Source organism: Pseudomonas sp. FIP_A4, assembly GCF_036701605.1.
In the GTDB taxonomy this organism is placed as follows: Bacteria; Pseudomonadota; Gammaproteobacteria; order Pseudomonadales; family Pseudomonadaceae; genus Stutzerimonas; species Stutzerimonas phenolilytica.
Window position 1 is genome coordinate 442,882 of the sequence record NZ_JAYDXP010000122.1, and the last position, 55,768, is coordinate 498,649.

Annotated in this window: 58 protein-coding genes and 1 other RNA gene (2 of these 59 running past the window's edge); 18 read left to right on the forward strand and 41 right to left on the reverse strand. The window is 62.6% G+C overall.

The window, feature by feature from the left end:
* The 11 genes from ftsW to rsmI form a co-directional block, all read right to left on the reverse strand.
* Positions 1–968 carry the 5' portion of a putative lipid II flippase FtsW gene (gene ftsW / locus U8L64_RS12210; protein ID WP_333397677.1) on the reverse strand. Its footprint begins 259 nt before the window's first position, so 968 of the gene's 1,227 nt are visible here — the first part of the coding sequence; its start codon is at positions 966–968; its stop codon lies beyond the left edge, outside the window.
* A complete protein-coding gene (murD, locus tag U8L64_RS12215; protein WP_054093600.1) occupies positions 968–2,311 on the reverse strand; it encodes a UDP-N-acetylmuramoyl-L-alanine--D-glutamate ligase in 1,344 nt (447 codons plus the stop codon). The genes ftsW and murD overlap by 1 nt, the downstream gene beginning before the upstream one ends.
* Before the next feature lie 6 nt (positions 2,312–2,317).
* Complete coding sequence (mraY, locus tag U8L64_RS12220; protein WP_043295834.1) at positions 2,318–3,400, reverse strand: phospho-N-acetylmuramoyl-pentapeptide-transferase; 1,083 nt, start codon at positions 3,398–3,400, stop codon at positions 2,318–2,320.
* A complete protein-coding gene (locus U8L64_RS12225; RefSeq protein WP_234301922.1) occupies positions 3,400–4,773 on the reverse strand; it encodes a UDP-N-acetylmuramoyl-tripeptide--D-alanyl-D-alanine ligase in 1,374 nt (457 codons plus the stop codon). The genes mraY and U8L64_RS12225 overlap by 1 nt, the downstream gene beginning before the upstream one ends.
* Positions 4,766–6,232 carry a UDP-N-acetylmuramoyl-L-alanyl-D-glutamate--2,6-diaminopimelate ligase gene (locus U8L64_RS12230; protein WP_043295833.1) on the reverse strand — a complete coding sequence of 489 codons (1,467 nt, stop codon included), beginning with the start codon at positions 6,230–6,232 and terminating at the stop codon, positions 4,766–4,768. Before U8L64_RS12230 ends, U8L64_RS12225 begins: the two co-directional genes overlap by 8 nt.
* Positions 6,232–7,959, reverse strand: a complete 1,728-nt coding sequence (locus tag U8L64_RS12235) for a peptidoglycan D,D-transpeptidase FtsI family protein (protein ID WP_043295832.1) — start codon at positions 7,957–7,959, stop codon at positions 6,232–6,234. The genes U8L64_RS12230 and U8L64_RS12235 overlap by 1 nt, the downstream gene beginning before the upstream one ends.
* Positions 7,956–8,246: a cell division protein FtsL gene (ftsL, locus tag U8L64_RS12240; RefSeq protein ID WP_043295831.1), complete on the reverse strand. Its 291-nt coding sequence runs from the start codon at positions 8,244–8,246 to the stop codon at positions 7,956–7,958. Before ftsL ends, U8L64_RS12235 begins: the two co-directional genes overlap by 4 nt.
* Positions 8,243–9,190 (reverse strand): 16S rRNA (cytosine(1402)-N(4))-methyltransferase RsmH, encoded by a 948-nt coding sequence (gene rsmH / locus U8L64_RS12245; RefSeq protein WP_333397682.1) that lies wholly within the window; start codon positions 9,188–9,190, stop codon positions 8,243–8,245. The genes ftsL and rsmH overlap by 4 nt, the downstream gene beginning before the upstream one ends.
* Positions 9,187–9,642 carry a division/cell wall cluster transcriptional repressor MraZ gene (gene mraZ / locus U8L64_RS12250; protein WP_009867961.1) on the reverse strand — a complete coding sequence of 152 codons (456 nt, stop codon included), beginning with the start codon at positions 9,640–9,642 and terminating at the stop codon, positions 9,187–9,189. The genes rsmH and mraZ overlap by 4 nt, the downstream gene beginning before the upstream one ends.
* Positions 9,643–9,935: 293 nt before the next feature.
* Positions 9,936–10,295, reverse strand: an RNA gene (gene rnpB / locus U8L64_RS12255) — RNase P RNA component class A.
* A gap of 89 nt (positions 10,296–10,384) precedes the next feature.
* Positions 10,385–11,251, reverse strand: coding sequence for a 16S rRNA (cytidine(1402)-2'-O)-methyltransferase (gene rsmI / locus U8L64_RS12260; RefSeq protein WP_333397683.1), 867 nt, complete (start codon positions 11,249–11,251; stop codon positions 10,385–10,387).
* Positions 11,252–11,369: 118 nt separating this feature from the next.
* Here rsmI and U8L64_RS12265 point away from each other — a divergent pair, with 118 nt between their 5' ends.
* The 4 genes from U8L64_RS12265 to U8L64_RS12280 all read left to right on the forward strand — a co-directional run bounded on the left by U8L64_RS12265 (position 11,370) and on the right by U8L64_RS12280 (position 14,790).
* Positions 11,370–13,187: a penicillin-binding protein activator gene (locus U8L64_RS12265; protein ID WP_333397684.1), complete on the forward strand. Its 1,818-nt coding sequence runs from the start codon at positions 11,370–11,372 to the stop codon at positions 13,185–13,187.
* Positions 13,184–13,546 carry a YraN family protein gene (locus U8L64_RS12270; protein WP_043295828.1) on the forward strand — a complete coding sequence of 121 codons (363 nt, stop codon included), beginning with the start codon at positions 13,184–13,186 and terminating at the stop codon, positions 13,544–13,546. Before U8L64_RS12265 ends, U8L64_RS12270 begins: the two co-directional genes overlap by 4 nt.
* A gap of 78 nt (positions 13,547–13,624) precedes the next feature.
* Entirely contained in the window at positions 13,625–14,218 is a 594-nt protein-coding gene (locus U8L64_RS12275) for a phosphoheptose isomerase (RefSeq protein WP_043295827.1), read from the forward strand.
* Positions 14,215–14,790, forward strand: a complete 576-nt coding sequence (locus U8L64_RS12280) for a BON domain-containing protein (protein WP_333397687.1) — start codon at positions 14,215–14,217, stop codon at positions 14,788–14,790. Before U8L64_RS12275 ends, U8L64_RS12280 begins: the two co-directional genes overlap by 4 nt.
* Before the next feature lie 145 nt (positions 14,791–14,935).
* Here U8L64_RS12280 and U8L64_RS12285 read toward each other — a convergent pair whose 3' ends face one another.
* The 7 genes from U8L64_RS12285 to rplM form a co-directional block, all read right to left on the reverse strand.
* Positions 14,936–15,343 (reverse strand): ClpXP protease specificity-enhancing factor, encoded by a 408-nt coding sequence (locus tag U8L64_RS12285; protein ID WP_077683674.1) that lies wholly within the window; start codon positions 15,341–15,343, stop codon positions 14,936–14,938.
* A 13-nt stretch (positions 15,344–15,356) separates the two neighbouring features.
* Positions 15,357–15,974, reverse strand: a complete 618-nt coding sequence (locus U8L64_RS12290; RefSeq protein ID WP_333397690.1) for a glutathione S-transferase N-terminal domain-containing protein — start codon at positions 15,972–15,974, stop codon at positions 15,357–15,359.
* A gap of 87 nt (positions 15,975–16,061) precedes the next feature.
* Positions 16,062–16,841 (reverse strand): cytochrome c1, encoded by a 780-nt coding sequence (locus tag U8L64_RS12295; RefSeq protein WP_043295823.1) that lies wholly within the window; start codon positions 16,839–16,841, stop codon positions 16,062–16,064.
* Positions 16,841–18,052, reverse strand: coding sequence for a cytochrome b (locus U8L64_RS12300; protein WP_054093594.1), 1,212 nt, complete (start codon positions 18,050–18,052; stop codon positions 16,841–16,843). The genes U8L64_RS12295 and U8L64_RS12300 overlap by 1 nt, the downstream gene beginning before the upstream one ends.
* On the reverse strand, positions 18,052–18,645 hold the full coding sequence (gene petA / locus U8L64_RS12305) for a ubiquinol-cytochrome c reductase iron-sulfur subunit (RefSeq protein WP_043295821.1): 594 nt from the start codon (positions 18,643–18,645) through the stop codon (positions 18,052–18,054). The genes U8L64_RS12300 and petA overlap by 1 nt, the downstream gene beginning before the upstream one ends.
* 250 nt (positions 18,646–18,895) lie before the next feature.
* Positions 18,896–19,288: a 30S ribosomal protein S9 gene (gene rpsI, locus U8L64_RS12310; RefSeq protein WP_043295820.1), complete on the reverse strand. Its 393-nt coding sequence runs from the start codon at positions 19,286–19,288 to the stop codon at positions 18,896–18,898.
* Positions 19,289–19,302: 14 nt separating this feature from the next.
* Positions 19,303–19,731, reverse strand: coding sequence for a 50S ribosomal protein L13 (gene rplM / locus U8L64_RS12315; RefSeq protein ID WP_043295819.1), 429 nt, complete (start codon positions 19,729–19,731; stop codon positions 19,303–19,305).
* Positions 19,732–20,102: 371 nt separating this feature from the next.
* On the opposite strand from rplM, the gene U8L64_RS12320 reads away from it, so the two are divergent.
* Positions 20,103–20,786 carry an energy-coupling factor ABC transporter permease gene (locus U8L64_RS12320; RefSeq protein ID WP_138299332.1) on the forward strand — a complete coding sequence of 228 codons (684 nt, stop codon included), beginning with the start codon at positions 20,103–20,105 and terminating at the stop codon, positions 20,784–20,786.
* 38 nt (positions 20,787–20,824) lie between these two features.
* Here the strand turns inward: U8L64_RS12320 and yacG are convergent, their stop codons facing one another.
* The 5 genes from yacG to pilB form a co-directional block, all read right to left on the reverse strand.
* Positions 20,825–21,010 (reverse strand): DNA gyrase inhibitor YacG, encoded by a 186-nt coding sequence (gene yacG, locus U8L64_RS12325; RefSeq protein ID WP_043296358.1) that lies wholly within the window; start codon positions 21,008–21,010, stop codon positions 20,825–20,827.
* A gap of 8 nt (positions 21,011–21,018) precedes the next feature.
* Positions 21,019–21,624 (reverse strand): dephospho-CoA kinase, encoded by a 606-nt coding sequence (gene coaE, locus U8L64_RS12330; RefSeq protein ID WP_333397698.1) that lies wholly within the window; start codon positions 21,622–21,624, stop codon positions 21,019–21,021.
* Positions 21,625–21,726: 102 nt separating this feature from the next.
* Positions 21,727–22,596 carry a prepilin peptidase gene (locus tag U8L64_RS12335; RefSeq protein WP_333397701.1) on the reverse strand — a complete coding sequence of 290 codons (870 nt, stop codon included), beginning with the start codon at positions 22,594–22,596 and terminating at the stop codon, positions 21,727–21,729.
* 3 nt (positions 22,597–22,599) lie between these two features.
* Positions 22,600–23,817, reverse strand: a complete 1,218-nt coding sequence (locus tag U8L64_RS12340) for a type II secretion system F family protein (RefSeq protein WP_333397704.1) — start codon at positions 23,815–23,817, stop codon at positions 22,600–22,602.
* A 1-nt stretch (position 23,818) separates the two neighbouring features.
* A complete protein-coding gene (pilB, locus tag U8L64_RS12345; RefSeq protein WP_333397707.1) occupies positions 23,819–25,522 on the reverse strand; it encodes a type IV-A pilus assembly ATPase PilB in 1,704 nt (567 codons plus the stop codon).
* A gap of 320 nt (positions 25,523–25,842) precedes the next feature.
* Here pilB and U8L64_RS12350 point away from each other — a divergent pair, with 320 nt between their 5' ends.
* Positions 25,843–26,283: a pilin gene (locus U8L64_RS12350; protein WP_301619907.1), complete on the forward strand. Its 441-nt coding sequence runs from the start codon at positions 25,843–25,845 to the stop codon at positions 26,281–26,283.
* A gap of 217 nt (positions 26,284–26,500) precedes the next feature.
* On the opposite strand, the gene cysN is transcribed toward U8L64_RS12350, so the two are convergent.
* The 3 genes from cysN to U8L64_RS12365 form a co-directional block, all read right to left on the reverse strand.
* Entirely contained in the window at positions 26,501–28,399 is a 1,899-nt protein-coding gene (gene cysN / locus U8L64_RS12355) for a sulfate adenylyltransferase subunit CysN (RefSeq protein WP_333397711.1), read from the reverse strand.
* Between the two features lie 12 nt (positions 28,400–28,411).
* Entirely contained in the window at positions 28,412–29,329 is a 918-nt protein-coding gene (cysD, locus tag U8L64_RS12360; RefSeq protein ID WP_077683679.1) for a sulfate adenylyltransferase subunit CysD, read from the reverse strand.
* Between the two features lie 165 nt (positions 29,330–29,494).
* Positions 29,495–30,253, reverse strand: coding sequence for a Nif3-like dinuclear metal center hexameric protein (locus U8L64_RS12365; protein WP_333397715.1), 759 nt, complete (start codon positions 30,251–30,253; stop codon positions 29,495–29,497).
* Positions 30,254–30,449: 196 nt separating this feature from the next.
* Here U8L64_RS12365 and algW point away from each other — a divergent pair, with 196 nt between their 5' ends.
* Positions 30,450–31,619, forward strand: a complete 1,170-nt coding sequence (algW, locus tag U8L64_RS12370; RefSeq protein WP_333397718.1) for a Do family serine endopeptidase AlgW — start codon at positions 30,450–30,452, stop codon at positions 31,617–31,619.
* Positions 31,620–31,643: 24 nt separating this feature from the next.
* On the opposite strand, the gene hisC is transcribed toward algW, so the two are convergent.
* The 11 genes from hisC to U8L64_RS12425 form a co-directional block, all read right to left on the reverse strand.
* Positions 31,644–32,708 (reverse strand): histidinol-phosphate transaminase, encoded by a 1,065-nt coding sequence (gene hisC / locus U8L64_RS12375; protein WP_333397757.1) that lies wholly within the window; start codon positions 32,706–32,708, stop codon positions 31,644–31,646.
* A gap of 105 nt (positions 32,709–32,813) precedes the next feature.
* Complete coding sequence (gene hisD, locus U8L64_RS12380) at positions 32,814–34,121, reverse strand: histidinol dehydrogenase (protein ID WP_054093582.1); 1,308 nt, start codon at positions 34,119–34,121, stop codon at positions 32,814–32,816.
* A 172-nt stretch (positions 34,122–34,293) separates the two neighbouring features.
* Complete coding sequence (gene hisG / locus U8L64_RS12385; protein ID WP_008567297.1) at positions 34,294–34,926, reverse strand: ATP phosphoribosyltransferase; 633 nt, start codon at positions 34,924–34,926, stop codon at positions 34,294–34,296.
* A gap of 178 nt (positions 34,927–35,104) precedes the next feature.
* A complete protein-coding gene (gene murA, locus U8L64_RS12390; RefSeq protein WP_333397767.1) occupies positions 35,105–36,370 on the reverse strand; it encodes a UDP-N-acetylglucosamine 1-carboxyvinyltransferase in 1,266 nt (421 codons plus the stop codon).
* A gap of 100 nt (positions 36,371–36,470) precedes the next feature.
* Complete coding sequence (locus U8L64_RS12395) at positions 36,471–36,710, reverse strand: BolA family protein (RefSeq protein ID WP_333397770.1); 240 nt, start codon at positions 36,708–36,710, stop codon at positions 36,471–36,473.
* A 100-nt stretch (positions 36,711–36,810) separates the two neighbouring features.
* Positions 36,811–37,302, reverse strand: a complete 492-nt coding sequence (locus tag U8L64_RS12400; protein ID WP_156716298.1) for a phosphate-starvation-inducible protein PsiE — start codon at positions 37,300–37,302, stop codon at positions 36,811–36,813.
* Entirely contained in the window at positions 37,299–37,628 is a 330-nt protein-coding gene (locus U8L64_RS12405; protein ID WP_333397774.1) for an STAS domain-containing protein, read from the reverse strand. Before U8L64_RS12405 ends, U8L64_RS12400 begins: the two co-directional genes overlap by 4 nt.
* Positions 37,621–38,268: an MlaC/ttg2D family ABC transporter substrate-binding protein gene (locus U8L64_RS12410; RefSeq protein ID WP_333397777.1), complete on the reverse strand. Its 648-nt coding sequence runs from the start codon at positions 38,266–38,268 to the stop codon at positions 37,621–37,623. The genes U8L64_RS12405 and U8L64_RS12410 overlap by 8 nt, the downstream gene beginning before the upstream one ends.
* 12 nt (positions 38,269–38,280) lie before the next feature.
* Positions 38,281–38,739: an outer membrane lipid asymmetry maintenance protein MlaD gene (gene mlaD / locus U8L64_RS12415; RefSeq protein ID WP_043295801.1), complete on the reverse strand. Its 459-nt coding sequence runs from the start codon at positions 38,737–38,739 to the stop codon at positions 38,281–38,283.
* Positions 38,739–39,536, reverse strand: coding sequence for a lipid asymmetry maintenance ABC transporter permease subunit MlaE (mlaE, locus tag U8L64_RS12420; RefSeq protein WP_333397781.1), 798 nt, complete (start codon positions 39,534–39,536; stop codon positions 38,739–38,741). The genes mlaD and mlaE overlap by 1 nt, the downstream gene beginning before the upstream one ends.
* Positions 39,529–40,344, reverse strand: coding sequence for an ATP-binding cassette domain-containing protein (locus U8L64_RS12425; protein ID WP_043295799.1), 816 nt, complete (start codon positions 40,342–40,344; stop codon positions 39,529–39,531). Before U8L64_RS12425 ends, mlaE begins: the two co-directional genes overlap by 8 nt.
* A gap of 260 nt (positions 40,345–40,604) precedes the next feature.
* Here U8L64_RS12425 and U8L64_RS12430 point away from each other — a divergent pair, with 260 nt between their 5' ends.
* From U8L64_RS12430 to U8L64_RS12475, 10 genes are all read left to right on the forward strand, one after another.
* Complete coding sequence (locus U8L64_RS12430; protein WP_333397784.1) at positions 40,605–41,579, forward strand: KpsF/GutQ family sugar-phosphate isomerase; 975 nt, start codon at positions 40,605–40,607, stop codon at positions 41,577–41,579.
* Positions 41,579–42,103, forward strand: coding sequence for a 3-deoxy-manno-octulosonate-8-phosphatase KdsC (gene kdsC / locus U8L64_RS12435; protein WP_333397787.1), 525 nt, complete (start codon positions 41,579–41,581; stop codon positions 42,101–42,103). The genes U8L64_RS12430 and kdsC overlap by 1 nt, the downstream gene beginning before the upstream one ends.
* Before the next feature lie 8 nt (positions 42,104–42,111).
* Positions 42,112–42,684 carry an LPS export ABC transporter periplasmic protein LptC gene (gene lptC / locus U8L64_RS12440; protein WP_054093576.1) on the forward strand — a complete coding sequence of 191 codons (573 nt, stop codon included), beginning with the start codon at positions 42,112–42,114 and terminating at the stop codon, positions 42,682–42,684.
* Complete coding sequence (gene lptA / locus U8L64_RS12445; RefSeq protein WP_043295795.1) at positions 42,671–43,216, forward strand: lipopolysaccharide transport periplasmic protein LptA; 546 nt, start codon at positions 42,671–42,673, stop codon at positions 43,214–43,216. The genes lptC and lptA overlap by 14 nt, the downstream gene beginning before the upstream one ends.
* Positions 43,216–43,941, forward strand: coding sequence for an LPS export ABC transporter ATP-binding protein (gene lptB, locus U8L64_RS12450; protein WP_054093575.1), 726 nt, complete (start codon positions 43,216–43,218; stop codon positions 43,939–43,941). Before lptA ends, lptB begins: the two co-directional genes overlap by 1 nt.
* A 153-nt stretch (positions 43,942–44,094) precedes the next feature.
* Complete coding sequence (locus U8L64_RS12455) at positions 44,095–45,600, forward strand: RNA polymerase factor sigma-54 (protein WP_043295794.1); 1,506 nt, start codon at positions 44,095–44,097, stop codon at positions 45,598–45,600.
* 74 nt (positions 45,601–45,674) lie between these two features.
* The gene (gene hpf, locus U8L64_RS12460; RefSeq protein WP_008567313.1) at positions 45,675–45,983 is read left to right on the forward strand and encodes a ribosome hibernation-promoting factor, HPF/YfiA family; all 309 of its coding nucleotides are present in this window, start codon (positions 45,675–45,677) and stop codon (positions 45,981–45,983) included.
* A gap of 8 nt (positions 45,984–45,991) precedes the next feature.
* Positions 45,992–46,456, forward strand: coding sequence for a PTS IIA-like nitrogen regulatory protein PtsN (gene ptsN, locus U8L64_RS12465; RefSeq protein WP_043295793.1), 465 nt, complete (start codon positions 45,992–45,994; stop codon positions 46,454–46,456).
* Complete coding sequence (gene rapZ / locus U8L64_RS12470) at positions 46,457–47,314, forward strand: RNase adapter RapZ (protein ID WP_043295792.1); 858 nt, start codon at positions 46,457–46,459, stop codon at positions 47,312–47,314.
* Positions 47,315–47,327: 13 nt separating this feature from the next.
* Positions 47,328–47,600, forward strand: a complete 273-nt coding sequence (locus U8L64_RS12475; RefSeq protein WP_054093574.1) for an HPr family phosphocarrier protein — start codon at positions 47,328–47,330, stop codon at positions 47,598–47,600.
* Between the two features lie 79 nt (positions 47,601–47,679).
* Here U8L64_RS12475 and pmbA read toward each other — a convergent pair whose 3' ends face one another.
* Positions 47,680–49,026 (reverse strand): metalloprotease PmbA, encoded by a 1,347-nt coding sequence (gene pmbA / locus U8L64_RS12480; protein ID WP_333397797.1) that lies wholly within the window; start codon positions 49,024–49,026, stop codon positions 47,680–47,682.
* A 106-nt stretch (positions 49,027–49,132) separates the two neighbouring features.
* Between pmbA and yjgA the strand changes: the two genes are divergently transcribed.
* Complete coding sequence (yjgA, locus tag U8L64_RS12485; protein WP_054093572.1) at positions 49,133–49,654, forward strand: ribosome biogenesis factor YjgA; 522 nt, start codon at positions 49,133–49,135, stop codon at positions 49,652–49,654.
* 36 nt (positions 49,655–49,690) lie between these two features.
* Here the strand turns inward: yjgA and tldD are convergent, their stop codons facing one another.
* The 3 genes in view from tldD to U8L64_RS12500 are tightly spaced (at most 58 nt apart) and all read right to left on the reverse strand, a layout consistent with a single transcriptional unit that may run on beyond the window.
* Positions 49,691–51,133 (reverse strand): metalloprotease TldD, encoded by a 1,443-nt coding sequence (tldD, locus tag U8L64_RS12490; protein WP_333397802.1) that lies wholly within the window; start codon positions 51,131–51,133, stop codon positions 49,691–49,693.
* A 2-nt stretch (positions 51,134–51,135) separates the two neighbouring features.
* The gene (locus U8L64_RS12495; RefSeq protein ID WP_077683681.1) at positions 51,136–51,981 is read right to left on the reverse strand and encodes a carbon-nitrogen hydrolase family protein; all 846 of its coding nucleotides are present in this window, start codon (positions 51,979–51,981) and stop codon (positions 51,136–51,138) included.
* A gap of 58 nt (positions 51,982–52,039) precedes the next feature.
* A protein-coding gene (locus U8L64_RS12500; RefSeq protein ID WP_333397806.1) for a YhdP family protein crosses the window boundary here: on the reverse strand, positions 52,040–55,768 show its 3' portion. Its footprint extends 75 nt past the window's final position; 3,729 of the gene's 3,804 nt are visible here — the last part of the coding sequence; its start codon lies off the right edge, out of view — the gene reads right to left on this strand; it ends in the stop codon at positions 52,040–52,042.

Genomic DNA, 55,768 nt, shown 5'->3' on the forward strand with positions numbered 1-55,768 from the left:
GCGACGTAGGCGGCAAAGAACTGGCGCGCCTTCTCGGCCTGCAAGCCGATGTACAACGCGCGCACGCCGACGAAGGCAAAGAGCAGGATAGTCAGCAACGCGCCGACCATGCCCAGCTCCTCGGCCAGCACGGAGAACACGAAGTCGGTGTGCGCCTCGGGCAGGTAGAACTGCTTCTGCACACTGTTGCCCAGCCCGACGCCGAACCATTCGCCGCGGCCGAAGGCGATCAGCGCCTGGGTCAGCTGGTAGCCGGCGCCGTACTGGTCGGCCCACGGATCGGTGAAGGTAATCAGGCGCTGCAGGCGATATTCCTGCGTCTGCACCAGCACGAACACCGCACCGACCGCCGCCGCAACCAGCAGGCTGAAGCGGATCAGGCCGACGCCACCGAGGAACAGCATGGCCACCGCCGAGCCCATCATCACCACGGTGGCGCCGAAGTCCGGCTCCATCAGCAGCAGGAAGGCCATCGGCAGCAGTACCAGGAACGGCTTGGCGAAGCCCCAGAAGCTCTCGCGTACCTCTTCCTGGCGACGCACCAGATAGCCGGCGAGATAGATCACCACGAACACCTTGGCCAGCTCGGACGGCTGTACGTTGAACGCACCGAACCCGATCCAGCGCATCGAACCGTTCACTTCGCGGCCGATACCTGGGATCAGTACAAGGATCAGCAGACCAAAGGCCGCCAGCAGCAGCATCCAGTCCAGCCGCTGCCAGGTCGAAACCGGCACTAGTAGCATCAGGCCGGCGGCGCCCAGGCCGAGCGCGACGTACACCATGTGGCGGGTCATGTGATACAGCGCGTTGCCCGAATTCACCGCCGCCACTTCCGACGAAGCCGAGGTGATCATCACCAGCCCAAGGCCGAGCAGCGCCAGACAACCGGCCAGCATCGGGAAGTCCAGATCCAGGCCGCGAGGACCGAACAGCGGTGAAGGCGCACCACGCAGGAAGGCCAACATCAGGCGAGCGCCTCCACCGCAGCGGCGAACAGGCGGCCGCGCTCCTCGAAGTTCTTGAACATGTCCAGGCTGGCGCAGGCCGGCGATAGCAGCACCGCATCGCCGGTCGTGGCGCAGGTCGCCGCCTGCTGTACGGCCTCTTCCAGCGTGCGCACGCGCAGCAGCGGCGCGGCGCCGTCCAGCGCGGCGGCCAGCACGTCGGCATCGCGTCCGAGCAGAACGACAGCACGACAATAGCGCGCCACCGGTGCATGCAGGGCGGAAAAATCCGCGCCCTTGCCGTCGCCACCGGCAATCAGTACCAGCTTGCCGGGGATATCCGCACCCAGCCCGTCGATAGCTGCCAGCGCAGCGCCAACATTGGTGGCCTTGGAGTCATCGTAGAACGCCACGCCGCCGCGCTCACCGACCCACTGGCAGCGATGCGCCAGACCGGCGAACGAACGCAGCGTCTGCAGCATCGCGTCGAACGGCAGACCAACCGCATGCCCCAGCGCCAGAGCCGCCAGCGCATTGGCTTGGTTGTGCGCGCCGCGAATCTTCAGCTCGCCGACCGGCATCAGCGTCTCGAACTGGAACGCCAGATACTTCTCGCCGCCCTCCTCGAGCAGGCCGAAGCCCTTGAAATCCGGCTTGCCGAGGCCGAACGACCAGACCGGCACATCCTCGCCGATCAGCGGGCGGCTCAGACGATCGTCACGGTTGATCACCACCTGCCGGGCACCGCGAAAAATGCGGTGTTTGGCCTGGTGGTACGCCGGCAGCCCGCTGTAGCGATCCATATGGTCTTCGCTGACGTTCAGGCAGGTGGCGACCTCGGCGTTCAGCTGGTCGGTGGTTTCGAGCTGGAAACTGGACAGCTCCAGCACGTACAGCTCGACCTCATCATTCAGCAGATCGAGCGCCGGCGTGCCAAGGTTGCCGCCCACGGCGACCTTGCGGCCGGCCGCGACCGCCATCTCGCCGACCAGCGTGGTCACGGTACTCTTGGCATTGGAGCCGGTGATGGCGACGATCGGTGCTTTCGCTTCGCGGGCGAACAGGTCGATATCCCCGGAGAGCTTCACGCCTCGCGCGGCAGCCGCCTGGAGCGCCGGGGTGGCGATGGCCAGCCCGGGGCTGACCAGCAGTTCGCTGGCGCGACAGAGAAACTCGACATCCAGCTCACCGCAGCGCACTTCCACGCCCGGGTACTGCGCCTTGAGCGTGGCCAGCTCCGGCGGATTCGCGCGCGTGTCGGCGACCGCGAACGGCAGACCGCGGCGCGCCAGATGGCGAACCACGGACATGCCGCTCTTGCCGAGACCGACAACGATGCGGAACTGGTCGGAAGCGATCAGCACTCTCTATTACCTCAGTTTCAATGTGGCCAGGCCGACGAGCACCAGGATCACCGTGATGATCCAGAAGCGCACGATCACCCGCGGTTCGGGCCAGCCCTTGAGTTCGAAGTGGTGGTGGATCGGCGCCATACGGAACACGCGCTTGCCGGTCAGCTTGAAGCTGGCGACCTGAATCATCACCGACAGGGTTTCCATCACGAACACACCGCCCATGATGAACAGCACCACTTCCTGGCGGACGATGACGGCGATGGTGCCCAGCGCGGCACCCAGCGCCAGCGCACCAACGTCACCCATGAAGACCTGGGCCGGATAGGTGTTGAACCAGAGGAAGCCCAGGCCGGCGCCGGTCAGCGCACCGCAGAACACGATCAGCTCACCCGCACCCGGCACATAGGGGATCAGCAGGTACTCGGCGAAATTCATGTTGCCCGACAGGTAGCAGAAGATGCCCAGACCGCCACCGACCATCACCGTCGGCATGATCGCCAGGCCATCGAGGCCGTCGGTGAGGTTCACCGCGTTGCTCGCGCCGACGATCACGAAGTAGGTCAGCACGATGAAGCCGATGCCCAGCGGAATCTCGATGTTCTTCAACAGCGGCAGGATCAGCGTGGTTTCCACCGGCGTCTGCGCGGTCGTATAGAGGAAGACCGCGGCGCCGAGGCCGAACACCGATTGCCAGAAATACTTCCAGCGGCTCGGTAGGCCACGCGAGTTCTTCTCGATCACCTTGCGGTAGTCATCGACCCAGCCGATGGCTCCGAACAGCAGGGTTACCGCCAGCACAACCCAGACGTAGCGATTGGACAGATCAGCCCAGAGCAACGTGCTGATGGCGATGGCGCTGAGAATCAGCGCCCCGCCCATCGTCGGCGTACCGGACTTCGACAGGTGCGACTGCGGGCCATCGGTCCGCACCGCCTGGCCGATCTGGCGCAGCTGCAGGGTGCGGATCAGCCAGGGGCCCATCCACAGCGACAGTACCAGTGCGGTAAGCACACCAAGAATCCCGCGCAGGGTCAGGTACTGGAAGACCGCGAAGCCCTTGTGGAACTGTTGCAGGTACTCGGCGAGCAGCAGCAGCATCAATGTTTCTCCATGACGACATCGCTCAGGGCGGCGACAACCTTGTCCATCGCCGCACTGCGCGAGCCCTTGACCAGAATGGTGGTGTTGCCCTGCTCGCTACGCAGCGTTTCGATCAGGCTTGCCTGATCGGCGAAATGCCGGGCTCCGGCGCCGAATGCCGTTACCGCATGCGCCATCAGCGGACCGACCGCGTAGAGCACATCGACCTTGCCGCGTGCATAGGCACCCACGTCGCGGTGCGCCGTTTCGGCCCATTCACCCAGCTCACCCATGTCGCCGAGGACGAGGACGGTGCGCCCGGCGAAACCACTGAGAACGTCGATCGCCGCGCAGATGGAAGCCGGGTTGGCGTTGTAACTGTCGTCGATCAGGCGCATGCCGCTGCCGAGCATCTGCGCGACGCCGCGCCCTTTGACCGGCTGCAGGTTCTGCAACCCATCGACGATGGCCTGCGGTGCGACACCCAGCGCATGCGCCGCGGCGGCGGCAGCCAGAGCATTGGCGACGCTATGGCGTCCCAGCAGGTTGAGCTGGACATGTGCGGTGCCGCGCGGGCCGTTCAGAACGAAGTTGGCGCAACCGCGGATATCGAAGGCAATCGACTCGGCATGGAAATCCGCCAGCGGGCTCTGCAGACCGAAGCTGACGATGCGCTTGCCGGCGGCACGTGCAGCCCATAGTGAATACGCCTTGTCGTCACGATTGAGCACAGCGATACCGTCCGCCGGCAGGCCGTCGAGAATCTCACCCTTGGCCTCGACGATTTTTTCCGGTCCGCCGAACTCACCGACGTGGGCGGTACCGGCGTTGGTGATCACGCTGACCTGCGGGCGCACCAGCGCGACGGTGTAGGCAATTTCGCCGAGACGGGAGGCACCCAGTTCGATGACCGCGGCACGATGCCGGGAACCCAGCTCCAGCAGCGTCAGCGGCGCGCCGAGGTCGTTGTTCAGGTTGCCGCGGGTGGCCAGCACGCCGTCTTCGCCGTAGGCGGCACGCAGGATGCTGGCGAGCATTTCCTTGACGCTGGTCTTGCCGCTGGAGCCGGTGATCGCCGCCACCGGGCCATCGAAGCCGTCGCGGTTCAGCGCGCCGAGCCGCCCAAGTGCCAGACGGGTATCTGCCACCACCAGCTGCGGCAGCGCCACGTCCGGCATCTCGCGCTCCACCAGTGCCGCGACTGCGCCCTTGGCCGCCACCTCGGCGAGATAGGCATGGCCGTCGAAGCGCGCACCGCTGAGGGCGACGAACAGCTGCCCCGGTTCGATGGCGCGGCTGTCGGTGCTGACCGCAGTAAAGACAGCATCAGAGCCGACCAGCCGGCCAGCGAGTGGGAGCGTCAGCGCGCTCAGGCGCATGGCATCACGCATCATGCTTCCCCCAGGCGGTCAGGGCCTTGCGAGCCTCATCCAGGTCGGAGAACGGCTGACGCACGCCGCAGATCTCCTGATAGTCCTCGTGCCCCTTTCCGGCTAGCACCACCACATCCTCCGGCTGCGCGGCGGCAATCGCCGCGGCGATCGCGGCTCCACGTCCCGGGCGGAATTGAACCCGCTCCGGCTGGGCGAAGCCCTGGCGAATGTCTTCGAGAATCTGGTCGGCCGGCTCGTTGCGCGGATTGTCGTCGGTCGCCACCACCCGATCGGCCAGCCGTTCGGCGACCTGCGCCATCAGCGCACGCTTACCGCGGTCGCGCTCGCCCCCGCAGCCGAACAGGCAAACCAGTTGTCCGCGCGCATGTGGACGCAATGCGGTGAGCACCTTTTCGAGCGCATCGGGCGTATGGGCGTAATCGACCACCACCAGCGGCAGGTCGCCGCCGCCCAGACGCTGCATGCGACCGGCCGGACCGTGCAGTTCCGGCAGCACGGCGAGAATTTCATCCAGCGGCCAGTCCATGCCTAACAGCGCGCCGACGGCTGCCAGCACGTTGCTGACATTGAAGCGCCCCAGCAGCGGGCTGCGCAGCGAGCGCTCGCCCTGCGGCGTGATCAGTCGCGCATGAATGCCGTCGTCGTCCAGCTGCGGATCCGGGCAGTACAGATCGGCCGAGGCGTCCTCCAGGCTGTAGGTGATCAGGCGCGACTCTTGCGGCTGCGCAGCCAGGCGACGGCCGAAGGCATCGTCCAGGTTGATCACACGACAACGCAGACCCGGCATGTCGAACAGACGCGCCTTGGCCGCCGCGTAGGCTTCCATGCTGCCGTGGTAATCCAGATGGTCACGCGACAGGTTGGTGAATACGGCCACGTCGAACGCCAGCGCGGCCACGCGGCCCTGCTCCAGCCCGTGCGAGGAGACCTCCATCGCCACGGCGCGCGCGTCGTGCTGCTTCAGGCTGGCCAGCGTCGCCTGCACGCCGATGGCGTCCGGCGTGGTGTGGTAGCCCTGCTCCAGCTCCCCATGAAAGCCGTGGCCCAGCGTACCGATGATGCCGCAGCGCTCGCCGAGACGATCCAGCGCCTGCGCGATCAGTTGGCTGACACTGGTTTTGCCGTTGGTGCCGGTCACCCCGAGCAGATGCAGGCTGCGGCTCGGCTCGCCGTAGAAGCGGCCGGCGATTGCCGACAGCTGGCTGGCGAGCTGGCGAACCGGCACCAGCACCGCATCAGTGCCGGCAGGCTGCAGCGCAGCGCCTTCGGATTCATAGGCAACGGCCGCGGCGCCACGTGCAATGGCGTCGGCGATATGGCTGCGACCGTCGTGCTGCAGACCGGGAACGGCGAGAAACAGGTCGCCCGGGAGCACCTTGCGGCTATCGAGGGTCAGCTCGCGGATCAGCACGGAACTGTCGGCCTGGGGCAGCAGTTGGTTCAATGGCATCGGCATCAGCCACGCCCTCCCTTGCTCGTGGTGGCCTCGGCGGTCTGGACCGGCGCCGGCGGTGGCAGATTGTCCGGAGCCACGTTCATCAGCCGCAGCGCCCGCGCCATCACCTTGCCGAACACCGGCGCGGCCACCAGGCCGCCGTAGTACTGCCCCTTGCTCGGCTCGTCGACCACCACCACGGCGGCGATGCGCGGGTTGGACAGCGGCGCGACGCCGGCGAAGAACGAACGGTAGGCGTCCTTGGTGTAGCCGCCGGTACCGGAGATCTTCTTCGCGGTGCCACTCTTGCCACCGACGTGGTAACCCGGCACCTGCGCGCGCGCACCGCCACCGCCCTCTTCCTCGACGACGGCCTGCAGCATCTGCAGCACGGTGCTGGAAATCTGCTTGTCGATGACCTGCACGCCTTCCTGCGTACGGTCCAGACGCAGTAGCGACAGCGGCACGTTGACGCCTTCGTTGCCGAGCACGGCATAGGCATGCGCGAGCTGCACCGCAGTCACGGAAAGGCCATAGCCGTAGGCCAGCGAGGCGGTTTCGGCATCACGCCACTTGCGATGATTGGGCAGATTGCCGACGCGCTCGCCAGGAAAGCCCAGACCGGTGTCCTGGCCGAAACCGGCCTGTTGCATCACCGTGTAGACCGGTTCGGCACCGATATCCAGGGCGATCTTGCTGATGCCGACGTTGCTCGACTTCATCAAGATGCCGGTCAGCGTGAGCATGCCGCCACGCGAGACGTCGCGAATGGTGTAGCGACCGATGCGCATCCAGCCCGGCAAGGTATTGACCACCGAATCGGGCTGGTATTTGCCGGTTCCCAGAGCGGCGGCGATGCTGAACGGCTTGACAGTCGAGCCAGGCTCGAACACATCGATCATCGCGCGGTTGCGCATCGCTGCTGGCTGCAGGTTGCGGCGGTTGTTGGGGTTGTAGGTCGGCTGGTTGGCCATCGCGAGGATTTCGCCGGTCTCGACGTCAACCATCACCAGACTGGCGGCTTTTGCGCCGTACTCCTGCACGACATTGCGCAGCTCGCTGTGAGCCAGATATTGCAGACGTAGATCGATTGACAGGGCCATCGGCTTGCCCGGCTTGGCGTTCTGGACGACCTGCACATCCTTGATCAGACGCCCGCGACGGTCCTTGAGCACCTGCCGCTTGCCCGGCACGCCCGCCAGCCACTCGTCGTAGGCCAGCTCCATGCCCTCACGGCCGCGATCGTCGATGTCGGTGAAACCCACCAGATGAGCAGTCACTTCGCCAGCCGGATAAAAGCGGCGGAACTCTTCCTGCGCATAAACGCCGGGAATCTTCAGGTCGAGCACGGCCTGGCCCTGTTCGGGCGTCAGGCCGCGCACTAGGTAAGTGAATTCGCGCGTTGCCAGCTGCTGCAGGCGCTCGCTCAATGCGGCGGGATCCTGCCGCAGCGCAGCGGCCAGTTCCGGCCAGCGCGCGCGCGCGGCCTGGAGCTCCTTGGGATTGCCCCACAGAGTCGTGACAGGGGTGCTGACGGCCAGCGGCTCGCCGTTGCGGTCGGTGATCAGCCCTCGATGCGCCGGAATAGGAATATGCCGCACGCTGCGCGCATCACCCTGGCCCTGCAGGAAAGCCTGATCCATCACCTGCAGATCGACGATACGCCAGGCGATCACGCCGACCAGCAGCGCAAGCAGGGCCAGAACGATACGAAACCGCCAGGGATACAGCGCGCCGTCGAGTTTCATGGCGCCACCAACTGCACATCCGCCGCCGCGGGTATGTGCATCTTCAATTGCTCGGTTGCGAGCGCCTCGATACGGCTGTGAGCAGTCCAGGTGCTCTGCTCTAGAATCAGCCTTCCCCACTCGGCCTGCGCCTTATCGCGCACGCTCAACTCGGCATACATCTCGTTAAGCAACTGACGATTCCAGTGTGCACTGTAGGCAACCGCAATCGCAGACAGCAGCACGCAGACGAACAGCACCAGCATGAGCAGGCTGCCACGCGGCATCGCGGAAAGCCGGCGACTCATCGCACTTTCTCCGCGACGCGCATGACGGCGCTGCGCGAACGGGGATTCGCGCGGACTTCGGTTTCGGAGGCAAACTGCGCCTTGCCGATCAACTTCAAGCGCGGTTCGAAAGGCTTCGGCATGACCGGCAGACCACGCGGCAACTGGTCCGCCTCACCTTTGGCGTGACGCCGCATGAACTGCTTGACGATGCGATCTTCCAGCGAATGGAAGCTGATCACCACCAGCCGACCACCGACCTCGAGCGCTTCGAGGGCAGCGTCTAAACCAGTCTCAAGATCACCCAGCTCGTTGTTGATATAGATGCGCAGGCCCTGAAACGCACGAGTCGCCGGATTCTTGCCTTTCTCCCAGGCGGGATTGGCGTCGGTCAGGACCTTGGCCAGGTCAGCCGTGCGCTCGAACGGCTTTTCCGCGCGCCGCTGTACCACAGCACGCGCCATGCGCTTGGCGAAGCGCTCTTCGCCGTAATCCTTGAAGACCCGGGCAATGTCTTCTTCGCTTGCCTGACCGATCCACTCGGCCGCGCTGACGCCGCGCGACGGGTCCATGCGCATGTCCAGCGGGCCGTCGTTGAGGAAACTGAAACCGCGCTCCGGATCGTCCAGCTGCGGTGAGGAAACCCCCAAATCCAGCAGGATACCGCTCAGCGTACCGGTCCAGCCGCGTTGCGCCACTTCGTCACCGAGCTCCGCAAAGCTTCGCTGCACAACGACAAAGCGGCCGTCTTCGGCCGCCAGTGCTTGCCCCGTAGCGATCGCTAGCGGGTCCTTGTCGAACCCCAGTAACCGCCCCTCCGAGCCAAGCTGTTCGAGCAGTAGCCGGCTGTGCCCACCGCGCCCGAACGTACCGTCCAGATAGCGACCGTCTGGCCGCACGGCCAGCGCCGCGACGGCTTCGTCGAGCAACACGGTGATATGTCGCAGCTCGCTGATCTGGCTCACAGAATTAGGTCACGTAGTTCTTCCGGCAGACCGCCGGGTTGTTTGATGGCCGCCAGATCCGCGTCAGAAATCGCGTTCCAGTCGTCCTCGTTCCACAGTTGAAACTTGTTCAGCTGCCCAACCAGCATCGCGTGCTTGTCGAGCCGGGCGTACTCGCGCAGGCGCGGCGGCACCAGCACGCGACCGCTGCCGTCCATCTCCACGTCCACAGCGTTACCGATGAGCAGACGTTGCAGCCGGCGGGTCTCTTCGCGCAGCGAGGGCAGCTCACGCAGCTTCGCCTCGATCAGTTCCCATTCGGGCAAGGGATAGATGCACAGACAGCGGTCAACCGCGTCGATCGTGACGATCAACTGGCCTTCGCCACGCGAATTCAGCTCGTCACGATACCGACTGGGCATAACCAGCCGGCCTTTGGCGTCGAGACTGATGGCGTTGGCTCCGCGAAACACGGCTGCGCTTCCCCTGAATTAGCTATCCATGCCCAAATAAACCACTTCGTGCCACTTTCTACCACTTGGGCGCACTATAGAAATGCCCGCCCCCCACCGTCAAGGCGAGCCCGACGGGAAAAACCCTTATGGCGCGGTTATTTAGCGTCGCTAAGCGGGACAGACGGAATAAAAGGACGGATTCTGAAAATCAAAAACGAGATGGCGGAAGGAGTTACCCAACAAAGTTAAAGTGCTTTGTTAAGAGCAATAATCTTTCGGAATAATTGCGGAGTTGTTGGAGCGCAGAAAAATCGGAGAGTCGATCTGTAAGCCGGGTTCTGTCGAGGACAGTCATTCCTCTACGACAGCCATCGCTGACTGCCTCTAGCAACCTACCCGGATCCAGCGCGGGCCACGCCAATGGATCCCTATTTGGTCTTGCTCCAAGTGGGGTTTACCTAGCCACGAACTGTTGCCAGCCGTGCGGTGCGCTCTTACCGCACCTTTTCACCCTTACCGGCACCGAAGCGCTTAGGCGGTTATTTTCTGTGGCACTTTCCGTAGGCTCGCGCCTCCCAGGCGTTACCTGGCACTTCGCCCTATGGAGCCCGGACTTTCCTCCCTCCCCTTTTGCCGGAACAAAAAGAGACAGCGACTGTCCGATCGACTCTCCAGCCGTCAGAGTACCGTCGCGCGCAGGGCGCTGCAAGGCGGACCGATGCGTAGCGGTCGTTGCGGACCACCTGGCGCTGCAGCCATTTCAAGTCTTGCGCTCAAGTGCCAGCTGGTAGAGCAGGTTCTTGCGTACGCCGGTGATCTCGGCCGCCAGAGCTGCAGCCCGCTTGAGCGGGAGCTCACCCAGTAGCAAATCGAGCACACGCACCACCTCGGCACTGACAGCCTGGTCGCCCTCCGGCGCCTGCCAACCGGCTACCAGCAACACGCATTCACCACGCTGCTGGTTGCTATCGCCGGCGACCCAGGCGCGCAACTGCCCGAGCGGCAGCCCCTTTAATGTTTCAAACGTCTTGGTCAGCTCACGACAGAGAACGGCAGGCCGATCGGCGCCAAAGATTGCTTCGAGATCGTTCACACACTCCAAAATCCGATGCGGTGCCTCATAGAAGATCAACGTGCGCGGCTCCTCCTTCAACAACTCCAGCCGCGCTCTGCGCCCGACAGCTTTGGCCGGCAAAAATCCTTCGAAGATGAAGCGATCCGAGGGCAACCCGGCCGCCGACAGCGCCGCAATCAACGCACACGCCCCCGGCACCGGCACTACGCGAATACCGGCCGCGCGTGCCTGCCGTACCAGATGATAACCGGGGTCCGAGATCAGCGGCGTGCCGGCATCCGAAATCAGCGCGATATCGTCGCCCGCCTGCAAACGCTCAAGAAAACGCCCCCCCTCGTCACGCTCGTTATGCTCATGGCAAGCCGCCAATGGCGTGGCGATTCCGAAATGCGACATCAGACGCGCCGAGTGGCGAGTATCCTCGGCAGCGATCAGAGCGACCTCGCCCAACACTCGCAGCGCCCGCGCGCTGATGTCTTCCAGATTGCCGATGGGCGTAGCGACCACATAGAGCGTACCCGCACCGGAATTCGCAGCGACCGTGGCAGTCACAGGGCTTACCTCATCACAAAAGCAAGCATTGTAGCCCTATTGCCGGCCGTAACATCGCGACCGCGCCGGTGCTTGGGTACAATCCGCGCATTTCGCCATTGCCTTTCAGGAACACTACATGATGGCTCGCCTAAGCCCGCTGCTGATTCTCGGCCTCGCCGCACTACTCACGGCCTGCACCAGCTCCCCTTCATCCACGCTGGGCGAGCTGCCGCGCACACCGCAGGCGACGACGCAGCAATTGTTGCAGCAGGCCGACCAGAGCGACCCTGCGAAAGCCGCCGAGCTGCGCCTGGCGGCGGCCGATCAGAGCCTAACCAAGGGTGAGGCAGCGCGCGCCCGCGGCATTCTCGAGCAGGTGCCACTGGACAGCCTGAAGCCCGCCCAGCAGATCTTCGCCAGTACCCTTTTGGCCGAAATTGCACTGATCGAAGGGCAACCACAACAGGCTCAGCAAGCACTTGCACATCCGGCTTTCGAGCGCCTCGGCGAGCTACCGGTCGACCAGCAAATTCGCAGCCAGACGGTTCGCGCCCGGACACTGGAAGCCACGGGACAGACGCTGGCCGCCGCACGCGAGCGCATTTTCACCGCTCCGCTGCTCAGCGGCACCGCAGCAAAGGAAAATCATGAGGCGATCTGGGGCCTGCTTTCCGCGCTGCCAGCCGGGGAAAGCCAAGGCGCTGGTGGCGATACCGATCTCGACGGCTGGCTGTCCCTCGCAACAGCAGTGAAGCAGGCCGGCACCCTTGCGCAGCAGCAACGAGCGATAGACAGCTGGATTGCGCAGCACCCTCAACACCCCGCCGCCAAACAGCTACCTGCGGCGCTCGAGCAGCTACGCCAGCTCGCCGATCAGCCGCTTACGCACGTCGCACTGCTGCTGCCCATGCAGGGCCAGCTGGCGTCCGTAGCGCAGGCACTGCGCGACGGCTTCCTTGCCGCACACTTGCAGGCCCAGCAAGCAGGCGCAACCGACCTACGGATCGAACTCTACGACAGCTCGCGCATTACCTCGTTGGACGCGGTCTACCAGCAGGCGCAAGCAGATGGCGTCCAACTCATCATCGGTCCATTGGAAAAAGATCTGGTCCGCCAGCTAAGCGAGCGCGAGCGACTGCCGATCACAACACTGGCGCTCAATTACAGCGACGCGGGCCGGACCACACCGCCGCAATTGTTCCAGTTCGGTCTGGCAGCCGAAGACGAAGCGCGCGAAGTGGCCCGGCGCGCATGGGCGGACGGCCATCGCCGCGCTATAGCCTTAGCCCCACGCGGCGAATGGGGTGCGCGAATCCTCGCAGCCTTCCGCCAGAGCTGGGAGGACGCCGGCGGTACGCTGGTCGCCGCCGAGCCGCTGGCAGAACCCGTCGAACTGGCCAACCAGATCGCCGCACTGCTCCAGCTGCGCAACAGCGAATCGCGCGCGCAAAGCGTGCAGAACACGCTCGGCAAGGATGTGACCAGCCAGCCCACACGCCGCCAGGATGTCGACTTCATCTTCCTTGCGGCCACCCCGCAGCAAGCTCAGCAGGTCCGCCCGACACTGATCTTCCAGTACGCCGGCGACATCCCGGTATACGCCACATCCCACTTGCACGCGGCGAATCAGAACCGCACCCAGTATCTCGATCTCGACGGCATCCGCTTCGCTGAAACGCCATGGCTACTCGATCCGCAGCTCCCGCTGCGCCAGCAGATCGAGCGACAGTGGCCGCAAGCCGCGGGCAGTCTGGGACGTCTATACGCAATGGGCGCCGATGCCTACCTCCTCGCCCCGCGGCTAAATCAGCTGCTGGCCCTGCCGAACACACGACTGGATGGACTGTCGGGGACACTAAGTCTCAATCCGCAGCAACGCATCGAACGACAGCTGCCTTGGGCACAATTCCGCGACGGTCAAGTCGAGCGCCTGCCACTCAATCCTCTACCATGAGCGAGCATCTGGCACGGGGACGCAGCACCGAAGCCTTGGCGCACGATTATCTCGTCCGTCAGGGGCTGCGTCTGCTGACACAGAATTGGAGCTGCCGCAGCGGCGAGCTCGATCTGGTCATGCTGGACGGCGATACAGTAGTATTTGTCGAGGTTCGCTACCGACGCCACGCGGCCTGGGGTGGCGCTGCAGCCAGCGTCGATGGCCGAAAACAGCAAAAGCTGATCAGAGCCGCCGAACTGTTTCTGCAGAAAGAGGCTCGCTGGGCCAGACATCCTTGCCGCTTCGACGTCATCGCACTGGACGCCAACGAGCCGATCACGGATCAGCATTGGATCCGCAACGCCTTTGACAGCTGAACGCTTACCACAGCGCGGCATCGAGCACGCTTACAGCAGGCCTCCCCTGGCTTGCCCATCATTGAAGGTCATCCATCGATGGATATACAAACCCGTATTCGGCAGCTTTTTCAGGCCAGCATCGACACCAAACAGCAAGCGATGGACGTTCTCGCGCCCAGCATCGAACAAGCCGGGCAGGCGATGGTCAACGCACTGCTAAGCGAGGGCAAGATTCTCACCTGCGGCAATGGTGGATCGGCCGGCGATGCCCAGCATTTCTCCTCCGAATTGCTGAACCGCTTCGAACGCGAACGCCCGAGCCTGCCCGCCATCGCGCTGACGACTGATAGTTCGACGCTGACCTCTATCGCCAACGACTACAGCTACAACGAAGTTTTCTCCAAGCAGATACGCGCGCTGGGCCAGCCGGGCGATGTTCTGCTGGCCATTTCCACCAGCGGTAACTCAGCGAATGTGATTCAGGCCATCCAGGCCGCGCACGACCGGGAGATGCTTGTGGTGGCTCTAACCGGACGAGACGGTGGCGGCATGGCTTCGCTGCTGCTTCCCGAAGATGTCGAAATCCGGGTACCGGCCAACGTCACCGCACGCATCCAAGAGGTCCATCTGCTGGCGATCCATTGCCTGTGCGACCTGATAGATAATCAGTTGTTTGGGAGTGAAGAATGAAAGCGCTGCACCTGCCTGCATTTCTTGGCCTATGCCTGCTCGCTACAGGCTGCAGTTCGGTATTGAACGCCACGCGCGATGAGCCGATTGCAGATAATCGCGGCACTCGCACCATCGGCAGCACCATCGACGACTCGCTGATCGAAACCAAGGCGGCGGTCAATATCGCCAAGGCCCACGCCGACCTTGATCAGGGGTCGCATATTGTTGTCGCCAGCTACAACGGTGTCGTTCTGTTGGCCGGACAAACGCCGCGCAGCGATCTCAAGCAGATGGCCGAGCAGGCGGCCAGTTCCGTGCAGCGCGTGAAGCGCGTCCATAACGAGCTGCAGGTACTGCAACCGTCATCGGCCCTGGCGCGCAGCAACGACACCTGGCTGACAACCAAGATCAAAGCTCAGATGCTCGCCGATAACAGTGTTCCCGGCTCGCGCATCAAGGTGATCACCGAGAACGGTATTGTCTATCTGCTGGGCTTGGTGACCCGCCAGGAAGGCAATCGCGCCACCAATCTGGTGCAGGGTGTCGGCGGCGTACAACGCATCGTCAAGCTATTTGAATATATCGATTAGCGATTGAGCGGCAGGTGGCCGGGCTGTGCAAAGCAACCCGACTGCCACTGAGCAGAAACGAAACGGTCGCCGTCCGGAACCGGAAGCACTCAGCAACTCCCGCGTTACAGCGCGCCTGGTCGCCCCACCCCGATTCCGCCGCTCCCTACTTAACAACCTTCAGACTCGGTCGACCCGCCGGGCGCTGGCCGCCCTCACCATCCATCGGGCCGCTCCCATCGGCAGGCGAATCGTCCGGGGATGTCGGCTCGATTTCAAAGACCATACCTTGTCCGTTCTCCCGCGCGTAGATGGCCATCACCGCACCAGCGGGAATGTGCAAGGAGTGCGAGACGCCACCGAAGCGTCCCTCGAAGCTTATTGCCTCGTTGCCCATTTGTAGATTACGCACCGCACTCGGTGCCACATTGAGCACGATCTGGCCATCGTTGGCAAAACCGGCTGGAATCTGAACCCCACGGTATTCGGCATCGACCAACAGATGGGGCGTGCAATCGTTATCAACAATCCATTCGTAAAGCGCTCGGACCAGATAAGGGCGACTCGAATTCATGTGAAAGTCCTCCTCAACGCATAGTGCGCTCAATGGATGAAACACTATCCTGAAAAGTCTTGCGGGCGAAGTTGCGCTCCATGTAGTCAAGCAACGGCCGGGACGCTCGCGGCAGCTCAACTCCGAGCAGCGGCAGCCTCCAGAGAATCGGCAACAGGCCGCAATCGACTACGCTCATCTCGTCGCTCATGAAGTACGGCTTCTCGGCGAAAATCGGCGAAACGCCGCTCAGGCTTTCCCTGAGTTCCTTGCGCGCCTGCGTGCGCGCCTCTTCATGGGTACGCCGATCCAGAATGCGATCAACCAATGAGCACCAGTCCCGCTGAATACGATGCACCAGCAGCCGCGTGTGGGCGCGCGCCACCGGATAGACCGGCAGCAGCGACGGATGCGGATAACGCTCCTCTAGATATTCGAGGATGACCCCTGGCTCATACAGCACCAGATCACGGTCAACCAGCGTTGGTACACCAGCGTAGGGGTTCAGCTCGGCCAGCCTCGCCGGGCACTGCCCCGCCTGAACGTCAATGACCTCGACAGCGACGCCCTTCTCCGCAAGCGCAAGGCGCACTCGATGAGAGTAATGATCGGCAGGATCGGAATAGCAGATCAACCGGTTGGCTGCGGCCATAGGTCCTTCCTCATGCGGTTATCCGAAGGCAAAAAAACACGCGCGCCCATTGGGCGCGCGTTAGGTACAGCTTGAACAGCAGAGTACTTAGTGAACGTCTTTCCAGTACTCGCGTTTGAGTAGGTAGGCGAAGACGAAGAAGAATGCCAGGAACAGCAGCACATAGGTGCCGATACGCTGACTTTCCAACTTGACCGGGTTGGCCGAGTAAGCCAGGAAGGTCACCAGATTCTTGATCTTCTCGTCATACTCCGCCTCGGTCAGCGTGCCGGTACCCGGCTCCACAACCAGCTGATCGCAAGCTTCCTGAGTGATCGGCGTGCCGGTCAGCGGATCAAACTGCTTGCGCCCGTCCTCAACGACCTGCACCTGCTTGCAACCCATCACGCGACGGCCCTGCAGCGGTGCCAATACGTGCGGCATACCGACGTTCGGGAACACCGTATTGTTGACGCCGTACGGACGAGCTGGGTCCTCGTAGAAGCTGCGCATGTAGGTATAGAGCCAGTCATTACCGCGAACACGCGCGACCAGCGTCAGATCCGGCGGCGGAGCACCGAACCAGACCTTGGCATCTTCGGCCTTCATACCAGTCTTCATATGATCACCAAACTTGGCATCGGTGAAGACGACATTCTTCATCATGACGTCTTCCGGAATGCCGAGATCGGTAGCGACACGCTCATAACGCTGGTACTGCGCTCCATGGCAGCCCATGCAGTAGTTGGCGAAGGTCTTCAGACCATCCTGCATCGCGGCCTTGTCGGTCAGATCGATCTCGACCTTGTCCAGGTGAGCCTCGGTGCCGGCAGCGAACGCAAAGACCGGCAGAATCGCGAGAATCAATGCAGCAAATTGCTTTTTCATCAGCCATCCACCCTTTGCGGAACCACTTTGGTCTTCTCGAGCCGGGTGTAGAACGGCATCAGAACGAAGTATCCGAAGTAAATAACAGTACAGATCCGAGCCAGCAGCGTGCGCTCCGGAGTAGGCGCGAGAACGCCCAGAACACCCAGGATGACGAAGGCGACGCAGAAGGCCAGCAGCGCGATCTTGCTCATCCAACCCTTGTATTTCATGGACTTGACTGGACTGCGGTCGAGCCACGGCAGCACGAACAGCACCGCGATCGAAGCCCCCATCGCCACTACGCCGAGCAGCTTGTCCGGAACCGCGCGCAGAATCGCGTAGAACGGAGTGAAGTACCAGACCGGCGCAATGTGCGCGGGCGTCTTGAATGCGTTAGCTACTTCGAAGTTCGGCTTCTCAAGGAAATAGCCACCCATTTCGGGGAAGAAGAACACGATGGCGCAGAAAACGAACAGGAACACCACCACACCGACGATGTCTTTGACGGTGTAATACGGATGGAACGGAATACCATCCAACGGTACGCCGTTTTCGTCCTTGGTCTTCTTGATATCGACGCCCAGCGGGTTGTTCGAACCGACTTCGTGCAGAGCCAGGATGTGCAGCACGACCAGGCCCAGAATCACGATCGGCAGAGCGATGACATGCAGCGCGAAGAAACGATTCAGCGTGATGCCAGAGATCAGGTAGTCACCGCGGATCCACTGAGTCAGGTCATCGCCGATGACCGGAATGGCACCGAACAGCGAAATGATCACCTGAGCGCCCCAGTAGGACATCTGGCCCCAAGGCAGCAGATAACCCATGAAGGCTTCGGCCATCAGTGCTAGGTAGATCATCATGCCGAATATCCACACCAGCTCGCGCGGCTTCTGGTACGAACCGTAGAGCAGCCCACGGAACATATGCAGATACACCACCACGAAGAACGCCGAAGCACCGGTAGAGTGCAGGTAGCGGATGATCCAGCCGTACTCCACGTCGCGCATGATGTACTCGACGGACGCGAAGGCGCCTTCGGCCGAAGGTTCGAAGCTCATCGTCAGCCAGACACCGGTCAGGATCTGGTTGACCAGCACCAGCAGAGCTAGCGAGCCAAAGAAGTAGAAGAAGTTGAAGTTCTTCGGCGCGTAATACTTGGACAGATGGTCTTCCCACATTTTCGTCGCGGGGAAGCGGGCATCGACCCATTCCATGAACTTGCTCATCAGGCTTTCTCCTGGTCCACGCCGATAATGATGACATTATCGGTTTCGTACGAGTGCGGGGGCACCGGCAGGTTCAACGGAGCGGGTTGCGCCTTGTAGACACGCCCAGCCATGTCGTATTTGGAGCCGTGGCAAGGACAGAAGTAGCCGCCCAGCCAGTCAGCACCGAGGTCAGCCGCAGCCACCTCAGGACGGAAAGACGGCGCGCATCCCAGATGGGTGCAAAGTCCGACGACCACCAGCAGTTCCGGTTTGATCGCGCGGTTCTTCGGGTCGACATATGTCGGCTGCACCGACGCCTTGGATTCAGGGTCGGCCACCTGTGGAGTCAGCTTCTCCAGATTGCCGAGCACCTCCTCGGTGCGACGCACGATAAATACCGGCTGACCCCGCCACTCGGCGACCATCTGCTGTCCCGGCTCGATCTTGCTGACATTCACTCTCACCGGTGCACCGGCAGCCTTGGCCTTGGCACTCGGGAACCACGATCCCACGAACGGGACCGCGGCGCCCACCGCTCCTGCAGCACCTACCACCGAAGTGGCGGCTACGAGGAAGCGACGCCGGCCAGCATTCACGCCGTCATTGCTCATTCAGTCGTCTCCCATCAGCTTCTTATGACCTGCGTGGAAGCAGGCATTTACTACGTAAAATCGGGCCGCGAAAAATTCGCCAAATGGTAAAGAAAAGCCCCCCACCTGACAAGGTAATAGCCTGACACAAATCGGCTGGAGCCCTACAAGATCGCGGCTTCTGGCGCGCGACATGCTGTCGCAGCGAATATCTCGCCCATAAAAAAACGCCCGGACCTTGCGGAGCCGGGCGCTTCTTTTGGCAAGCGTATTAACGCTTGGAGTACTGCGGACGCTTACGCGCTTTACGCAGACCGATCTTCTTACGCTCCACTTCGCGAGCATCGCGAGTGACGAAACCAGCCTTACGCAGCGGACTACGCAGGGTCTCGTCATAGGAGATCAGTGCGCGGGTGATGCCGTGGCGAATGGCGCCAGCCTGGCCAGTCACGCCACCACCGAGAACGGTAACGTATACATCGAACTTCTCGGCAGTATCGGTCAGCTCCAGCGGCTGACGAACCACCATGCGAGCGGTTTCGCGGCCAAAAAAGTTATCCAGCTCACGATTGTTGATCGAGATCTTGCCAGTGCCCGGACGCAGGAAAACGCGTGCGGTTGCAGTCTTGCGACGGCCAGTGCCGTAATTTTGAGTCGCCGACATAATGAACTATTCCGTTAAATCTTCAGTTCTTGGGGCTGCTGTGCAGTGTGCGGGTGGCTGGCCCCCTTGTACACCTTCAGCTTACGGTACATGTCGCGACCCAGCGGGTTCTTCGGCAGCATGCCTTTTACCGCGGTCTCGATCACGCGCTCGGGCGCCTTGGCGATCAGCTTCTCGAAGTTGATCGACTTGATGCCACCCGGGAAGCCGGAGTGGGAGTAGTACATCTTGTCGGAAGTCTTGGCACCGGTAACACGCACCTGCTCAGCATTGATCACGACGATGTAGTCGCCGGTATCGACGTGCGGGGTGTATTCCGGCTTGTGCTTGCCACGCAGGCGGCTAGCGATTTCGGTTGCCAGACGACCCAGGGTCTGGCCGGCAGCGTCGACGACGAACCAGTCGCGCTTGACGGTTTCCGGTTTAGCAGTAAAAGTCTTCATTCGTTATAGCCTCAGGGGCCGCCCTGAAAATAAGACGGCGAATCTTACTGAATGGTGCTCGCCCTGGCAAGGCCAGGACAGCCGGAAACAGACGCTATCGGGGGCTCGGGTCAGCGCGTCCGCTACGGCGGTGATTCGGCAGGCTAGGCATCCCCTGCCTTGTTTGTGTCACCAGGCTAGGCATCCCCGGCGACAGGCTGCGGAATTATCCTGATTGCCGGAGAAATAGCAACCGCCTTTTGCGACGCCGCCCAGCACCGCGTTGGCATTTTCGACAGAGTGCCACCAATGACACCTGCGCTACCACGCCGCTAAGCTGCGCGCCAACAAACCCGAAGCCCGCAGGCCGAACACCGAGGATTGCCTTTCGAATGATTTCCGCGCACCTGCTCGCGCCGACCAGCCTTTTCGCGGGCTGGCTGATCTATGCCCTAGCCCTGCTCTGGGCTGCCTGGCGCGCCCCTTGGGTCGAACTGTTCAGCGACACGAGGCGCCAGCACCTGCTGTTTGGCGCAATGCTGGCGATTTTCCTACTCTGGCTGGTACGGCGCGACTTCGATTCGGGGCTGTCCTTCCACTTCATCGGACTGACCGCCGTTACGCTCCTGCTGGATTGGCCGTTGGCGATCCTCGCCGCGTTCAGCGCCCAGCTCGGCCTGACCCTTACCGGCCACCAGCACTCAGTCGCACTAGGAATGAACGGCGTTCTGCTGGTGCTTATTCCCGTACTGGTCACCGTAATCTGCGCCCGCCTGGTCGAACGGGCACAACCGCGCAACCTGTTCGTGTTTATCTTCTTTTCCGGATTCTTCCCAGCAGCGCTGGCCGCAATGTTCTGCGTGCTGGCCTCGCTTGGCATCCTGCTGGTGGACGGCAGATTTCCCATGCCACCGTGGCTCGAAGATTTTGCGGGCTATCTCTGGCTGGTGATGTTTCCGGAAGCGTTCATCAACGGCACCGCCGTTACCGCAATGGTGGTGTTCTATCCAGACTGGCTGGAAACCTTCAACCGCAGCCGCTACCTGCAAGCGCCCTGGAAGGACGAAGAACGCTAACAACCGCACCCCCAAACGGAGCGCCGCACAGCACCTCATCAATGCTGGCGCGACGACAGATCAGCGGAGAACAGCTCGTCTTCCACCCCATCCCCGGGGATCGCATGCTCCTCGGCAGCCCACGCCCCCAAGTCGATCAGCTTACAGCGCTCGCAACAGAACGGCCGGTACGGACTCTGCGCACCCCACTCCACTTGCGCCCCACAGGTAGGGCACAAGACCATGGTCGCTGTCACGGTCGACCTCCCCGTAACGTTAGATAAAAACGATGCAAGCGCTCCACTTCTGCCTGCAGCCAAGTTAGGTCACGATCATTCAGCAACACATCGTCAGCGTGGCGCAGTCGCTCCTCGCGTGATGCCTGCACTTTCAGAATAGCCCGAACCTGCTCTTCACTCGCCTGGTCCCGCCCTACGGTGCGCTCGATCTGCAGTGCCTCCGGAACATCCACCACCAGCACTCGATCGACCTCCCGGTACTGCCCCGATTCCACCAGCAAGGGCGAAACCATGATCGCGTACGGCGATTCGGCCTTGGCCAGATGTGTGGCAACCTCAGCACGAATCAGCGGATGCAACAACCGCTCGAGCCACACGCGCTCACTTGGATCCACAAAGATCCGCTCGCGAAGCGCTGCTCGATTCAAAGCTCCCTCATGCAGCATGCCCGCGCCGAAATGCTCGACAATTTGCTGCAACGCCGGACGCCCCGGCTCCACCACCCAACGAGCAGCCTGATCGGCGTCCACCACATGTATGCCGAGACTAGCGAAGTGAATGGCCGCCGCAGTCTTGCCGCTGCCAATACCGCCGGTCAAGCCGAGAATCCAAGGCCTCATCAACACATCCACGCAAATCAATGGTTTCGCAGTAGTACTCAATCACCGCGCCCAGTGCAAGCCGCAGCCAGCCTTGCGGCCCACCATTAAAGCAGCGCAGGCTCATATATGCGCGAACTGCAAATAGCCACGAGTAATGGGATCACCCCACAGCAACGCGATCCACCCGGCAATGGCCAGATAAGGCCCGAAAGGAATCGGCGTGCCGTGCGCAGCACCGCGCACGCGCAGCAGGACGCTGCCAAGCACCGCCCCCACCAGCGAGGACAACAGAATGGTGAGCGGCAGCACTTGCCAGCCTCCCCAGGCGCCAATCATCGCAAGCAGCTTGAAGTCGCCGTACCCCATGCCTTCCTTGCCGGTAACCAGCTTGAAGAGCCAGTAAACCGTCCACAGGCTTAGGTATCCGGCGATCGCTCCCCACAGGGCGTCTCCCAGCAGCACAAAAAGGTCACCACTATTAACGATTAGCCCCAACCAGAGCAGCGGCAGCACCAGCGAATCCGGCAATAGCTGATGATCGATATCGATTAGGCTCATCGCCAGCAGCCCCCAAGTCAGCAATAGCATGGCGCCAGCCTGCCAAGTAAAGCCAAAGTGCCAGGCCACGTAACCCGAGAGAAGCCCGCAAGCAAACTCAACCAGCGGATAACGAGCAGGGATAGGCTTCTTGCAAGACGAACATCTGCCCCGCAGCGCCATCCAGCTCAGTACCGGAATGTTCTCCCATGGCCGAATCGAATGTGCGCAATGCGGGCATCGCGAAGGAGGCAGGAATAGGTTGAACGTCGCCTCAGCCGACTCGGCCGGCAGCTCTAGAAACTCCCGCGCCTGCGCCTGCCACTCGCGCTGCATCATGATCGGAAGACGATAGATGACGACATTGAGAAAGCTGCCTACCAACAGCCCAAGCAGCGCCGCACACAAAACAAAGGCCAGCACATGGCTGGCCAGAAAATCAAACAGCATCATGAGTCAGACCACCGCTCCCAGCTGGAAGATCGGCAGGTACATAGCGATGATCAGCCCCCCAACCAGCACGCCCAGCACCGCCATGATCATCGGCTCCATCAGGCTGGTCAGGCCGTCGACCATATTGTCCACCTCATCCTCATAGAAGGTGGCTACCTTGCCCAGCATCTCGTCGAGCGAGCCGGATTCCTCGCCGATCGCGGTCATCTGCACTGCCATCGAAGGAAACGTGCCGGTCGTGCGCATCGAAAAGTTCAGCTGCATACCGGTGGAGACATCATTCTTGACCTTCATTGTCGCATTGCGGAACACCACGTTTCCGGTCGCACCCGCTACCGAATCCAATGCATCGACAAGCGGTACGCCAGCCGCGAAGGTCGTCGACAACGTACGAGTGAAACGGGCGACGGCGGACTTGTAAAGGATGTCGCCCACGACCGGCACCTTCAACAGTACGCGATCGAACCAGTTGCGAAAATTCTCGGAGCGCCGGTGCGCTTGCTTGAAGGCAAAGGCCGCACCGATCAGGCCCGCCAGGACAACGAACCACCACTCCTGCAACGCCTCCGACAGGCCGATCACCATCAGCGTAAACGCCGGCAGCTCGGCGCCGAAGTTGGCAAACACCTCTTGGAATTGTGGCACTACCTTGATCAGCAGAATCGCCGAAACGATGACCGCCACCACGATCACCGCAATCGGGTAGTTCATTGCCTTTTTGATCTTGGCCTTGAGGGCCTCTGTCTTTTCCTTGTAGGTTGCTACGCGATCCAGCAACGTTTCCAGCGAGCCAGACTGCTCGCCGGAATCCACCAGGTTGCAATACAGGTCGTCAAAATACAGCGGCTTCTTGCGTAGCGACGCCGCGAAACTGTTGCCCGCGGCAACTTCCTGCTTCAGCTCATCTACCAGCTTGCGCATATTGGGATTGTCGAAGCCCTCACCGATGATGTCGAACGACTGCAACAGTGGGACCCCCGCCTTCATCATGGTCGCCATCTGCCGCGTGAACAGCGCGATGTCCATCGGCTTGATCTTCTTGCCGGCACCGAAGAGCGACACCGACTTCTTACGCACCTTCTGCGGATTGATGCCCTGTTTGCGCAGCTGCGCCTTGACCAGCGCCGGGCTGGCCCCACTCAGCTCACCCTTGATCTTCGTACCCTTGCGGTCGGTTCCTTCCCAGGTGAAGACGTTGGTTTTTATCGCTTTCTGCGCCATGTTAATCCTTGGTCACCCGGTTGACTTCTTCCAGACTGGTAACGCCCTGCATGGCCTTCGCAAGCGCCGAAGTCCGCAGATCATTGAAACCGTCTTTACGCATCTGGGTGGCGATATCGATTGAGTTGCCGTCTTCCATGATAATGCGCTGCAGCGCGGGCGTGATTTTAACCACTTCATAAATACCGACACGCCCCTTATAGCCCCCCTTGCAGTTATCGCAGCCCACCGGGGCGTATATTTTGAACGTGCCGAGGCGGTCGACAGGAAAACCTTCATCCAGGAGCGTTTCGCGCGGCACGTCGATTTCTTTCTTGCAGCTCGGACAAAGCTTGCGCGCCAAACGTTGGGCGATAATCAGGTTCACCGAAGTCGCAATATTGAACGCCGGCACGCCCATGTTGCGCAGGCGCGTCAGCGTCTCGGCAGCGCTGTTGGTGTGCAGAGTCGACATCACCATGTGCCCAGTCTGCGCCGCCTTGATGGCGATTTCGGCGGTCTCCAGGTCGCGAATCTCGCCGACCATGATGATGTCCGGATCCTGGCGCAGGAAGGCGCGCAGCGCCTGAGCGAAGTCCATGCCCTGACGAGGATTCACGTTAACTTGGTTAATGCCCTCCAGGTTAATCTCCACCGGGTCTTCAGCCGTCGAGATATTCACATCGATGGTATTGAGGATGTTCAGACCGGTGTACAGGGAAACCGTCTTACCGGAACCAGTCGGCCCGGTCACCAGGATCATGCCCTGCGGCTGGCGCAAGGCATTCATGTACAGCTCCTTCTGCGCTTCCTCATAACCCAGCGCATCGATGCCCATCTGCGCACTGGATGGATCGAGAATCCGCATTACGATCTTCTCCCCCCACAGCGTCGGCAGCGTGTTGACACGAAAGTCGATGGCCTTGGTTTTGGATATCTTCATCTTGATGCGGCCGTCCTGCGGCTTGCGCCGCTCGGAGATATCCAACCCAGCCATTACTTTGAGGCGTGCCGAGATGCGCGGCGCGAGTTGGATCGGCGGTCGCGCTACCTCGTGCAGGATGCCATCGGTACGCAACCGAACACGGTAGGCCTTCTCATAGGGTTCGAAATGCAGGTCGGACGAACCACCGCGAATCGCATCGAGCAGCATCTTGTTGACGAAGCGCACCACCGGTGCATCGTCGGCGTCGCCGCCCCCCTCATCGCCCTTGGCGTCATCGGTGACGGTTTCGACGTCGAGGCCATCCAGATCGACATCGCCCAGATCTTCCAGCCCGGTCGCATCGCTTTCATAGAACTTGTCCAGCGCCTGGCCGAGCTTGTCATCCTCGACTAGGATGGCCTCGATATGCAGCCCGGTGCTGAACTGGACATCGGTAACGGCCTGATGGTTGGCTGGATCCGACACCGCGACATAGAGCTTGTTGCCACGCCGTGCCAGCGGCAGCAGCCGATGCTGGCGCGCCAGTTTCTCGCTGACCAGCTCCTTCGGCATGGTATCCCTGTCCACCGCCGACAGATCCAGCAGCGCGACACCGAACTGCTCGGACGCCAGTTCAGCAACCACACGCCCTTTCGCCAGCTTGCTCTGCACCACATAGCTGACCAGCGAGACCTTGCTGCGCAACGCCTGCACCTGGGCCTGCTGGGCGGTCTTTTCATCCAGCACGCCGGCCAGCACCATCTGCCGAGCCAGGCCCGAAAGGGAAATATTGTCGCTCATGGCGGCCTCGCATCGAATTGTGCCCGCCTTATAGCGCAGAAGCCGGCAACTGCAAACTGGCCCTGCAACAGGTGACGTTGTTGGTCACATATCGCCCGCAAAGAATCCAATCGAACCCTGTAATCGGGGGAAAACTTGCCAACTGGGCCGGAACGGCTAGCACGGAGCGCCCAGCAACCCGCAGCAGCCTTCATCGGAGCCGTCATTAATTGCTGCACATCACATTATTGAGTGCCGCGCACCGATCCATGGCAAGCTGGCATGCCAACTGCTTTATCTCCAACAGGCTCAACGCCTTTTAACACTCAAAGGAGATTCACATGAAAGCGCAAATGCAGAAGGGCTTTACCCTGATTGAATTGATGATCGTGGTAGCGATTATTGGCATTTTGGCGGCCGTAGCTCTTCCCGCCTATCAGGATTACGTTAAACGAGCCTCTTATACTGAAATTGTCGGGCAGATGGCTCCGTTTAAACTAGCAGTTGCTGAGAACTTTCAAAACGGCACCGCTCTCGCTGATATGGACGCAGCAACTAACGGTGGCGCAACTACCGGAGGCCTTCCGCCGACTCCAGCAACAAGCACTTCCAAGGCCTTCAACAGCCTTAGCGTAGCTGATGGCGTAATTACAGCAGTACCTAACGCATACAAAGGTATTCTTGCCACCGAAACCTGTGTTCTCACCCCCACGGCTGACGGCGAGCGCCTCACTTGGGCATATAGCGGCGCTTGTGTAACTGAAGGCTATGTTAAGAACTAGCACCCTAATTAGCGCTGACTGATACAACGAATCCCGCCTTCTCAGGCGGGATTTTAATTTTTGCAAATACCGACACCAGCTCCCGCTGGGCTAGCTGCCTTTCAGTATCGCCCCGGCACTCGCATTCCCGGCCCAGCTCGAAATATTCTTAGGCTAAAAATCCGTCTCCGAAGCAGAGCACCGTGCGAAGCTGGGATTTTTTATGATACAGCAAAGACTAGATCGCTCCGCTCTCACGCAGCAGTTGGATCACCAGCGTTGCGCCCTCCTCCACCGTTGAGGTTTCGGTATCGATCACCAAGTCCGCATTCAGCGGAACGTCATAGGGGAAGGACTCGCCGGGGATGTTGTTATCGCCGGCCGCGTACAGCCCCTGCGGGTCGCGGTGGCGGCAGATTTGTGGCGAAGCCTGGACGTAGACAGTAATCAGGCGGCCGGCGCCGATAAGTGCCTTGGCCTGCTCGCGCCCCTCCGCATCCGGGGCGACGAAGGCCGCGAGCGTCAGCAGCCCAGCTTCGTTGAATTGCTTGGCAACATGTGCGGCGCGGCGCCAGTTCTCGGTGCGACCGGCACGATCCTGCGGCAGTCCTTTGTTCAGGTCGTGACGCAGGTTCTGACCATCAAGCACATACACAGCCCGCCCCATGTCGAACAGTTTGCGCTCCACGGCATAAGCCAGGGTGCTCTTGCCGGCCCCGGACAGGCCGCTGAACAGCACGGTGGCTGGTTGCTGGCCGAAACGCGTCGCTCGCTCCTCGGTGGAGACGTGGGCCAGCGTGCCGTGGTGGCCACCGGCGCCGTGAGCCACCGGATCGGCGATGATCATGCCGGCGCCGACGGTACCGTTGGTCAGCCGGTCGATGACGATGAAGGCACCCGTGGTGCGGTTCTGCGCGTAGCCATCCAGCGCGATGGGCGCATCCAGGCTGACCCGGACCTTGCCAATCTCGTTGAGCTGCAGGCTGCTCGCCGCAGCTCGCTCCAGCGTGTTCACGTCCACGCTGTGGATGATGCTGGCGATCGAACCCGGCACGTAACTGGTAGCGCGCTTGATATCGTATTTCTTGCCCGGCAGCATCGGCTCCTCGCCCATCCACACCAGCATGGCGTCGAAGCTGTCGGCAATACGCGGGCGGTTGTCGGCATGCACCAGCATGTCGCCGCGCGAGACGTCGATCTCGTCTTCCAGCGTCAGAGTAATGGCCTCGCCCGGCGTGGCCTGCTCCAGCTCACCGTCGAACGTGACGATGGACTTGATTCTGCTGGTCTTGCCGGACGGCAGCACAGCGATCTCGTCGCCCTTACGCACGATGCCGCTGGCCAGGGTGCCGGCGAAACCGCGGAAGTTCAGGTTGGGCCGGTTGACGTACTGCACGGGAAAACGCAGGTCGTTGAAATTGCGATCGCCGGCGATCTCGACACTTTCGAGAATCTCCATCAGCGACTGGCCGTCGTACCACGGGGCGCGTTCGCTGCGGTTGACCACGTTGTCGCCCTTGAGCGCTGACATCGGCACGAAGAACAGCGAGGTCGGCTGCAGCCCGATGCGCTCGGCGAACGCCAGGTAGTCGTCCTTGATGCGCTCGAATACGGCCTGATCGAAGTTCATCAAATCCATCTTGTTGATGGCCACAACGATGTGCTTGATGCCCAGCAGCGAGGCGATATAGCTGTGGCGGCGCGTCTGCGTCTGCACACCGTAGCGGGCGTCCACCAAGATGATCGCCAGGTCGCAAGTGGATGCGCCGGTAGCCATGTTGCGGGTGTACTGCTCGTGGCCGGGGGTGTCGGCGATGATGAACTTGCGTTTGGCAGTGCTGAAATAGCGGTAGGCGACATCGATGGTGATGCCCTGCTCGCGCTCGGCCTGCAGGCCATCGACCAGCAGTGCCAGGTCGACGTCGTCGCCGGTGGTGCCGACCTTCTTGGAGTCCTTGGTGATGGCCTCCATGTGATCTTCGTAGATCATCTTGGAGTCGTGCAGCAGACGCCCGATCAGGGTGCTCTTGCCATCGTCGACGTTGCCGCAGGTGAGGAAGCGCAGCAGCTCCTTGCGCTCGTGCTGGGCCAGGTACGCGAGGATGTCCTCGCTGATCAGATCGGATTGGTGAGACATGGTGCGAAATCCTTAGAAGTAGCCCTGGCGTTTCTTTTCTTCCATCGAGCCGGCCTGATCGTGGTCGATCACGCGGCCCTGGCGCTCGGAAGTACGGGTCAGGAGCATCTCCTGGATGATCTCCGGCAGCGTGGTGGCGGTGGATTCCACGGCGCCGGTCAGCGGGTAGCAGCCGAGGGTGCGAAAACGCACCATCTTCTTGGTAATGCGTGCCTTCTCGTCATCGGACAGGTGCTCGAGGATGCGCTCGTCGTCGATCATGATCAGCGTGCCGTTCTTTTCGATTACCTCGCGTTCGGCGGCGAAGTACAACGGCACGATTGGAATCTGCTCAAGATAGATGTATTGCCAGATGTCCAATTCGGTCCAGTTGGACAATGGGAACACGCGGATCGACTCGCCCTTCTTGACCTTGCCGTTGTATACGTTCCACAGCTCGGGACGCTGGTTCTTCGGATCCCAGCGATGCTTGCTGTCGCGGAAGGAATAGACGCGCTCCTTGGCGCGGGACTTTTCTTCGTCGCGGCGCGCACCACCGAAGGCCGCATCGAAACCATACTTGTCCAGCGCCTGCTTGAGCCCCTCGGTCTTCATCACGTCAGTGTGCTTGGCGCTACCGTGAGTGAACGGGTTGATGTCTTGGGCGATGCCATCCGGGTTGACGTGGGTGATCAGCTCCAGCCCCATCTCCGCAACCATCCGCTCGCGGAAGCGGTACATCTCCTGGAACTTCCAACGCGTATCGACATGCATTACCGGAAAGGGCAGCTTGCCCGGGTAGAAGGCCTTGCGCGCCAAGTGCAGCATCACGGCCGAATCCTTGCCGATGGAATAGAGCATCACCGGGTTGTCGAACTCCGCGGCAACCTCGCGGATGATGTGGATGCTTTCCGCCTCCAGCTGTTTCAGATGCGTCAGTTTGTCGACCATGTCTACTCGCGGTTTGTGCAGATGAACGGCGCAGGGCCGTGGAAAGGCGCCAACTCTAGCACGCGCCCCGATTCTAATCAGGGCGTCAGTTAGATCGAAATCTTATAGATTTATAGCTGCAGATTTGCGCGCAGCGACGCTCGCGCAGGACGCAGAATCCGACCGTCAGGCCGGGTTGGGGCAATCAATGTAGCGATGCTCGATGCCGAACTGAGCGGCCAGATAGTCGCCCAGCGCCTGCACACCATAACGTTCGGTGGCGTGGTGCCCAGCGGCGAAAAAGCTGAGTCCGTTCTCACGCGCGATGTGCACCGTCGGCTCGGATATCTCGCCGGTCAGGTAGGCGTCGACGCCGGCGGCCACCGCCTGCTCGATATATCCCTGCGCGCCGCCGGTGCACCAGGCGATGCGCTGGATCGGCCGCTGCCCGTCGATCAACAGCGGTTCGCGGCCGAGGGCCTGGTAGATCCGGCGCTGAAATTCCGCGGGCGATATGGGCGTACGCAGCGAGCCTACCAGCCCGACCGATTTCGCATTGTCCGGTTCCAGCGGCCCCTCGACCAGCAGGTCCAGCACCCGCGCGAGCTGCGCGTTATTGCCGACTTGCGGATGCACATCCAGCGGCAGGTGATAGGCGAGCAGGCTGATGTCGTTGTTCAGCAAGGTCTTCAGCCGGCGCTGCTTCATGCCGACAATGCGCGCATCCTCGTTCTTCCAGAAATAACCGTGATGCACGAGCACTGCGTCCGCCTGCGCCTCGATCGCAGCATCCAGCAACGCCTGGCTGGCCGTCACGCCGGTGACGATGCGCCGCACCTGCGGCCGGCCTTCCACTTGCAGACCGTTGGGGCAATAGTCGGCGATCTTCGCCACATTCAGAAAACGATCACACTCGGCGACCAGTGTCGTAAGCGCAACGGACATGCGCACCTCTCGAATTCGATGGGAAAGCGGACGGAGTCCGCGGCAGCGACGCTCGACTCGGCGCACCCGCCTGAGGCACCGGGCAGCACACACCGCGGCATTGCATAGCGAAGCTGCATTTCATTTACAGCTTCGTATAATGCCGCCACCTTAAAGGGGCGCTCCCTGCGCTCGCAACCTGTCCGGACCCTTCGCGATGCTCAATGCCCTGCGTTTCATTGGCTGGCCGCTGCTGGTAGGTATTCTCGTCGCGCTGCTGCTCATCCAACGCTACCCCCAACTGGTCGGCGGCGCCACCGAGAGCTACACGCTGGCGCGTGCGCCGCAAGCCATCACGACGACTCCCGGACCGAATTCCTATGCAGCAGCCGTCAGCGGAGCCGCACCGGCAGTGGCCAACCTGTACACCACCAAGGTGGTCGAGAAGCCGCAACAGCAGCCGCTGGCGAAGGATCCGGTATTTCAGCGCTTCTTCAGCGACAGCCTGCCGCGCCAGCGCCGCATGGAGTCGAGCCTCGGTTCGGCGGTGATCATGAGCCCGGAAGGCTATCTGCTGACCAACAACCACGTCACCGCCAACTCGGAACAGATCGTGGTGGCGTTGCGCGACGGCCGGGAAACCCTGGCCCGGGTCATCGGCAGCGATCCGGAAACCGACCTGGCGGTGCTCAAGATCGACCTGGCCGAGCTCCCGGTGATCAAGGTCGGGCACTCCGACAGCATCCGTGTCGGCGACGTCGCCCTTGCCATCGGCAACCCGTTCGGCGTCGGCCAGACAGTGACGATGGGCATCATCAGCGCCACCGGACGCAACCAGCTGGGCCTCAATACCTACGAAGATTTCATCCAGACCGACGCCGCGATCAACCGCGGCAATTCGGGTGGCGCGCTGGTGGACGCCAACGGCAGCCTTATCGGCATCAACACGGCAATCATTTCCGAGTCCGGTGGTTCACAAGGCATCGGCTTCGCGATCCCAGTGAAGCTAGCGCTGGAGGTGATGACCTCGATCATCCAGCACGGCCAGGTCATCCGCGGCTGGTTGGGTGTCGAAGTACAGTCGCTGACGCAGGAACTCGCCGAGTCGTTCGGCCAGGAAGGCCGCCCGGGCATCGTGGTCGCCGGCGTCTATCGCGATGGGCCGGCGGAGCGCGCCGGACTGCAGCCCGGCGACCTGATCCTGAGCATCGACGGCGAGCAAGCCAGCGACGGGCGCAGCTCGATGAATCAGGTCGCCCGCACCCGTCCAGGCGACAAGATCGATATCGACATCCTGCGCAATGGCAAGCCGCTGACCTTAACCGCGGAAGTCGGCATGCGGCCGCCGGTCGCGGCCACCACGCCGAAGCCCACCAAACCCGAGTAGCGCGCCGCTGCCGACAGGCTCGAGTTATGCCCGCCGGCAGAGCCCGCCCAATGCCGCCAGCAGCGCCTGGTTCTGCTCCGGCGTGCCAATGGTGATGCGCAGGAACTGCTCGATGCGCGGCTGGCGGAAGTGACGCACGATCACGCCCTGCTCGCGTAATCCGGCGGCGAGCCCGCCGGCATCGTGCTGGAGATGACGAGCGAAGATGAAGTTGGCGGATGACGGCAGCACCTCGAAGCCCAGTGCCGTCATCGCCGCAACGACCTGTTCGCGACTGGCGATTACCTGCTGGCAGGTCTGCTCGAAATACGCACGATCCTCGAATGCCGCGGCGGCACCGGCTATGGCGATGCGATCCAGCGGGTAGGAGTTGAAGCTGTTCTTGATCCGCTCCAGCGCCTCGATCAACTCCGGATGGCCAACCGCGAGGCCGACGCGCAAACCTGCCAGCGAACGCGACTTGGACAGCGTCTGGGTCACCAGCAGGTTCGGATAGCGGCCGATCAGCGCGATGGCCGAGTGGCCACCGAAATCCACGTAGGCTTCGTCCACCAACACCACGGAGTCGCGGTTGAACTGCAGCAGCCGCTCGATGGCGTCGAGCGGCAGCAGGCAGCCGGTCGGCGCGTTCGGGTTGGGGAAGATGATGCCGCCGTTCGGGCGCGCGTAATCGGCCACGTCGATGCGGAATTGCTCGTCCAGCGCGATGGTTTCGTAGGCGATGCCGTAAAGCCCACAATAGACCGGGTAGAAGCTGTAGGTCACATCAGGGAACAGCAGCGGACGCCCGTGTTGGAACAGGCCGTGGAACGCATGTGCAAGCACCTCGTCGGAACCGTTGCCAACGAATACCTGGTTCGACTGCACACCGTAATAGTCGGCTACCGCCTGCTTGAGGCGCTCGCCGTTAGGGTCGGGATACAGCCGCAGCTCGTCTCCGACTTCCGCCCGCATCGCGGCGATCGCCCGCGGCGAAGGACCGTAGGGGTTCTCGTTGGTATTGAGCTTGACCAGCTTGCTCAGCTTCGGCTGTTCGCCCGGGACATAGGGCACCAGGTCCTTGACGAAGGGGCTCCAGAATCTGCTCATCCGCCCTTCTCTCCTCAAATTCATCTGCTTGGCGTAGATGGAAAACCGCGCGGTGTTGTAGTGAGGTGTGGTGGAAAAGGCCTACGGCCTCTCCCACCCTACGGCTTACTTGATGCGGTACTCGGCGCTGCGCGCGTGGGCCGTCAACGACTCGCCGCGGGCCAGTACCGATGCAATCTTGCCCAGTTCCGAAGCGCCCTCGGCCGAGCAATTGATGATCGACGAGCGCTTCTGGAAATCGTACACGCCCAGCGGCGAGGAGAAACGCGCAGTGCCGGAGGTCGGCAACACGTGATTGGGACCGGCGCAATAGTCGCCCAGCGCCTCGGCGGTGTAGCGACCCATGAAGATCGCTCCGGCATGGCGGATCTGCTCCAGGTACTGCTCGGGATTTTCCACCGACAGCTCCAGGTGCTCAGGAGCGATGCGATTGGCCACTTCGATGGCCTGAGCCATGTCGGCGACCTGGATCAGCGCGCCGCGACTTTCGATGGAGGTACGCGCAATGTCGGCACGCTCCAGCGTCGGCAGCAGCCGGGCAATGCTCTCGGCGACGCGATCAAGGAACGCCGCGTCCGGGCTGACCAAAATAGACTGCGCATCCTCGTCGTGTTCGGCCTGGGAGAACAGGTCCATCGCGATCCAATCCGGGTCGGTCTGTCCATCGCAGACCACGAGAATCTCCGACGGGCCGGCGATCATGTCGATACCGACCTGGCCGAACACATGACGCTTGGCCGTGGCGACGTAGATGTTGCCGGGACCGACGATCTTGTCCACCGGCGGCACGCTTTCGGTGCCATAGGCCAGCGCAGCTACAGCCTGCGCGCCGCCGATGGTGAACACACGATCCACCCCGGCGATGCAGGCTGCGGCCAACACCAGCTCATTGACCTCGCCGCGCGGAGTCGGCACCACCATTACCACTTCAGGCACGCCGGCAACCTTGGCCGGGATGGCATTCATCAGCACCGACGACGGATAGGACGCTTTGCCGCCCGGCACGTAGAGGCCGGCGCGGTCCAGCGGGGTGACTTTCTGTCCGAGTACCGTGCCGTCGGCCTCGGTATAGGTCCAGGAATCCTGCTTCTGCCGCTCGTGATAGATGCGCACCCGGTCGGCAGCCAGCTCCAGCGCCTTGCGCTGCTCCGGCGTGATGCGCTCCAGCGCCTGCTCTAGGCGCGCGCGCGGCAGGATCAGGTCGGCCATGCTGGAAACTTCCAGACCGTCGAAGCGTTGGGTCAGCTCTACCAGTGCCGCATCGCCGCGGGTGCGCACTGCCTGGATGATCTCCAGCACTCGCGCATTCACACCGTCATCGGAGACGCTTTCCCAGCTCAGCAGATGATCCAGATGCCGGGCGAAATCGGCATCGGCAGCATTGAGTCGGCGAATAGCGGCGGGAACGGTCATGGCGGGCCTCATGGTTGGCTAGGCATCGGGAACTGCTCGTGGTCGTTGTGCATACAACGGCCCGAAGATCAGGCTCTAAAGCGCCGCTAGATTAGCAAGCCGACCGCGTGCGTACCCGAGATTTTCGGCTATGGCACGGATAGGCGCGAGCAGGGCGGCGCCGAGGCAGAAGTCAGTGCGGATGTCGCTCGACGGCAGCACGCAGCGAGTCGATCAGCGCCTGGATGCGCGCATGCTGCATCTTCATCGACGCCTTGTTGACCACCAGCCGCGAGCTGATGGTGGCGATCAGCTCCTGCGGCTCCAGGCCGTTGGCACGCAGGGTGTTGCCGGTGTCGACCACGTCGATGATCTTGTCGGCCAATCCCACCAGCGGCGCGAGTTCCATCGAGCCATAGAGCTTGATGATGTCGACCTGGCGACCTTGCTCGGCGTAGTAACGCTTGGCGACGTTGACGAACTTGGTCGCCACCCGCAGCCGTCCCTTGGGCTCCGGCGCACCGACCTTGCCCGCGGTCATCAGCTTGCAGTTGGCGATCTTCAGGTCGAGCGGCTCGTACAGCCCCTGGCCGCCGTATTCCATCAGCACGTCCTTGCCGGCGACGCCGAGGTCCGCCGCGCCGTGTTCGACATAGGTCGGCACGTCGGTGGCACGCACGATCAGCAGGCGCACGTCATCCTGGGTGGTCGGGATGATCAGCTTGCGGCTCTTGTCCGGATTCTCGGTGGGCACGATGCCCGCAGCCGCGAGCAGCGGCAAGGTATCGTCGAGAATGCGGCCTTTGGATAGGGCGATGGTGAGCATGAAGCGTTTTCCTTGAACGGCAACGGCCAACCTGAAAGGACGGCCACATGACCAACTGCGATCTCGCAAGCGAGCGTCATGCATGACAGGAACAAGCCAGGAAGCGGAGTCTACAATCCGTAAACGAGCATTCCGAGCCTGTTTCAGCGCAACACGACCGCTGCGTCGCGGATTGCTATCAGCCCGGAACGCGGCGAATCTTCGCCCCCAGCAACTGCAGTTTCTCCTCGATGCACTCGTAGCCACGGTCGATGTGGTAGATGCGATCGATCAGGGTGTCGCCCTCGGCCACGAGGCCGGCGATCACCAGGCTCGCCGATGCACGCAGGTCGGTCGCCATCACCGGCGCGCCCTTGAGCCGCTCGACCCCGGTCACGATGGCGGTGTTGCCTTCGACGAGAATCTGCGCGCCCATGCGGTTCATTTCGTAAACATGCATGAAGCGGTTTTCGAACACCGTCTCGATCACCGTGCCGGTGCCTTCGGCGATGGCGTTGAGGGCAATGAACTGCGCCTGCATGTCGGTGGGGAATGCCGGGTAAGGTGCGGTACGCACGTTGACGGCCTTCGGCCGCTTGCCCTTCATATCCAGCTCGATCCAGTTGCTGCCGCTGTCGATGTGCGCGCCAGCCTCAACCAGCTTGTGCAGCACTGCCTCAAGCAGCGTGGCGTCGGTATCCTTCAGGCGCACACGGCCGCCAGTCGCTGCCGCAGCTACCAGATAGGTGCCGGTCTCGATACGATCGGGCATGACGCTGTAGCGGCCGCCACCGAGGCGCTTGACGCCGTCGATGACGATGGTGTCTGTGCCCGCACCGGAAACCTTGGCCCCCATCGCATTGAGGAAATTGGCCAGATCGACCACTTCCGGTTCGCGCGCGGCGTTTTCCAGCACGCTGCGACCGTTGGCCAGGGCAGCAGCCATCATGATGTTCTCGGTGCCGGTGACGCTCACGGTATCGAAGAAGAAGGTTGCGCCGCGCAGGCCGCCAGCCGGTGCCTTGGCCTTGATGTAGCCGCCTTCAACCTCGATCTGCGCCCCCATCGCCTCCAGACCGCGAATGTGCAGGTCTACCGGGCGCGAACCGATGGCACAACCACCCGGCAATGCCACTTCAGCCTCGCCGAAGCGCGCGACCATCGGGCCGAGCACCAGGATCGATGCACGCATGGTCTTGACCAGCTCATAGGGCGCGACCAGCGTCTTGATACTGCTGGCGTCCACTTCGACGCTGAGTTTTTCGTCGATGACTGGCTGTACACCCATGCGTCCGAACAGCTCGATCATCGTGGTGATGTCGTGCAGGTGCGGCAGGTTGCAGACGGTGACCGGCGTGTCGGCCAGCAGGGTCGCAGCCAGAATCGGCAGGGCGGAGTTCTTCGCGCCGGAAATGCGAATCTCGCCATCGAGGCGAGCACCACCGGTAATAATCAGTTTATCCATGAATGTTCCCGTAACCCGCAGGCTGGAAAGCTCTGTCGAAGGGCGTGGCGCGGTCTTCGCGACGCGCGCGGCCTGGAATGTGAATCGCCTCGACCGCCGCTCAGGCGCGCGCGGCCCAGTCGGCACGACTGAAGAATTTCATGGTGACGGCATGAATGCTGCCATCGGCGATCCACGGATTGAGATGCGCGTAGATCTGCTGCTGCCGCTTGACCGGCCCCAGGGCGGCCAGATCGTCGCTGATCACATTGAGCTGGAAGTTGCAGCCTTCGCCTTCCACTTCCACCACAGCTCCGGGAAGCTTCGCTTCCAGAAAATTCTTCACTTCTAGGGCCTGCATGTTCAACCTCGATCGGCGCAGGACGCGCACGGGCCGGCCATCATACAAAAAAGCCCGGAGGCTGCGAACCCCGAACCGCGCTGGCGAGACGCGGTTCGTCTCATTCCAGCGTCTCGGCCGCCTGGTCGCGTTCAGGACGCCGCGCGTGGCGGCCGCTATCGCTTTGCACCGCCGGGAAGCGCGATGAGGCAAAGCGCACCACCAGAATCGCCAGCGCCAGCAGCAGGATCGCGCCGGACACGTAGACGACGCCCATATCCGGGCGATGGTGATGGGAAATATCAGAGATCAACAGTCGGGTTAGCGCGGTAATCGCCACATAGATCAGGAAGCGCACCGGCATGTGGTTGGTCTTGAAATAGATGCCGACCATCGCGCCCAGCTCGAGGTAGATGAACAGCAGCAGAATATCGTCGACCGTGATATGCCCCTTCTCGACCATGCCGAGGAAGGCCAGGAAAGCCGCCCACGCCGTCACGCCACCGATAGCGAACAACGCAAGATAATGAAACCCCTCGACCAGCAGGTTGCCCAGCGCTTCGGCCAGGCCATGAAGCTGGTCGCGCATGCGTTCGGCCCAGCGCAGACTCATGTGTCGCCCCCCGCAGATACCGCATCCAGCGGCAGGATGTCCAGCAGCCCGGAGACCCGGGCGATTTCCAGCATGTCGGCCGGCATCCCGGTGATGCGCACCTGACGCCGTGCCGCCCGGGCGTCGCGCATGAAGGCCAGCAACAGCGACAGGCCGACGCTGCTGGACTTCTCCACCGCCGAACAGTCGAGCACCAGCGCCGCGCCCATCTCTGCACGAATCAGCTCCCGACCCTGCTCACGCAGAACCGGACCGGTACGCAGATCAAGCACACCCAGCAGACGCAATGCTCCGCCGGGCAGGCTTTCGATGCGTCCGTCATTCATTTCCGCTGGCCTGCTGACCGGCCGACGTGTCCTTGGCGCGAGCCACGACCTCGGCCCAACCATCGATGGTCTTGTCCAGATCGCCACCATTCTTCTGCATCGAGTCAGCGAACTGGTCGCGGAACAGCTTGCCAATGTTGATGCCGTTGATGATCACGTTGCGCACACGCCATTCACCGTCGTTAACCATCGTGTAGGAAACCGGGTAGACCTCGCCCTGGCGCCCGACCACTTCCATGCCGACACTGGTACGCTTGCCGTCCTGTTTGCCGGTCGGCGGCAATACGCGGATCTGCTGGTTGTTGTATTCGAGCAGGGCATTGCCGTAGAACTGCATCAGGCTGCGTTTGAAGTTTTCTTGAAAGCGCGCCATCTGCTCGGGTGTAGCGCTGCGCGAGTATTTGACAGTCATGATGCTGCGCGAAATGCCTTCGGCATCCACGACCGGCCCGAGAATGCCGTTCAGCGCATCGTAGAACGCCGAAGGATCGCTGCGGTACTGCTCCTTGTTGGCTTTCAGATCGGCCAGCAGCCGATCGGTGGTCTGCTGAATCAGCTGGTGCGGGCTCACTGCCGCCTGGGCAAACAGCGGCAGTACGGCCAGCAGAGCCAGCAGCCCGCGACGCAGGGCAGTCATCATTCGAAGCACTCCTTATTCCTTGTTAACCGAGTTGAGCAGGAACTTGCCGATCAGGTCTTCGAGCACAAGCGAAGACTGGGTGTCGCTGATCGTGTCGCCATCACCAAGCGCTTCCTCGTCACCGCCAACACTGATGCCGATGTACTTCTCGCCGAGCAGCCCGGCGGTAAGGATCGAGGCGGTGGAATCGACCGGCAGCATGTCGACATCCTGCTGTATTTCCATCGTCACGCGACCAGTGAAGCTATCGCGATCCAAATCGATGGCAGTGACCTTGCCAATGGTCACGCCGGCCATGGTCACCTTGGATCTGACCGTCAAACCGGCAATATTGTCGAAAAAGGCATACACCTTGTAGGTATCGGCATTACCGACACTCAACCCGCTGACCCGCAGCGACAACAGCAACAGCGCCAGCAGACCGGCAAGCAGAAACAGGCCGACACCCATTTCCAGTGAGCGGATACGCATCAGAAATCTCCAAACATCAACGCGGTCAGAATGAAATCGAGGCCCAGCACCGCCAACGAGGCGTATACCACGGTACGCGTCGTGGCCCGGCTGATCCCTTCGGAGGTCGGCTCGCAGTCATAGCCCTGAAACACCGCGATCCAGGTCACTACTAGCGCGAACACCAGGCTTTTGATCACGCCGTTGAGCACATCCGAGCGGAAGTCGACACTGTTCTGCATGTTGACCCAGTACGACCCCTCATAAACACCGAGCCAATCAACGGCAACCATTGCCCCACCCCAGATGCCGACCACATTGAAGATCAGCGTCAGCAGCGGCAACGAGATGAAGCCTGCCCACAAGCGCGGTGCGATGATGTACTTGAGCGGATCGACCCCGATCATCTCCAGGCTCGACAACTGTTCGGTGGACTTCATGTTGCCGATCTCGGCCGCCAGCGCCGAGCCCGCACGACCCGCGAACAGCAGGGCCGTAACCACCGGCCCAAGCTCGCGCAGCAGGGTCAGAGCGACCATCTGGCCGACCGCCTGTTCCGAGCCGTAACTACTGAGGATGTTGTAGCCCTGCAGCGCCAGAACCATGCCGATGAAGATGCCAGACACGACGATGATCGCCAGCGACAACACACCCACCGAGTAGAGCTGCCTGATCAGCAGCGCCAGGCCGTTGCGTAGCCCGCTACGGCCGAACAGCGCGTGGACCAGAAAGATCGTCGAGCGCCCCAGTGCCGCGAGCACATCGAGCCCCGCGCGACCGAGCAGGGCGATCCTGTCCGACAGCGAACGCTTACGCATCGGCGCCTCCCAACAGATCGTCAGCATAGGCCGGCGCAGGAAAATGAAACGGAACCGGGCCGTCGGCCGACCCAGTCATAAACTGCCGGATGCGCGGATTGTTAGACTCCATCAACTCTGCCGGCACGCCCTGGCCAAGCACCTGACCGTCGCCGACCACATAGATGTAGTCGGCGATCGATGCGGTCTCCGCGAGATCGTGGGACACGACGATACTGGTGATTCCGAGGGCATCGTTGAGCAGTCGGATCAACCGCACCAGAACGCCCATCGCGATCGGATCCTGACCGGCGAACGGCTCGTCGTACATGAGAATCTGCGGATCCAGCGCGATAGCCCGCGCCAGCGCCACGCGACGCTTCATCCCGCCGGAGAGCTCGTCGGGCATGAGCTCGACGGCCCCGCGCAGGCCAACCGCCTGCAACTTCATCAGCACGATATCGCGGATCATCTCCTCCGGCAGCCGGGTGTGCACCCGCAGCGGGAAGGCGACGTTCTCGAACACATCGAGATCGGTGAACAACGCACCGCTCTGGAACAGCACGCCCATCTGCTTGCGCATGTCGAACAGTTCGCTACGCGAAAGACTCGGCAGGTTGTTGCCGGCCACCCAGATCTCGCCACGATGCGGCATCAGCTGGGCGGCTATCAGGCGCAGCAGGGTCGTCTTGCCGCAGCCGGACGGCCCCATGATCGCAGTGACCTTGCCGCGAGGAATGGCAATATCGATGTTGTCGAAGATACTTCGCTCACCACGCATGAAGGTCACTCCCTTCAGCTCGACGGCGAAGTCGTTGCAGGCGCTCATCTGGTCTCCTTGCATGCAGTCTGCGAAACAGACGGCTCCCGACCGCTGCGGGATACTTTCTGCCATGACCGTTTTAGGCGGCGCACTATAGCACCGCCCTCACAGCGACCCAACCGACCGGGGTTTCCGGAGATGTCCAGCGCAGACTTTGCCCACCCTCCGACGCTGCGATCGCAATCTGTGCATGGGCATTTTTCTCATCAGCGCGCGCTCGATTGGCGCTATAATCCCGCCCTTTTAATCGACCGACCTCGCCCACGATGAGCCAGAGCAGCCAACTGATAGACACCGCGCAACGCACCATCCAGCTGGAAACCGAAGCCGTCGAACAGCTTCGCAGCCGCATCGACGAACGCTTCGTGCATGCCTGCGAGCTGATCCTTGCCTGTAAGGGACGCGTGGTAGTCGTGGGCATGGGCAAGTCCGGTCACATCGGCCGCAAGATCGCCGCGACTCTGGCGAGCACCGGCACCCCGGCATTCTTCGTGCACCCGGCCGAAGCCAGCCACGGCGACATGGGCATGATCACCCGCGACGACGTAGTACTGGCGCTGTCCAACTCCGGCACCACCAGCGAGATCGTCACCCTACTGCCACTGATCAAACGCCTTGGGCTCAATCTGATCAGCATGACCGGCAATCCCGAGTCGATACTGGCCAAGGCCGCGGCAGTCAATCTCGACGCCAGCGTGGCCGTGGAAGCCTGCCCGCTCAATCTTGCCCCCACGTCCTCGACCACCGTCAGCCTGGTACTCGGCGACGCACTTGCCATCGCGCTGCTCGAAGCGCGCGGTTTCACCGCCGAGGATTTTGCATTTTCACATCCGGGAGGCGCACTTGGCCGCCGCCTGCTGCTCAAGGTCGAGCACGTGATGCACACCGGCGAGCGTCTGCCCAAAGTCCAGCGCGGCACCTCGCTGCGCGACGCCCTGCTGGAAATGACTCGCAAAGGGCTGGGCATGACCGTTGTGGTGGAGCACGATGGACGCCTCGCGGGAATCTTCACCGACGGCGACCTGCGCCGCACCCTCGACAAGGGGATCGACGTGCGCCAGTCACTCATCGACGATGTCATGACGGCCGGCGGCAAGACAGCCAATGCCGACATGCTGGCTGCCGAAGCGCTGAAGATCATGGAGGATCACAAGATCAACTCGCTGGTGGTGATCGACGCCACAGGGCTGCCGATCGGCGCGCTGAACATGCACGACCTGCTACGTGCGGGAGTGATGTGATGCAACAGGATCTGCTGCAGCGCGCTCGCGACATCCGCCTGGCGATCTTCGACGTCGATGGCGTACTGACCGACGGCCGCCTGTACTTTCTCACTGACGGCAGCGAATTCAAGACGTTCAACACACTGGACGGCCACGGCATCAAGATGCTGATCAATTCCGGCGTGCGCACCGCCATCATCAGTGGCCGCAAGACTCCCGTGGTCGAGCGCCGCGCTCAGAACCTCGGCATCCAGCATCTCTATCAGGGGCGCGAGGACAAGCTGGTGGTGCTCGACGAGCTGCTGGACGAACTGGGACTGAGCTACGCTGAAGTCGCCTATCTGGGCGACGATCTGCCCGACCTGCCGGTTATCCGCCGGGTCGGCCTGGGCATGGCCGTGGCCAGCGCCGATGCCTTCGTGCGCCAGCACGCCCACGGCGTCACCCGAGCGCGCGGCGGCGAGGGTGCGGCCCGCGAATTCTGCGAGCTGATTCTGCACGCCCAGGGCAACCTGGCGGCCGCTCAATCGGCCTACCTGTAGAGGTTCCGATGCTTCGCAAACTGCGCTTTCCCGCCCTGCTGATGCTGATTGCCGCCCTACTGGTGGCGGTCGGCTACTGGAACATCCGCCCGGAGAGCTTCATGCAGCAGCCGGCAGCGGCCGCCCCGGCGGAATCGCCGATCGATTTCTACGTGCTCAACGCCCGCACCGTACAGTTCCAACCGGATGGCAAGCGCCACTATGAGCTGACCGCGGACAAGATGGAGCACCTCAAAGCCAACGATGTCAGCCTGCTGACACGCCCCGACCTGTATGCCTACCGCGGCACCGAACTGCCCTGGCATGTTCGCAGCGAGCGCGGCGAAGTTGCCGCTGGCGGCAGCGAAGTCGAACTGATCGACCAGGTGCGCGTCGAGCGTACCGACGCCAAGGGCCGCCCCACCATTCTCACCACCAGCCGGATGACGGTGTGGCCGGAGAAGGATTATGCCGAAACCCGGCAAGCCGTTAGAATCGAGGCCGCCAACGGCGTCACGACGGCCACGGGAATGAAAGCGTATCTGGATGATGGCAGGATGCACCTGCTGTCCAATGTAAGAGGCAAGCATGAGCTGCGTTAAGACCCTCCCCCTCCTGCTCGGTTTGAGCGCATTGTTGCTTGGTACCACTGCCTCGGCACTGCCAGAAGATCGCAACCAGCCGATCCGCGTTCAGGCCGACACGGCCGAACTGGACGACCAGCAGGGCGTCGCGGTCTATCGCGGCGACGTGGTGATCACCCAGGGCACGATGAAGATCACCGGTGACACCGTAACTATTACCCAGGACGGCAATGGCGATGTCGAGGTCTTCACCTCCATCGGCAAGCCTGCCTATTACGAGCAGAAGCCGGCAGTAGACAAAGAGATCGTCAAGGCTTACGGCCTGACCATCCAGTACTTCGCAGCGAACGAGCGCATCGTGCTGATCGACCAAGCCAAAGTGGTGCAGGAAGGCAATACCTTCGAGGGCGAGAAGATCGTCTATGACACCCAGCGGCAGATCGTCAACGCCGGGCGTGCCACCAATACCGCGGTGACCACGCCGCAGCCGCGCATCGACATGGTCATCCAGCCACGCAAGAAAGAGCAGCCGGCGGAGCAGGCGCAGTAATGGCCGTTCTCAAAGCGCAGCACCTCGCCAAGAGCTACAAGAGTCGCCAGGTCGTGCGCGACGTCAGCCTGTCGATCGAGAGCGGGCAGATCGTCGGCCTGCTCGGCCCCAATGGTGCCGGCAAGACTACCTGCTTCTACATGATCGTCGGTCTCGTGGGCGCCGATCAGGGGCGCGTGCTGATCGACCAGCAGGACGTCACCCACCTGCCGATGCATGGCCGCGCCCGCGCCGGTATCGGCTACCTGCCACAGGAAGCGTCGATCTTCCGTAAACTCTCGGTGGCGGACAACATCATGGCGATCCTGGAGACGCGCAAGGACCTCGATCGCGCCGGTCGACAACAGGCGCTCGAAGCGCTGTTGCAGGAGTTTCACATCAGTCATATTCGCGACAGCCTTGGCATGAGCCTGTCCGGCGGCGAACGACGCCGGGTAGAAATCGCCCGCGCCCTGGCCACAGCGCCCAAGTTCATCCTGCTGGACGAACCTTTCGCTGGCGTCGATCCGATCTCCGTGGGCGATATCAAGCAGATCATCCAACACCTCAAGGCCAAAGGTATCGGCGTTCTGATCACCGACCATAATGTTCGCGAAACACTGGATATCTGCGAAACGGCCTACATCGTCAACGACGGCCAGCTGATAGCCGAGGGCGACGCCGAAACCATCCTGGCCAATCAGTTGGTCAAAGAAGTCTACCTGGGCCACGAGTTCCGCCTGTGAGCGGTCCGGCACGTCGGTTTTTTGCGTAATCCAACAGTTCTGGCCTAGGCAAAGGCTTCGCTGGCAGGCATATAATTTGCTTTCATTCGGCGCCTGGCGCCTATTGGGAATAGGCGCGGTTGCGCCGGCACATAAGGTTCGAAGTCCTCTGCCATGAAACCATCGCTAGTCCTGAAGATGGGCCAGCAGCTGACGATGACGCCGCAGCTGCAACAAGCCATACGACTGCTGCAGCTTTCTACGCTGGATCTGCAGCAGGAAATCCAGGAAGCCCTGGATTCCAACCCGATGCTCGAGCGCGAGGAGGACGGCGATGACTTCAGCCACGCCGATCCCATGGCCGAAGCCGCCGACCAGAACGGCGAAGGCTCCTCTGCCAGCCAGACAAGCAGCGACAATCGTTACGAAGAACCCGCACATAACGCCGACCACCTGGAAGAAGGCGACTGGGGCGAGCGCATTCCTAGCGAACTGCCCGTCGACACGGCCTGGGAAGACATCTACCAGACCAGCGCCAGCAGCCTGCCGAGCAGTGACGATGACGATTGGGATTTCACCACCCGCACCTCAAGCGGCGTCAGCCTGCAAAGCCACCTGCTCTGGCAACTCAACCTGGCGCCAATGAGCGATACCGACCGCCTGATCGCCACGACCCTCATCGACTGCATCAATGACCAAGGCTATCTGGAAGAAAGCCTGGAAGAGGTGCTCGAGTCGCTGGACCCCGAGCTCGAGGTCGAACTCGACGAGATTGAAGTGGTGCTCCACCGTATCCAGCAGTTCGAACCCGCCGGCATCGGCGCCCGCAACCTGAGCGAATGCCTGCTGCTGCAACTGCGCCAGCTGCCCGAACAGACCGCCTGGCTGGAGCAGGCCAAGCAACTGGTGAGCGATTACCTGGATGTTCTGGGTAATCGCGACTACAGCCTGCTGATGCGCAGGATGAAGCTCAAGGAAGATGAGCTACGCCAGGTGATCGAGCTGGTACAGAGCCTCAACCCGCGCCCCGGCTCGCAAATCGAGGCCAGCGAGCCAGAATATGTGGTGCCAGATGTGATTGTGCGCAAGCACAACGATCGCTGGCTGGTGGAGTTGAACCAGGACGCCATGCCGCGCCTGCGGGTCAACGCGCAATACGCCGGCTTCGTCAAGCGCGCCGACTCCAGCGCCGACAACACCTTCATGCGCAACCAGCTGCAGGAAGCGCGCTGGTTCATCAAGAGCCTGCTGAGCCGCAACGAGACGCTGATGAAGGTCGCCACGCAGATCGTCGAGCATCAGCGTGGCTTTCTCGAACACGGCGACGAAGCGATGAAGCCCCTTGTGCTACACGACATCGCCGAGGCGGTAGGCATGCACGAATCGACCATCTCGCGCGTGACCACGCAGAAATACATGCACACGCCACGGGGTATTTATGAGCTGAAATACTTCTTCTCCAGCCACGTCAGTACGGCCGAAGGCGGCGAGTGCTCCTCCACCGCTATCCGCGCGATCATCAAGAAGTTGGTCGCTGCGGAAAACCCCAAAAAGCCATTGAGCGACAGTAAGATCGCTGGTTTACTGGAGGCACAGGGCATCCAGGTTGCCCGTCGTACCATCGCCAAATACCGTGAATCGCTTGGTATCGCTCCCTCAAGCGAGCGCAAGCGGCTATAGTGCGGCCAGGTTGAATGTTTCGGCGGCAGGTTCTGTACCGGCCACCTTCGCAGCAGGCAATTAGGAGAAGCAGTATGCAAATCAACATCAGCGGTCTTCATCTGGAAGTGACTGACGCCCTGCGTAGCTATGTCGAGGAGAAATTCGAGCGGCTGTCCCGCCACTTCGATCGCATCATCAGCATCCAGGTGATCCTGCAGGTCGAAAAGCTCAAGCAGAAGGCCGAGGGCACGCTGCACATCGCCGGCCGCGAAGTGGTGGCCAATGCCGAGCACGAAGATATGTATGCCGCCATCGATCTGCTGGTCGACAAGCTCGATCGCCAGCTGATCAAGCACAAGGAAAAGCAGCTCGACCACACCCAGGGCGTAGTGGCTCGCTGACTCGCATCATGATCCGACTGGAATCCATCCTGACCCCTGGGCGTTCCCTGGTGAACGTCCCAGGCGGCAGCAAGAAACGCGTCCTCGAGCAGATCGCCAAGGTGATCGCGCAGGACCTGCCCGACCTCGATGCTCAGGCGATCTTCGAAAGCCTGATCGCCCGCGAAAAACTCGGTTCCACCGGTTTCGGCAATGGCATCGCCATTCCGCACTGCCGCATGGCGGGCTGCAATTCGCCGCTCAGCGCTGTGCTGCGCCTGGAGGCACCGGTGGACTTCGACGCCATCGATGGTGCGCCGGTCGATCTGTTGTTCGTTTTGCTGGTACCGCAAGCGGCGACGGATGAACATCTCGAACTGCTGCGCCAGATTGCCAGCATGCTCGACCGCGAAGACGTCCGCCAACGCCTGCGCCAGGCCCCCACCAACGACGACCTTTATCAGGTTGTGGTCGATGTGCAAAACGGCCAGTAGATGCGCCTGATCATCGTCAGCGGCCGCTCCGGATCGGGAAAAAGCACCGCCCTCGACGTGCTGGAGGACAACGGCTTCTACTGTATCGACAACCTCCCGGCCGGCCTGCTACCGGAGCTGGCCGAACGCGCCCTGCTTCACACCGAGCTGCTGCAGCCGCAGGTTGCCGTGTCCATCGATGCACGTAACTTGCCGAGTCAGCTCAAGCGCTTCCCCGAACTGCTCGACGAAGTACGCTCCCGTCATATCCACTGCGACGTGATTTACCTCGATGCCGATGACGAAACCCTGCTCAAGCGTTTCTCGGAGACCCGTCGGCGCCACCCGCTGACCAACGACAAGCGTTCGCTAGCTGAGGCGATCCGCGATGAGGAGTTGCTGCTTGCATCGATCATCGACCACGCCGACCTCAAGATCGACACTACGCACCTGAATCTCTATCAGCTGCGCGACACGCTCAAACTGCGCCTGCTCAACCAACCCGAGCCGGGCACCGCCTTTCTCATCGAGTCGTTCGGTTTCAAGCGTGGCATGCCGGTAGATGCGGATCTGGTGTTCGACGTGCGCTGCCTGCCGAACCCTTACTGGAAAGCCGAGCTGCGTGACTATTCCGGTCTCGATCAGCCGGTCATCGACTACCTGTCCGCGCAGCCGGATGTTGACGAGATGTTCCAGGATATTCACGGCTACCTGAGCAAGTGGCTGCCCCGTTTCGCTGCCAGCAATCGCGCCTACGTCACGGTCGCCATCGGCTGCACCGGCGGCCATCACCGTTCCGTTTACCTGGCCGAACGCCTGGGCCAGGCGCTCAAGGCGCCTTTGAAGAATCTGCAGGTTCGCCACCGCGACCTAGCCTAGGACGAACAACCCCATGCCCGCCCGCGACGTCACCATCATCAACAAGCTCGGCCTGCACGCCCGCGCGGCCGCCAAGTTCGTCGGCGTAGCCAACCGTTATCCATGCAGCATTCGCGTCGGACGCTGCCCCGACACCCTGGTAGATGGCAAGAACATCATGGCGGTCATGATGCTGGCTGCCAGCAAGGGCACTGCCCTGCATCTACAGACCGAGGGCGAGGAAGACGAGGCAGCCCTGGGCGCACTGGTCGCACTGATCGAAGATTATTTCGAGGAAGGCGAATAGGCCTTGCGCCCCGGCGAGCAGGATTATTCCTACTCGCCGTTCCGCCCCCTCATTCGTCAGGGCAACCGTGGCACCCTGTTTATTTCCCTGCGACCGTCATCCGCTCGATCAGCACCGAGCCCGTACGGATATTGCTGCGAGTCTCGGTATCACAGCCGACGGCAACGATCTGGCGGAACATGTTGCGCAGGTTGCCGGCGATGGTGACCTCCTGTACCGGGAACTGGATTTCGCCGTTCTCCACCCAGTAGCCACCGGCACCACGCGAATAATCACCGGTCACCAGATTCAGCCCCTGCCCCATCAGCTCGGTCACCAGCAGGCCACGCCCCATCCGCCGCAGCAGCGCGGCCTGGTCTTCCTCGCCGTGGCTGACGAACAGGTTATGCACGCCGCCCGCGTTGGCGGTGCTCGGCAGACCCAGCTTGCGTCCGGAATAGGTTCCCAGCACATAGGAAATCAGCTGACCGTTTTCCACGAAGGGCTTGGCATAGGTCGCCAGGCCATCGCCATCATAGGACGCACTGCCCAGCGCCTGCGCAAGGTGCGGCCGCTCGTCCAGGCTCAGCCACTCGGGGAAAAGCGTCTGCCCCAGGGCGTTCTCCAAATAGGACGCCTTGCGGTAGAGATTGCTGCCGGAGATCGCGGCGAGAAAGTGACCGAACAGTCCGGTCGCCAGATCGGCCGAAAATAGCACCGGCACCTCGCACGTTGGCACCGGCCGCGCGCCCAGGCGTCTGACCGCACGCTCCGCGGCACGGCGCCCGATGTTCAGCGGATCGGCCAATGTATCGGCGCGACGGCTGACATCGTAGTAGTAGTCGCGCTGCATCTGCCCAGCATGCTCGGCAATCATCACGCAACTCAGGCTGTGGCGCGTGCTGCAGTAGCTGCCGATGAAGCCGTTGCTGTTGCCGTAGGCACGGCACCCCTGATGGGTATTGACGCTGGTACCGTCAGCATTGCGGATGCGCGGATCGACTGCGAACGCCGCCTCTTCGCAGCGCAGCGCCGTTTCGATCGCCTGTTCAGGGGAAACCGACCAGGGATGGAACAGGTCCAGGTCCGGAAGCTCGCGCGCCATCAGCGCAGCGTCGGCAAGTCCGGCAAACTCGTCCTCGGACGCATGCCGCGCAATCGCCAGCGCGGCAGCCACTGTTTCGCGGATGGCTGCGTCGCCGCTGCCAGTGGTGCTCGCGGAACCCTTGCGCTGGCCGACATAGAGCGTAATGCCGAAGCCCTGATCGCGATTGAACTCGACGGTTTCAACTTCGCCCTGGCGCACGGCGGTCGACAGTCCCTGCTCCATCGACACCGACACCTCACTGGCGCTGGCGCCCTGCCGACGCGCTTCCTCGATGATGCGCTCGACTTTCTCGCGCAAGCCCGGCTCAACCTGCGGACCGATGCCTTCTACTTCACTCATAAGAACTCCCAAGCCCCGCATTCGATCGTGACTCAGCCCGCCGACGGCAGAACCGGCCCGGCAAGGCTGCTGTTATCATGGCGGCATTTCCCAATGGACCATCCCCATGCCTGAATACTCCGACGACGGCGTTTTCGACGAGAAGAGCAAATCCCAGGTCAAGCGCGAGCTGCACGCGCTGCAGGAACTGGGCGAACGCCTGACCACACTCAAGCCCGACCTGATCGAGCGCCTGCCGTTGAGCGACGCGCTGCGCAAGGCGCTCGCCGATGCGCCTAAACACACCGCACACATCGCCCGCAAACGCCACATCCAATACATCGGCAAGCTGATGCGTGGACAGGACATCGACGCCATCCTGGCGCTGGTCGACCAACTCGACGCCTCCACCCGCCAGTACAACGAACGCTTTCATGCCCTGGAGCGCTGGCGCGATCGTCTGATCGCCGGCAACGACGAAACGCTGGAAGCCTTCGTCACCGATTACCCCGACACCGACCGCCAGCACCTGCGCGGCCTGATCCGCCATGCCCAGCATGAGGCCGCGCACAACAAACCGCCGGCGGCGAGCCGCAAGATCTTCAAATACATCCGCGACCTCGATGAAACCAAGCGCGGGCTGAAATAAGCCAGGCCACGCGCCGTCCAGCCGCCTCCAGCGGCTTCAGGCGCCCGTTCCGCCAACGGTGATCTCGTCAATCTTCAACGTCGGCTGACCGACACCCACTGGCACCGACTGGCCATCCTTGCCACAGGTGCCGACGCCGCTGTCCAGCGCCAGATCGTTACCGACCATCGACACCCGCGTCATCACCTCCGGGCCGTTGCCGATCAGCGTCGCGCCCTTGACCGGTGCCGTGATCCGTCCATCTTCGATCAGATAGGCCTCGCTGGTGGAGAACACGAACTTGCCGCTGGTGATATCCACTTGGCCGCCACCGAGGCTGGCGCAGTAGAGGCCGCGCTTGACCGAACGGATGATCTCTTCGGGATCGCTCTCGCCGGCCAGCATGTAAGTGTTGGTCATGCGCGGCATCGGCAGGTGCGCATAGGACTCGCGACGGCCGTTACCGGTGGGCGCCACACCCATCAGGCGCGCATTCAGCTTGTCTTGGATGTAACCCTTGAGCACGCCGTTCTCGATCAGCGTGGTGCACTGCGTCGGCGTGCCCTCGTCATCCACGCTAAGCGAGCCGCGCCGATCGGCCAGGGTACCGTCGTCGACGATGGTGCACAGCTTCGAGGCCACCTGCTGACCGATACGCCCGCTGTAAGCCGAACTGCCCTTGCGGTTGAAGTCTCCCTCCAGTCCGTGGCCGACTGCCTCGTGCAGCAGCACACCGGACCAGCCCGGGCCGAGCACCACCGGCAGGCTGCCGGCAGGTGCCGGTTGCGCCTCGAGATTGACCAGTGCCTGGCGCAACGCTTCGCGCGCATAGCCCATCGCGCGGTCCTCGCTGAGGAAATACTGATAACCCAGCCGTCCGCCGCCGCCCTGACCGCCCCGCTCGCGGCGACCGTTCTGTTCGACGATCACGCTGACGTTGAAACGCACCAGCGGCCTGACATCGGCCGCCATGCCGCCATCCATACCGGCAACCAGAATGTGTTCCCAGACGCCGGCCAGACTCACCGTAACCTGCTTGATGCGCGGGTCGAGCGCTCGCGTGGCGACATCGATGCGCTTGAGCAGCTCGACCTTTTCCGCCCGGCTCAACCCGTCCAGTGGATTATCCTGGCTGTACAGCGGCGCAAAGGCCGCCCGCGACAGCACCTGCACGCTGCCCTGTTGGCCGCTACGGGCAATCGAACGAGCTGCCTGCGCCGCCTGGCGCAGCGCCTCGGCGGTGATCGCATTGCTGTAGGCGAAGCCGGTCTTCTCGCCGGACAACGCGCGAACACCAACGCCCTGCTCCAGGTGGAAGCCGCCCTCCTTGACGATGCCATCCTCCAGCACCCAGGACTCGCTGACCTGGTCCTGAAAATACAGATCGGCCGCGTCGATACCCGGCCCGGCGAGTTCCGCCAGCAGCACAGGCAGGTCATCAATGCCCAGGCCGCCGGGGGTCAGAAGCCGCTCGACGGCGGGCAACAGCAGTTCACTCATAGTCACTCCAAACTCGCCGTGACCAGGCACGGCACTTCAAATCGTCGGTGGCCGGTCAGCGGCATGCGCTGGCGAATGGCCAATTGCTCCGCGGCGTCGCGCCGGGCCGTCAATGCAGCCTCGCCATCGGCCTGCTCGCACAGAATGCGCCCCCAAGGGTCAACGATAGACGAATGACCGTGGGTCAGCCGGCCGCCGGGATGAGCACCACCCTGCGCCGCAGCCAGCATATAGCACTGCGTCTCGATGGCCCGGGCGCGCACCAGCGTTTGCCAGTGCGCCGCGCCGGTCACCGCGGTGAACGCCGAAGGCGCGCTGATCAGCTCGGCACCGGCCAGCCGCAGCGCCGTGTACAGCTCGGGAAAGCGCAGGTCGTAACAGACCGTCATCCCCAGCCGCCCGAGCGGCGTATCGACCACCACCAGCGCATCGCCCGGCGCGTAGTCGTCCGACTCACGGTAGCGACCGCGAGTATCCGCGACGTCCACATCGAACAGGTGCAGCTTGTCGTAACGCGCGACCCGCTGCCCATGCTCGTCAAACAAAAGCGAACAGGCGTGCGGTCGCGCCTGCGGGTGATCGTCCGGCGGCAACGGTAGCGTTCCGGCCACGATCCATAACCTGAGGTCGCGCGCGGTCTGTTTCAACCACGGCAGGATCGGCCCCTCGCCTGCCGCCTCGGCACGGCCGAGCGTCGGCAGATCGCTACGGCCCATCGCCGCGAAGTTTTCCGGCAGCACCGCAAGCCGCGCACCGGCTGCCGCGGCCTGTTCGAGCAGAGCCCGCGCGCTGCGCAGGTTGGCCTCGACATCGGCCTGGCTGACCATCTGGATGACCGCGAGCGACATGGAATGAACACCGATAATGCAAAGAAAGAACCGTTGGCAACGCTAACGCGCAGCCACCTCAATTGGGCTTCTCGAATGGCTTGTCGAAGCTGATCTGCGGCGATTGCCAGGGACCCTCGACGTTGTACTGAACGCTGGCGAACCGGGCAACCTTGTCGCCCAGCAACTTATCGACCACGAACAACGCACCGCCGACCGCCGGCGCGCCGACAATCAACGCTGCCAGCGGCAGGTTGTTGCTCACCGGTAGCGTGACCAGCAGTTTCGCATCGATGCGATCATTCACCATGTCCAGCGTGCCATTGAGCTCAAGATTGCTCGATGGCCCGGTCACGGTGATCGGCTCGCGGGTGCGGTAGATTCCGTCGCTGGCCTGCAGCTCGCCGCCCATGCGGTCGTAACTCAGCCCCTTGCCGAACAGATCGGAGAAATCCAGGCGTAGCCGGCGACCGATCGAGTTGAAATTGAGTAGACCGAATACCCGCAACGCCTGCGCGCTCCCTTCGACCTCGACAAACTGGCCATTGCGCAGCCGCGGCTGCATGTTCCCGGAGAAGCGCGCCAGGCCGAACCAGGCCGGCGAACCCGGCCAGCTGCCATCGACATCCATGCGGAAACGCTCGCTGGTGGTCGAGGGTGCAAAGCCCCACGCCAACAGCACATCCGCCAGGTTGCCACCGGACAGCCGCCCCTTGAACGCGCTGCGCCCGGCGCGCCACTCGCCGGCGCCCTCGATGCGCAAGCCTTTCAGATTCAGATCCAACGCCGAGAACGCCACGCCATTGGCTACCGGGCGCATCTTCAGCGCCCAGCGACCCAGCGGCGCCTCGCCCTGCACCACCTCGGCGACGGTGATGTCCATCGCCGGCAGACGCGTCGGATCGACATCGGCCAACGGATCGCTACGCTGCGCCGGCTCGGTAGCGGATTCGGCGACTGGCAGGCGCAGACGCTGCAGATCCGCCACGAGCGGCGCGCCCTCGGCATCCGGTAGCTGTACCGCCCCGCTGATCAGATCGCTGCCCAGGTTGAGCGTCCAGGCCTCGGTCGTACGGCGCAGTCCGACAGCAAGCGCGTCGATGCGCGTACCGAAACCATCGAAACGGCCGATATCCAGCTGTGCTTCGCGCAGCAGCGGAACCGTCGTCGCGCCACCGCCGGCCGGCAGATAGCGCTCGCGCACGCTCTGCCACGCCTGCCAGTCGAGCTGCTCCAGCCGCCCGCGCACGCGCAGACCGCGCGCTGTCGGCAGTGCCGCCGCGCCGGAGCCGAGTCGCAATTCACCACGCCCGGCCTGCCAGTCGCTCGCCGGCGCCGCGAAGTTCAGGGACGCGAGCTCGCCATGCTGCACGGCGTAGCGACGCTCGGCGCCCTGCAGCGTCATGCGCAGGGTGGTGTCGCGCCGTTCGCCAGCCGGCTTGCCGAAGGGTGCCGGCAGCTCGATGGCCAGCCCGGCCAGCGAAGAGTCGAGCTGCAGGCGGCTATCCGCGCCGGCCAGATCCAGACGTAGCTGATAGGGCAGTTCGCCGCTGGCGGGCAGCTGTCGCGGCAGCCCCAGCCAGGTCGCCAGACGCTGCAGGGCGATATCGCCCTGCGCTTCGATGCGCGTCGCCGGATTGCGCCGGTCGCCGGTCGCCACGGCACTGCCTCGCACTGACCGCCCGAACAGCTGCGCGCGGATGTCGCGGGCGCTGAAGCCGGCATCGGTGTCATAGCGGAACTGTCCGGAGAGCTGGGCGAAGTCCAGCTCGGGACTGGCCATGCGCAGCGTCGCCGCGCGGCTGGCGAAATCGACCAGGACGTGTGGCGGCTCGCCCTTGGCCAGTGGGATCAGCAGCGCCAGCGAGCCGTCCAGCTCACCCTCGCCCTGCCAGCCGGCGAAAATTTCGGCGGCACCTAGCGGCGCCTCGCGCAGGATCTTCAGTCCGTCACCGACACTGCTCTGCAATTGTCCGTTGATCGCCAGACGCGGCTTCTGTCCAGGGGCGGCATGCGGAATTTCGGCCGTGGCGTTCTGCACGCGGCTGTCGAGAATGCGGCCCTCGGCGAGCCGCACGCGCACGCGACTGTCCTCGATCAGCACCTCGCCACGCCCTTCGCGCAGCGCGGGCCAGCCCGGCTGATAGGCCAGCTCGGCATCGCGCACCTTGAAATACAGGCTAATGCTGCGCGCGCCGTCGACGGCGTCCTTGTGCAGACTGCCCTGGTACTGGAAATAGCCCTGTTCGATGGCGCCGCCGCGAATTGCCGTGTGCAGCCATTCGCTGAGCGCCGGACTCAGCGCCGGCGAACGGGTCGGCAGGTATTTCTCCGTGTAGCGCGCATCGCCCTGCGTGAGGCCGACGCGCAGGTCCATGTAGTCCTCGACGGCCGGGTCTCGATTCAGACGGATGAGGAAGTCACCGGCCAGCTGACCTTCCTCGCCGTCCAGCCTCAGATAGGGCGCCACCAGGGTGAAGGCCTGCTCATCCAGGCTCCAGCGCAGCCGCCCCTGCGCCTGGCGGTAACGCCAAGGCTGGGGGAACAGTGGCGCCAGATGCAGGGCGAAATCCTGGCTGTCGATGCGCACCTCGCCGCCAGCGAGATCGCCCTGGATGCTGCCGCTGACATGTTCGGCCGCGGGGATCCAGTGGTGCGCGCCGATCGTCACCTGATCGAGCTGCGCAGCGAACTGCAGTCGCTCGGCGCCGGTCAATCCGGGGCGATAGTGGGCCTGCAGCGCACGCAGCGTACCGCGTGGCGCGAGGTCGACAAGAATCTGCGCGGCGCTTTCCGGCAATGGCGCCAGCGCTTGCGTCAGGGTCGCCAGCGGCGCGATTCCCAGACGATCGGCCTGCAGCTGCCAACTGTTGCTGTGTTCGTCGTGCTCGACAAGCAGGCGCGCCTCGCCCCAGCGCGCATCGCCCAGATTGAAGGCGAGCTCATCGATCAGCAGCCGATAGCCACGCTCGGTGCGCTCGGCATAGGCGGTCAAAGCCAGATCGTCGAGCCCTTGCACCGGGCGTTCGCCATAAGCCGCTTCGACCCGCGGCGCATCCAGGCGCAGCACCGCTCGCGCGAGGTGCTCCTGCCGCCAGCTGAGCCAAGCCTCGCCACCAGCCCGCACGCGGTCGAGCCGCCAGTCGGCGGTCAGCTTCTTCGGCAGCCAGGCCGCCCAGTCGCTCTGCGGCAGGCTCAGATATACGTCGAGCGCTGCCTGCTGCCAGCGCTCGGGCTGCACCTGCGCCCGAACCTGCAGCGCCAGCGGCTGGCCATCGGGCAATACAGTGCGCCCGTCCAGGCGCAGGTTTCCGCCATCGCTTTGCAGGCTGAGATTGGCGTAAGTCAGCGTCAGTGGCGCCTCACCAAAGGGCTCCACGGTCAGCTGGCTGTCGAGCAGCACCAGCGCGCGAATCTTCTGCAGCGAGCGCAGGAGCTTGGCGGGATCGGAGGGCGACCGCTCGTCTCGCGCCGGCAGTCCTTCGACTCGCCAACGGCCATCGGCATCCTGCGTCAGACTCAGGCGCACACCCTCGAAACGCAGCGTCGCCAGGCGTAACTCGCGCGCCCATAGGCTGGCCGCGATATCCGGCACCACCACCAGTCGCTCCAGGTGCATCGCCGCCGCGCCCTCGCCCAGCAGCACATCGTGCGCCAGCAGCTGCGGCGCCAGGCCTTGCCAGCGCCCTTCGAGGCGTCCCAGCCGGACCGGCATTGCCAGCAGCTCGGCGGCTTTGTCTTGCGCCTGCAGACGATATTCGGCGACCAGCGGCACCAGTTGCCGGCCCAGGCTGACATACAGCGCCGC

Bases quoted from the DNA above. Each gene is read 5' to 3' on its own strand.
- mraY (WP_043295834.1), bottom strand. From the start codon at position 3,400: ATGCTGCTGCTGCTCGCCGAGTACCTGCAACAGTTCCACAAGGGCTTC.
- U8L64_RS12225 (WP_234301922.1), bottom strand. From the start codon at position 4,773: ATGCGTGATGCCATGCGCCTGAGCGCGCTGACGCTCCCACTCGCTGGC.
- U8L64_RS12230 (WP_043295833.1), bottom strand. From the start codon at position 6,232: ATGCCGATGCCATTGAACCAACTGCTGCCCCAGGCCGACAGTTCCGTG.
- U8L64_RS12235 (WP_043295832.1), bottom strand. From the start codon at position 7,959: ATGAAACTCGACGGCGCGCTGTATCCCTGGCGGTTTCGTATCGTTCTG.
- ftsL (WP_043295831.1), bottom strand. From the start codon at position 8,246: ATGAGTCGCCGGCTTTCCGCGATGCCGCGTGGCAGCCTGCTCATGCTG.
- U8L64_RS12265 (WP_333397684.1), top strand. From the start codon at position 11,370: ATGATGGCTCGCCTAAGCCCGCTGCTGATTCTCGGCCTCGCCGCACTA.
- U8L64_RS12270 (WP_043295828.1), top strand. From the start codon at position 13,184: ATGAGCGAGCATCTGGCACGGGGACGCAGCACCGAAGCCTTGGCGCAC.
- U8L64_RS12275 (WP_043295827.1), top strand. From the start codon at position 13,625: ATGGATATACAAACCCGTATTCGGCAGCTTTTTCAGGCCAGCATCGAC.
- U8L64_RS12280 (WP_333397687.1), top strand. From the start codon at position 14,215: ATGAAAGCGCTGCACCTGCCTGCATTTCTTGGCCTATGCCTGCTCGCT.
- U8L64_RS12285 (WP_077683674.1), bottom strand. From the start codon at position 15,343: ATGAATTCGAGTCGCCCTTATCTGGTCCGAGCGCTTTACGAATGGATT.
- U8L64_RS12290 (WP_333397690.1), bottom strand. From the start codon at position 15,974: ATGGCCGCAGCCAACCGGTTGATCTGCTATTCCGATCCTGCCGATCAT.
- U8L64_RS12295 (WP_043295823.1), bottom strand. From the start codon at position 16,841: ATGAAAAAGCAATTTGCTGCATTGATTCTCGCGATTCTGCCGGTCTTT.
- U8L64_RS12300 (WP_054093594.1), bottom strand. From the start codon at position 18,052: ATGAGCAAGTTCATGGAATGGGTCGATGCCCGCTTCCCCGCGACGAAA.
- petA (WP_043295821.1), bottom strand. From the start codon at position 18,645: ATGAGCAATGACGGCGTGAATGCTGGCCGGCGTCGCTTCCTCGTAGCC.
- rpsI (WP_043295820.1), bottom strand. From the start codon at position 19,288: ATGTCGGCGACTCAAAATTACGGCACTGGCCGTCGCAAGACTGCAACC.
- rplM (WP_043295819.1), bottom strand. From the start codon at position 19,731: ATGAAGACTTTTACTGCTAAACCGGAAACCGTCAAGCGCGACTGGTTC.
- U8L64_RS12320 (WP_138299332.1), top strand. From the start codon at position 20,103: ATGATTTCCGCGCACCTGCTCGCGCCGACCAGCCTTTTCGCGGGCTGG.
- yacG (WP_043296358.1), bottom strand. From the start codon at position 21,010: ATGGTCTTGTGCCCTACCTGTGGGGCGCAAGTGGAGTGGGGTGCGCAG.
- coaE (WP_333397698.1), bottom strand. From the start codon at position 21,624: ATGAGGCCTTGGATTCTCGGCTTGACCGGCGGTATTGGCAGCGGCAAG.
- U8L64_RS12335 (WP_333397701.1), bottom strand. From the start codon at position 22,596: ATGATGCTGTTTGATTTTCTGGCCAGCCATGTGCTGGCCTTTGTTTTG.
- U8L64_RS12340 (WP_333397704.1), bottom strand. From the start codon at position 23,817: ATGGCGCAGAAAGCGATAAAAACCAACGTCTTCACCTGGGAAGGAACC.
- pilB (WP_333397707.1), bottom strand. From the start codon at position 25,522: ATGAGCGACAATATTTCCCTTTCGGGCCTGGCTCGGCAGATGGTGCTG.
- U8L64_RS12350 (WP_301619907.1), top strand. From the start codon at position 25,843: ATGAAAGCGCAAATGCAGAAGGGCTTTACCCTGATTGAATTGATGATC.
- cysN (WP_333397711.1), bottom strand. From the start codon at position 28,399: ATGTCTCACCAATCCGATCTGATCAGCGAGGACATCCTCGCGTACCTG.
- cysD (WP_077683679.1), bottom strand. From the start codon at position 29,329: ATGGTCGACAAACTGACGCATCTGAAACAGCTGGAGGCGGAAAGCATC.
- U8L64_RS12365 (WP_333397715.1), bottom strand. From the start codon at position 30,253: ATGTCCGTTGCGCTTACGACACTGGTCGCCGAGTGTGATCGTTTTCTG.
- algW (WP_333397718.1), top strand. From the start codon at position 30,450: ATGCTCAATGCCCTGCGTTTCATTGGCTGGCCGCTGCTGGTAGGTATT.
- hisC (WP_333397757.1), bottom strand. From the start codon at position 32,708: ATGAGCAGATTCTGGAGCCCCTTCGTCAAGGACCTGGTGCCCTATGTC.
- hisD (WP_054093582.1), bottom strand. From the start codon at position 34,121: ATGACCGTTCCCGCCGCTATTCGCCGACTCAATGCTGCCGATGCCGAT.
- hisG (WP_008567297.1), bottom strand. From the start codon at position 34,926: ATGCTCACCATCGCCCTATCCAAAGGCCGCATTCTCGACGATACCTTG.
- murA (WP_333397767.1), bottom strand. From the start codon at position 36,370: ATGGATAAACTGATTATTACCGGTGGTGCTCGCCTCGATGGCGAGATT.
- U8L64_RS12395 (WP_333397770.1), bottom strand. From the start codon at position 36,710: ATGCAGGCCCTAGAAGTGAAGAATTTTCTGGAAGCGAAGCTTCCCGGA.
- U8L64_RS12400 (WP_156716298.1), bottom strand. From the start codon at position 37,302: ATGAGTCTGCGCTGGGCCGAACGCATGCGCGACCAGCTTCATGGCCTG.
- U8L64_RS12405 (WP_333397774.1), bottom strand. From the start codon at position 37,628: ATGAATGACGGACGCATCGAAAGCCTGCCCGGCGGAGCATTGCGTCTG.
- U8L64_RS12410 (WP_333397777.1), bottom strand. From the start codon at position 38,268: ATGATGACTGCCCTGCGTCGCGGGCTGCTGGCTCTGCTGGCCGTACTG.
- mlaD (WP_043295801.1), bottom strand. From the start codon at position 38,739: ATGCGTATCCGCTCACTGGAAATGGGTGTCGGCCTGTTTCTGCTTGCC.
- mlaE (WP_333397781.1), bottom strand. From the start codon at position 39,536: ATGCGTAAGCGTTCGCTGTCGGACAGGATCGCCCTGCTCGGTCGCGCG.
- U8L64_RS12425 (WP_043295799.1), bottom strand. From the start codon at position 40,344: ATGAGCGCCTGCAACGACTTCGCCGTCGAGCTGAAGGGAGTGACCTTC.
- U8L64_RS12430 (WP_333397784.1), top strand. From the start codon at position 40,605: ATGAGCCAGAGCAGCCAACTGATAGACACCGCGCAACGCACCATCCAG.
- kdsC (WP_333397787.1), top strand. From the start codon at position 41,579: ATGCAACAGGATCTGCTGCAGCGCGCTCGCGACATCCGCCTGGCGATC.
- lptC (WP_054093576.1), top strand. From the start codon at position 42,112: ATGCTTCGCAAACTGCGCTTTCCCGCCCTGCTGATGCTGATTGCCGCC.
- lptA (WP_043295795.1), top strand. From the start codon at position 42,671: ATGAGCTGCGTTAAGACCCTCCCCCTCCTGCTCGGTTTGAGCGCATTG.
- lptB (WP_054093575.1), top strand. From the start codon at position 43,216: ATGGCCGTTCTCAAAGCGCAGCACCTCGCCAAGAGCTACAAGAGTCGC.
- U8L64_RS12455 (WP_043295794.1), top strand. From the start codon at position 44,095: ATGAAACCATCGCTAGTCCTGAAGATGGGCCAGCAGCTGACGATGACG.
- hpf (WP_008567313.1), top strand. From the start codon at position 45,675: ATGCAAATCAACATCAGCGGTCTTCATCTGGAAGTGACTGACGCCCTG.
- ptsN (WP_043295793.1), top strand. From the start codon at position 45,992: ATGATCCGACTGGAATCCATCCTGACCCCTGGGCGTTCCCTGGTGAAC.
- rapZ (WP_043295792.1), top strand. From the start codon at position 46,457: ATGCGCCTGATCATCGTCAGCGGCCGCTCCGGATCGGGAAAAAGCACC.
- U8L64_RS12475 (WP_054093574.1), top strand. From the start codon at position 47,328: ATGCCCGCCCGCGACGTCACCATCATCAACAAGCTCGGCCTGCACGCC.
- pmbA (WP_333397797.1), bottom strand. From the start codon at position 49,026: ATGAGTGAAGTAGAAGGCATCGGTCCGCAGGTTGAGCCGGGCTTGCGC.
- yjgA (WP_054093572.1), top strand. From the start codon at position 49,133: ATGCCTGAATACTCCGACGACGGCGTTTTCGACGAGAAGAGCAAATCC.
- tldD (WP_333397802.1), bottom strand. From the start codon at position 51,133: ATGAGTGAACTGCTGTTGCCCGCCGTCGAGCGGCTTCTGACCCCCGGC.
- U8L64_RS12495 (WP_077683681.1), bottom strand. From the start codon at position 51,981: ATGTCGCTCGCGGTCATCCAGATGGTCAGCCAGGCCGATGTCGAGGCC.